This is a genomic window from Mucilaginibacter sp. (assembly GCF_028288205.1).
Lineage (GTDB): Bacteria > Bacteroidota > Bacteroidia > Sphingobacteriales > Sphingobacteriaceae > Mucilaginibacter.
In genome coordinates this window covers 1-57,287 of record NZ_JAQBOD010000011.1, presented here as the reverse complement: position 1 = coordinate 57,287, position 57,287 = coordinate 1, and the positions used below count along the sequence as shown (strand labels likewise).

Here is a 57,287-nt window from a genome sequence, read left to right as displayed (position 1 = left end):
TGGTTGGCTATTTACAGACTAATGACCCCAAAGCGGCGGAACTGGCAAAACAAGCTATCCGCTGTTTTGAGCCCTACGAGGAAGACCCACACAAGTATGCCCGCTCCCAATATAGCCTGGAAAGCTCGTGCCGGCAGGAAGTGATCAATTTATTGGCCGAAATCAGGAAAAAATCGCCCGTTTATGATTCCGATCCTGAAGCGGCCTTAAACACAGAACAGAACGCGCATATCGCCGTCAATGCCGAGGAATACTACAGTAACATGATGAGTTTTAATGACAACACCTGGAACCTGCGCGATACCCATATGATGGAAACCCTGCAGCGTTTGATGCAATTCCATGGCCCGGATGCCAAAGCCATTGTCTGGGAACACAATACCCATATCGGCGATGCGCGCTATACCGACATGCAGCACCACGGCATGTATAATACCGGGCAGCTGGCCCGCGAGCAATTGGGAGAAAAAGATACGGTGCTGGTGGGCTTTGGCTCCTACCTGGGTACAGTGATCGCGGGTAAAGAATGGGGCGCACCCATGGAGGTGATGCCGGTACCCGCTGCAAGGGGAGGCAGCGTGGAGGAGTTAATGCATCGCACGTATGCCGGAAACCGGATGCTGATCTTTGATCGGAAACATCCGCAGAAACGCTGGAATGAAGTGTGGCCCCACCGTGCTGTAGGCGTAGTATATAACCCGCTGCATGAAAAGCACGGCAATTATGTGCCAACAATCCTTGGTTCCAGGTATGATGCCTTTTTGTTTATCGATGAGACTACGGCCCTGCATCCATTGCATATCCAACCCGACGGACACCTGGTTCCGGAAACTTATCCCTTTAATTTTTAAATGTGATCCAGATGGCAGTATATATCCAACCATTTCAGAATATCAGCAAAAGTGACGGCGCGCAGGTACGTAAAAATGCTTCACTTGGTGAAATGTTTAATCAACCGGCTAAAAAAACTACGGCGAATGCCTGCCGGCGTTTCATTAATGAGAACCGAATTCGCGCAATTCCCTGGTGCATCACCGGATCGATAGCATCTCTTTTTAATGCAGATCCGGAGATTGTGCTGAATGGAATCAAAAACAAACGAAAAGTAAAACATCATATCAAAAATGGAAAAAGTTAGAGCAAATATCATCCAACTGCTGCAAAGCGAGCTGGGAGATAAAAACCTGGTGGCGCCATACCGCGACCAGGTGCTGATCAATATCAGCAGGGCAGATTTTGAGACCCGGCTGGGTAATCTGCTGCAACAGGTCTACCGGTTGATCGAGCACCACCACCCCGAAAGACCGGATCATTTAGGGATCGTTATCCGGGACGAGGACGCAAGGCACGAAAATGTCTTTAAAATATGGAAATCTGTTTAAATATCTTTAAATAAACATTGACCTGCAATTGATGCTGAACATCCGTGCGTAAACTGGCCGCGGTGCTCCGTTTTTGGGAACAACGGTCCCCTTATAACAAATACAACCCATAGCCAGATCCGTTATGAGGTCTTTAATTTGTTTTTATTAAAACAATTTGAAAGTTCGTTTGTGGCTTTTTTTAAGATCAGTACTTATGGTACTGATCTTAAAAAATAGCCCCTGAATTGCTACCGTATAAAATCACCAAGTCTTAAACTGTTGTTTTTTGCAATTTTAACTTGGAGTATTTACACAATTGGTTAGGGTCTGCCGGTCACCAGCAGACTCTTTTTATTTGCTGTTAAAACGATCAAAAATGAGGTATAAAGTATCATCAGATACTGATCGGAACGGTCCAAAAAGCAATCCGAAAGTTGATCGGGGACATTAAACCAGCGCGGTTGGAGTAACCGCGCAATAGGAAAGTATACGGAGGAAACCTGATGAAAACATTCACTGAAAGATTGCCTTTAGGCAATCTGGAAATAGGCCTGATCATTACCACGATGGATGAGGAACGCCGCCAATTCAAGGTGGAGCGGATGACCGGTGAAAAGGCCCCGGTGGTATTAACCCGTTCCGGCAAAAAGTCATGGCTGGTCGATAACCCGGGCAAATGGGACATCCCGGAAAGTGCGTTAAAAAAGCTCGGCCGGATGATTGATGTCCGCTTCGAAAAAATAGCCCATATGCAAGTCCTGCTGGTCCTCACCGATTTTTCGGAAACCGCCGCCAACGCGGCCCGCTATGCCGCCGGCCTGACCCACCAGTTACACGTTTCCCGCCTGGTCTTATACCATTCCTATGAATTTAATCCTATTGCGCTGAACGTTACGGGGCTGGCAACAGAAAGCGTAATTGATACTGCCGGGAAAAGCCACGCGGAACTGGAAACCCTTAAGGAACAACTGCAGACCGTGGTCAGTAAGCAAACCCTCATCGAAACTTATGCCGATGAGCTCGCGATTGCCCCGGGGGTTAAAAACATGACAGAGAACGGCGCTGCCGGCCTGGTGGTCGTGGGCATCACCGGGAAAAGTAACCTGAAACAACTGCTCATTGGCAGCCATACGCTTGACCTTGCGAAAACATGCCATGCTCCGCTGCTCATCGTCCCCGGCAACGCCCGGTTTGAAAAAATACGCCGGATCGCTTTTGCCTGCGACCTGAAGCTGTCTCCGGCCGCCATACCGGTAGCGGCCATTAAAACTATTCTGCATGACCTGAACGCGCAGCTGGTTATTTTAAATATTGGGCGTGACCGGCATTATTTTGATCAGGACAAGATCGCCGGGCAATCTGCCCTGAACGACCAATGGAATGGTGAAAAGCCGGAATACCATTACATCACCCACAAGGATGTGGCCGACGGGATTATGCGATTTGCCGACCGGCAGGATATCCAGCTCGTGATTACCATTCCGCAAAAATATGGCTTTTTTGAAAGCCTGTTTCACCGCAGCGTTACAAAGAAATTAGCTTTTCATACGCATATCCCCTTGTTACTTTTGAATGAAGCCCTCTGAAGCAAGGTGGTTAAAAGTTTCAGCAGATGAATTTGATACCGTATTTTTATTTGAACGTTATAAAACCATTTTTAAACCCAATTGTATTTTATGGACAGCTTTGACTCATAAAAAGGAGGTTAATCATGAACCGTTCCGCAAAAACAAACCGTTTCCTTTCCCTATTGTTCATTTTGTTGATCATCATCCTCATGATAGCATTTACCCATCAAACAAAGTTAACCGTAACCAGCGCCAGCTTTACAGCAAATGGTATGATCCCGGTTAAATATTCCTGTGAGGGTGAAGAGATCAGCCCGCCGCTTACCATAACCGCCATTCCGGCCGGTACTAAATCGCTGGCACTTATCCTGCACGATCCGGACGCACCGGTAACAGGTGGTTTTACGCATTGGGTAGTCTGGAATATTGATACCAGTGGAAATATCCCGGAGCATTTTAAAAACGCGGAGCAAGGCCTGAATGGTTCAAAGCAACCAGGGTACAAAAGCATATGCCCTCCCTCCGGCACTCACCATTATCATTTTAAAGTATATGCGCTTGATACCCGCCTGAATATTGGCATTAGTACAGACAAACCAGCTTTGGAAAAAGCGATGAGCGGGCATGTATTGGCAGAGGGCGAACTGATAGGTTTATACGCAAAAACCAAACATTAAAACCATCCTCCTGCCACCTTTTAAGCAAAAAACAGGGTATGACAAGTTAGTTTTTGATCGGGCTGTTGATATATATTTATAAAAGGGGCTTGGGAGAAGCTGCTGCATAAAAACTTGTTTTCCATCATGGTCCCGGCGCTTTGAGTAATTCAGGCGCGTCCGTGTACCGGGTTTCGCCCAAATGCTTTTCGTAGTTCATCTTTGGCTTTTTCCAACACCTTTTTTTGCGATGTGTCCAGGTTCTTGCCCGCCCGGTTAATATAAAACGTCAACATGGACATCGCAGACCGAAACGGTGTGGATTTTTTTCGTTCGCTATTTTCCGCCGAATGTTTTAAAGATACCGCAATTTTTTTAGGGTCGGATAATTCGAAAACATTGTTTTTCAGGTCAAGCGCATTGCTTGTTTCTGTCACTTTTGCTGACCATTTTCGGACAGGAGACCTCTTTCCATTTGCTTTATTTTTTACGGTTGCCATCACATTTTTTGATTAAAGTGGGTTTTCTTTATATGCTTTGTGTGTTGTTATGAGTTCTTTTTTATTGTACAGGTCCGGGGAAAAAATATTTGTCCTGAAACGCTGCCATTATTAGTTAATTGAATAATTCCTGCTCATCGGTATAATAAGTGCTTCGCGACGATAGCTCCTTATGATGGATCGCGGCTCCGGTAGAGGTCTGCTTTTTCCCGTGCTGATGCACTTCCATAAAATCCCGCACTTCGCCACTGATGATGTCGGATTTTATTTTTAGAATTTGCTTCTCAGCATTTATGAGCACTTTTTTTATTGATTTGGCCAGTATTTTGATTTGATCTTTTGGGATTTTATTGGCTGCCGAAAAAGGCGATATCCTGGCGTTCCACAGGATCTCGTCCGCATAGGCGTTACCTATGCCCCGGATGATCTTCTGATCCATTATCACTGTTTTAACAGGCGTTTTTGTTTTGCTGAGTTTGTCTGACAGATAATCAGTGTCCGTATCCAGCGCATCCGGCACAGAACTTGTTTCAGGATCTAAAGTCGGGGTCGCTGCTTTCTGAAAATCTGTAAGCGCCAGCCTGGTTCCATCCTCAAACAGCAGGTTAATAATCTGGTTTTTGGGAGGAGTGTCTGCTTCTTTAAATATGACTAATTGCCCATGCAGCATCAGGTGCAGACCCAGGCTATGGCCACCTTTGAAAATGATATGGAGTTCTTTACCTGCTCTCTTGAATTGCTCCACTTCGAGACAGGACAGTGTTTGTTGTAATTCTTTTTCAGACACGTTCAGTTTTCTGTCAACGATCACCTCTACCTTATCCAACTTTTTTCCATGGAATATGTTGGTGAGGTTATGGCTAAAGGCCTGCAGGTCGGGTAATTCGGGCATAATTTGGAAATTGATTATTCAAAATAAAGAAATATTTCATTGCCAATCGCGTCAACCAACCCTTGTTCTAAACGGTCCATTTTCCAGCCGCTTTTTGCGCAGCGGATTATGCCGAGGTTTTCGTCATTCAGCGTAACATCTACTTAATAGCATACATCATCTGCACAGGTTGCTGAAATCGGTATGCCTTCGCCTTGATAAGCTTTGCCTTCATATTCAAATTCCAGCGGTATCGGTTCTTTTTCTAATTGGGCGATAAAATCTTTTAAAAATTGCACCAAATGCTTTCGTTGGGTGGGTGCTTTGGCACTCCAGGCAGCTTTATCCGCACGTTTATGGGCCAGTTTGAATTTTAAACCGGTCATTTCGGTCGAATAATCGTTCGCGTTCAGTTTTTTAGCGTGCTGATGCGAAATAATATACCATTGATATTCTGTACCAACAGGTACACCCGAGTTTTCGGGCGCATGACCGACACGCCGCTTAGTTACAGCATACGAGATCTCCCAGAGATCGGGCGTGATCTTTGTTTCCTTCCAATCGCCTTCATCATAATGCCAGTGGTGCCCGCGCCCTATCTGCATGCCTGTATATTGCGCTTTGCCGAATTTTTTGTAGCGATTATAACCGGCCGACAGGTCTTTCTTGGCTACTTTATTTTTGGCAGTTATCTTTACGGTTTTTTCCTTTGTCGCTGTTGCCATGAGCAGTTTGTTTTTATATTATAAACCATTTAACCAGTGTTTTGGTTTTATTTTACGCTCTGAAAAATAAATAACATAAACCTTGAATATGATCCAAAAGGAAATTATTAAGTAATAAAATTTTTTTGTCCGCCAGTTGTCCGCCAAAATCCATGGCTGGCAGGCTGGCAGGATAATTAAAAAAAATGTTTTTTCATCGTTGTATGATTAGATCATTAATTTCAGTAAATGGTACCTGAAATGAGTGTCAAATTTTGTGAAAAAAATCTCATCATTAGCACCAAACTTTTTGGCTGTTGCTGTGTAGTTTATTGTAGCGGCCCCGCCGGCTTTTATTTTTCCGATACCCACTAATACTTGTTACAATGGCCCGGCTCCCCGGGCGCCCTGATATAAGAAATGAATTGTTCACCTTTATAAATGACAGGCCATGGAAATCTTCATTGCTAATTTACCCTACCGCATCAAAGCCGCTGAACTCACACGCTGGTTCGCACAATTCGGCCTGGTGCAAGCCACCAAAATTGTTGCCGACCAAAAAGGCCAGAGCAAAGGTTTTGGCTTCCTGGAAATAACCGGTGATGCCGCTGGATACCAAGCTATTAACGCATTAAACGGCATGGAGATAGACGGCCGGGAGATTGTTGTCAAACAGACGGAGCAGCCACATGCCGCGCAGCCAAGCCACAAAAGGCCCAGAAACCACCCGGTATTAGTTGCCTCTTCGCTAAAGGCTAAAATACCATTTTATTAGGCCGGTAGCCATGAAAAGGATCCTCGTGTTGATCGATTTTTCCCAGGCGTCGCATCAGGCAGCGCTTTATGCCGCAGGGCTGACGCACCAACTGGAAGCTGATGAATTAATGCTATATCATTCCTATGAGTTTATGCCGCCGGCAGAAGTACCCCTGCCGGAACTCGCGGACATGGAACGTTTGCGGTTGGAAAGCCTGGCCGGTTTGACCAAACTGAAAAACGAGCTGCGCACATATGTCAGCGAACGGACGCTGATCGGTATCCTGACGGATGGCCGGCCACTCCTGACAGCTGCCACCGCTATTGCGGCAGAACAGCAGACTGGACTGACGGTGATGGGCGTTACCGGCAAAAGCAAGCTGGCACAAGTCCTGATCGGGAGCAATACGCTGCTGATGGCCAGAGAATGGGCCGCCCCTTTGCTGTTTGTACCAAAGGAGGCCGTGTATAAAAAGATCCGCCGGGTGGCCTTTGCCTGCGAACTCGAAAATATTTCCGCTGCTACCCCGGCAGATGTGATCAGGCGCCTTATCCATGCACTGAATGCTCATTTGCTGATCCTTAATGTGGATACAAAAGACCGGGCGCATTTTACGCCGGACACCATAGATGAACAAACCGCATTGCACGAGCTTTGGGACCGGGAAAAGCCGGATTATCATTATCTGATCAATGAAGATATCGCGGAAGGCATCCTGCAATTCACCCGGGAACATGATATACAGCTGATGATCGCTGTACCCCGGCACCATAATTTCTTTGACCGTTTATTTCATGGCAGCCTAACCCAAAAACTGGCCTTTCGTACGCCTGTACCGCTGTTGCTTATCAGGGAAAATCAGCTACCGGATAGTAGCGATTAATAATGTGTTACTTTTGAATGGGTATTCTCCTTTAAAAATAAAAAAGGTATTAACGGCCCATTTACTATCGGATCTAATGGAAGTAATTTGATTAGACTATTTCCAAAATCATATTACAAAAGCGAACATGGCTTTTCATTAGAAATTTATCGCTGCGACTGCAGCGTGGGATTTGATGCTGATGGTAACAAAAAAAATGGAGCAGATTTTTTTACAATCCCAACCTCGCCGATATCTCCAGCATTCTTTCAATAGGTATCACAGCTTTTTTAATAATATCCTGAGGAACGTCTATCTCCGGCATTTCATTTTTAAGGCATAAATAAAGCTTCTCCAGCGTATTCCTTTTCATGTGAGGGCAATCATTACATGCGCAATTATTATTCGGTGGAGCGGGTATAAACACCTTGTCAGGGTTATCCTTTTGCATCTGGTGAATAATACCAGGCTCTGTAGCTACTATAAACTCTTTATCAGGATGATTTGTAGCATATTTTAGTATACCTGTTGTAGATCCGATATAATCTGCCATTTGCAGTATTACATCTTCACATTCAGGATGTGCGAGTAATTTAGCACCTGGATGTCTTTCTTTCAGTTTGGTAATTTTCTCTCTCGAAAAAATTTCATGCACCATACAGGCACCGTTCCAAAGTACTAAATCACGGCCTGTTTTTTTTGCCACATAAGCGCCTAAATTTTTATCAGGGCCAAATATTATCTTCTGATCCTTTGGCAGGCTTTCAACAATTTGTACCGCGTTGCTTGAGGTACAAACTATATCGCTTAAAGCTTTTAACTCTGCGGTACAATTTACATAAGTTATCACCAGGTGATCAGGATATTGCTCCTTAAACTTTTTAAATAAGTGCGGCGGACAGCTATCGGCTAAAGAGCAGCCGGCTTTTATGTCGGGTAGAAGTACCTTTTTTGTTGGCGATAATATTTTTGCTGTTTCGGCCATGAAGTGTACACCGGCAAAAACAATAATATCGGCATCTGTTTTCGCGGCTTGCTGCGACAGGCCCAAACTATCTCCAATATAATCTGCAATATCTTGTATATCAGGTTCCTGATAATAGTGAGCCAGTATAACCGCATTTTTCTCTTTTTTAAGTTTTTCTATTTCATCAAAAAGGTCAAGTGTCGGGTCAATTAATTCCTCGGCATAGCCTTTCAGTTTTATTTCTTCGAAGATATCCATTTCAACAATTCAATTAATAACAATTAGATTTATATATAAAAAGAAACTATTGTTATTGGTGTGTTAGTTATGTTTAAAAGTTTGGTTACGTTTAGGGGTAAAATATTGTTTTTAACTATTTACTAACAGCTTTCTGATATTTGTTACCACTTATTTTATTGATTATTAGTTACGTATCATAATCAAGTTTTATTTTTAAAACTTATTTGTTAATATTTTATTGATAATTATAATGTTAGTTTCATTGCTAAAACGACTCAAAAGTCGCTTAAAAATTGTTACCATTATCAGCAAAAAGTAAGGTTATCCACTATTTAATTACTTGTTAGGTTTTTGCTTACACAAAATTAACATCTTTGAAGCCTATTATTAACATACTTTATAATTTTACACATATAACACATTCTCTATGTCCAGATCTGTGGATTTCCTGGTTGTTGGTTCGGGTATTGCCGGATTGAGTTTTGCTCTAAAAGCTGCTAATCACGGTAAGGTACTGATAGTTACAAAATCAAATGAAGATGAATCTAATACTAAATATGCACAGGGTGGTGTTGCCGTGGTTGTTGATAAAAAGGAAGACTCTTTTGAAAAACATATAAATGATACCTTAATTGCCGGCGACGGACTATGCGATAAAGAAGTTGTTGAAATTGTTGTAAAGGAAGGCCCGGACCGCATTAATGAAATTATTGATTACGGAACCAGTTTTGATAAAACAAATGAAGGCTTTTATGATTTGGCAAAAGAAGGTGGTCACTCCGAATTTAGGGTGCTGCATTATAAAGATATCACCGGTTTTGAAATAGAGCGCTCTTTATTAGAGCAGATACACCAAAACGCTAATATTGAAATACTTACGCATTATTTTGCTGTAGATTTGATAACACAGCACCATTTGGGAAAATTTGTTGATAAATCATCAGATGATATTACCTGTTATGGCATATATGCTTTAAATACAGTTACTAATGAAGTAGAGAAATTCTTATCGAAAGTTACCGTAATGGCATCCGGTGGTGCCGGGCATATTTATTCGGTTACAACAAATCCAACTATTGCTACTGGCGACGGCGTTGCTATGGTTTACCGGGCAAAAGGGAAAGTTAGGAATATGGAATTTATTCAATTCCATCCAACAGCGTTGTATAACCCAGGCGACTATCCATCATTTTTAATATCAGAAGCGGTACGTGGTTTTGGTGGCATATTAAAACGTACTAATGGTGAGGAATTTATGCAGGAGTATGATGAACGGAGGTCTTTAGCTCCGCGTGATATTGTTGCCCGGGCCATTGATGCCGAGATAAAAAAATCAGGCGAGGATTTTGTTTATTTAGATATACGTCATCGCAGTAAAAAGGATATTTTAACACATTTTCCTAATATATATGCTAAATGTTTAGAGATAGGCATTGATATGACCAAGGATATGATACCGGTTTCGCCCGCTTGTCATTATATGTGTGGCGGGGTAATGGTAGATCATTACGGACAGTCGTCCATTATGCGTTTATATGCCTGCGGCGAATGCTCATCTACCGGTTTGCATGGTGCTAACCGGTTAGCTTCCAATTCGTTATTAGAGGCGTTGGTTTTTGCACATCGTATTTATAAAAATGCTATTGATAAATTTGATACGATAACTATTCCCGAAAATATACCTGATTGGGATGAGAAAGGTGTAAAATCGTCAAACGAAGACATCCTGGTAACGCATAATGTGCGCGAAATGCAAAAGCTGATGAATGATTATGTAGGTATTGTTCGTTCTGATTTTAGACTGGAAAGAGCCATGCGCCGTTTAGGTTTATTATACGAAGAAACCGAGGCATTTTATAAACAAACCAAGCTATCCGTAAAGCTTTGCGAGTTACGTAATTTGATACAGGTATCGTTTATTGTTGTAAAATCAGCCATGATGCGTAAAGAGAGCAGGGGGTTACATTATACTACAGATTATCCGGAACACCGGGAAGTCTTGGAGGATACGGTATTTTAGAGCGGAAAACGGGATTCGAACCCGCGGCCTTCAGTTTGGGAAACTGATGCTCTACCAGCTGAGCTATTTCCGCTTAATTTGTATATTCAAATATAGTAATTGAATTATCTGCCAGGTAATCCTCTTATCCAAATTTCACCATTTTTTGGTACTTCCTGCTTATCGCGAAGCGTGATAATATTTATATATTCTGTGCCCGAAAACCCATCTTTATAAATTTTTGCTGAGATAATTTTACCCGGAGATAAATACACCCTATCAGGGTGTGTAACTAAGATGCTGTCTATATATACGGGTATATTTTTGGCTTTTAAGCTATAAACACGGGTAATATCATTAATATTATATAGATCTGTTTTTGCTAATTGAACTTTAGTTTTAGTATAAATAACGATGGCGCCATTTTGGCCGTCAGGGCCATATAAACTTACACTTTCGGGTTTACCATATATGCGGATAGAATCAATATTATTAGGATCTATAGAATTGAATGTTTCTGGAGAGAATAGTTTTACTACAGGTTTATTAGGGGAGTATAGTAGTATAACAGGCGGATACACATATTTAGATGTATCATTATTTAATAACGGTGGAAGCTTTTGACTAAATACATTAAATGCAAGGAAAAGAATATATGAAAAACATAATAACTTTTTCATTTAAGCAGATTTAGTTATACTTACTTATTATATCAAATCTACAAAATAATATGTCAGTTATCCTACCCGTAAAAGATAAACACCCATCATGGGGTAAAGATTGTTTCATCGCCGAAAACGCCACCATAGTTGGTGATGTAATTATGGGCGATAATTGTTCTGTATGGTTTAACGCGGTTATACGTGGTGATGTGCATTATATTAAAATAGGCAATAACACCAATATACAGGACGGGGTGGTTATACACTGCACTTACCTGTACGCGCCAACCAATATAGGTAACAATGTATCTATTGGCCATAACGCGCTGGTACATGGCTGTACGTTAAAAGATCATACACTTGTAGGCATGGGCGCCATTGTAATGGATCACGCGGTGGTAGAAGAGTATGTAATAATAGGGGCAGGGTCCGTTGTGTTAGAAAAGACCATTTGCGAATCTGGCTACCTGTATGCCGGCACACCCGCAAAAAAGATAAAACCGTTAACAGAAGAGCAACGCACTATGTTGGATAAATTGCCTAACAACTATATTATGTACTCCGGCTGGTTTACGGAGAAGTAGGTTCTTTTGGTATAACAAGTGGCTCATCTATTTCCCAGTTTGGCCTGAGCGCAAAAATTTTGTCGTAAACCCATACATTTTCCGGTTGTGTTTTGTTCTTTAAGCTGCCTGGGTCATATTTGCCATTTTTATTATCATCGTATATAACACTTACGGTAAATTTGCCGGTGTAAATGTTTTTATATATTATGTTTGTGTTTTTGGTAACCCGGTCACTCCTTAACACATTTTTTTGCTCATTAAGTAATTCTACTATATATGATCTGCCTGTGTCAGGAACACTAACCTTTAATGTTAAAGTGCTATAGTCTTCCGGATTATCTATCATAAACTTTGCTAACTGTTTTTTACTGATATCACCGTACATGCTGGTAACGGCCCCCTCATTAAATGTTAAGGTGTAAGCTGCTTTTTGCCGCCAACGATATTTTAACATAAGACTTTTTGTCGTGCCTGTATCTTTTGTTAAAGTAAAGTTTACCCTTGTTGAATCTTCCATCAAAGTAACAAGCGATTGATCAAAGCTGGCTATAGGTGTATTAGAATAAATATGCAAATCTGTGCCTGGTTTTAAAACGCTGGCATTTTTACTGAGGCCAAATTTTAATTGAAGGTTTCGGGTATAAGTTTCTTTTTTGGTTTTACGTAAATAGGTAGTGTCAATAGGTTTGTTGTTATCATAAAAAGCTACGCGTACCGAATCGAAATCCATTTTTTTTGAATAGATCAATACTGTATCACGGGTTTTGCTAATGTCAACAATTTTTTGTTCGTCAAGGCCGGGAGGATATAGTATGCGTACTGATGGTTTATCAAGACTTTTATTAAAGACGAAAAGCATTTTTCCATCAATATCAAATTTTTTCTCTGCAAGTCTAAACTTTGGGGGTATTTGTTTAAATAGTTTTAATCGTACACCGGCAGTATCATGCTGCAGATTAATAGTTTTTTTTGAAAATGCGATTAACTCATTGTCGTTATCATATATCTTATTGGGTGCCGTTTCTCTTAACGCGTATATTTTATACAGGCCCTCTTTTAAATTATTAAGCGAAAAGTTGCCGGCACTATCTACACTTGTAAATACACTGGGTTTCTTTTTACCAAATAGTAACGAGTCTTGTTTTAAAGTGAAAAGCATAACGGTTACATTTTCGTTTGGTCCCAGCACTTCTTTCTTTTGGGTAAGCGAATTAATTACTGATCCCGAAATACTCAACGAGTCGATATGGGTGCCGGTTGAAAAAACGTAGGTGAAGTTTTTTAAAATGTTGCCTTCATTAACATCGCGAATAGCAGTTCCAAAATTTATAACATAGGTTGTGTTTTTTAACAGCGTATCTTTAAAAGTAATAACCAGGCTTTTTTGCTTGACCTTAAAATCCGGTAACTTATCAGGTGCCGGCGATATGGTTATTTCCTGAAACTGATTGGTCAGTTTAAAGTATTCGTCAAAATCTAATTGGATCTGTTTAGCCGCAAAATTATGTGTTTGATTTTTTGGGGTAGCCTTTAATAATTTTGGCGGAGTGCGGTCGCGCGGTCCTCCCTGGGGTTTTTGTATCGACGCGCAGCCAAAATACAGGGTAGTGAAGACTAACAGCCATAACTTTTTGTAAAAAAACACTCCTTTTTTATTTAACGTCATTTTTAAGCGAAATAAACGATTTTTATTTTTTTATAAGGATTACCATTAAGATTTAAAAATAATGGCTTATAATTAATATTTTTTAACTAATTGATCTACAATAACTTATATACTATCTCGACATGTGCACCATCAAAACTGATATGTCAGACGGTGAAACCCCCGAAATGCGTGATGCCTGACCCAAAGTACGTGGTTTTATTTTCATTAGTTTTTCGCGCGCTTCTTTTGACAAGGATTGCATTTGCTGATAATTAAAATCCGGGTTAATCTCTTTGTCTTCCATTTTTTTCATGCGGTCAACAATATCCATTTCTTTTTCAAAATAACTCTCATATTTAATTTTTATTTCAGCCTGCTCAATAGTTTCTTTATTATAGGCTGATAAAAATGTTTCTAAAGTTGGATCAACTCTTTTCAGGTCATCAATAGATACCTGCGGACGGCTCAACAAATTAAACAGTTTTGTTGTTTGTGAAACAGCGCTGGTATTTAACTCTTCCAGCAAACCATTAACGCTTGCCTGGTCAATTGATTTTGTTCGGGTATATGCAACAATGTCGTCAGCATTTTTTACTTTTTGTTTTACCTTATCCAAACGCTCATCACTTATTAACCCCAGCTCATGACCGATAGGGCTTAGCCGTATATCAGCATTATCCTGGCGCAACAGTAAACGATGCTCGGCCCGCGAGGTGAACATTCTATAAGGCTCTTCAGTGCCCTTGGTTACCAGGTCATCAATCAACACACCAATGTATGATTCTGATCTTTTCATTATCAGCTCATGTTTATCATTTAATTTTTGATGCGCGTTTATGCCGGCGATAAATCCTTGTGATGCCGCTTCTTCATAACCGGTGGTGCCATTTATTTGCCCGGCAAAATAAAGATTGTTTACCAGTTTGGTTTCTAAGGTAAGACCAAGCTGGGTAGGCGGGAAGTAATCATATTCTATAGCATACCCCGGCCTAAACATTTTTGCAGTCTCAAATCCCGGTATCTGGGTTAATGCTTTGTATTGTACATCTTCAGGAAGGGACGTAGAGAAACCATTTACATATATCTCCACCGTATTCAATCCCTCAGGCTCTACAAATATCTGATGACGTTCGCGCTCAGCAAAACGGTTAATCTTATCTTCTATAGAAGGGCAGTACCTCGGCCCCAAACCCTTAATGCGCCCGGTAAACATAGGCGATTTTTCAAAGCCTTCTTTCAGTGTTTCGTGTACTTTGGTATTGGTATAGGTTATCCAGCAGCACCGCTGTTCTTGTATCTGTTCCACATCGGTGTAAGAGAATCTGCCCCGTTCTTCATCGCCCCATTGCTCTTCCATTAAGGAGTAGTTCAAACTTCTCCCATCAACACGTGGAGGGGTGCCGGTTTTCATTCTGCCCGATTCAAATCCCAATGTCACCAATTGTTCGGTTAAACCGGTTGCTGCCTTCTCTGCCGTACGGCCACCGCCAAATTTCTTTTCGCCAATGTGTATGATGCCATTTAAAAAAGTACCGTTAGTTAGAACCACTGCATCCGCTTCTATCTCTATTCCGAGCGAGGTGCGTACGCCCTTAATGGTATTATTTGTTACCAATAATGAGTTTACGGTATCCTGCCAAAAATCAACATTGACCGTTCTTTCCAGTGCCAGGCGCCATTCTTCCGCAAAGCGCATGCGATCGCTTTGAGCGCGCGGGCTCCACATTGCCGGTCCTTTAGATAAGTTGAGCATCCTAAACTGTATGGATGTTTTATCGGTTATTATACCCGAATAACCACCCATTGCATCAATCTCGCGCACTATTTGCCCTTTGGCAACACCGCCCATAGCCGGGTTACAACTCATCTGCGCAATGGTACCCATGTTCATGGTAACCAATAAAACAGACGAGCCCAAGTTGGCTGCCGCCGCAGCCGCCTCGCATCCGGCATGGCCGGCACCCACTACAATTACATCGTATTTCTTAAACATTTTAACCTCCGTGTTCCACGTGGAACATACTATGTTTTCTTTTTTGCAAATGTTCCACGTGGAACATTTGATTTTATTTATTCATTTTCCGGTGTTCCACGTGGAACATTAAAGAATGATACCAATGCAAACCCCGCCCAAATGCTTTCTAAAATAACAAAAGGATAGAAGCTTATCATATAAGAGGAGAGGCCGCAAAGCGCCGCTCCTATAAAATTCATAAAACAATAAGCCCTGCTTGTTGCCTGTATTTTCTTGTATAAATTTAATAAAAACGCTATTAATAATAGCATTACGCCTAATGATGCAATAATATCCGATGCTTTCATTTGGCTTCTCTTAGTTCAGTTAGCTCAATCCAGCGCATGCTTTTTTCATCAAGTCTGCTATTTAGCGTAGTTATCTTTTCTGCTATCTCAATAATGACATTGTTGTCTGCCGCGCCCGAATTAAGTTTTTCGTTCTGTGTTTTTATCTCCTGTTCAAGAGCTGCTATTTCTTTATCCAGGGTATCCAACTCTTTCTGTTCTTTGAAGCTTAACTTGTTTTTAGTAATAACAGGGGTTGGCTGTGCAACAATACCGGCAGCTTTATCTGCCTTGTTTTGTTGTTTTTCTTCTTCCTGCTCTAATCTATAAGACGAATAATTGCCGTTATATATTTTAACCTTGCCTTTTTCTTCAACAATAAATAGCTGGTCGGTTAGCTTATCTAACAAATACCTGTCGTGCGATACGATCATTAACACACCACCATAGTTAGTTAAAAACTCTTCCAGCACATTTAAAGTATCAATATCTAAATCATTTGTTGGCTCATCCAGTATTAAAAAGTTAGGGTTTTTCATCAGGATGCTCATTAATTGCAGCCTTTTTTTCTCGCCACCACTTAGTTTGGATATAAACCCATATTGTTTGGCCGGAGGGAAAAGGAAGAAGGTAAGCAATGCCGAAGCCGAAATCATCTTTCCGTCGGCCATTGTAATAAACTCTGCAACGTTTTTTACGATATCAATAACGCGCTCATCCTCCTTAAATGTAATACCCGATTGGTGGAAATAACCCAAAACGGTGGTTTCGCCTTTTTGTATAAATCCGCTATCGGGCATTAAGCCGCCGGTTATCATATTCAATAAGGTTGATTTGCCGCTGCCGTTTTTTCCGGCTAAGCCAATGCGGTCGCCCTTTTTAAATACATAATTAAAGTGATCGATATAAGTAACACCATTAAAGGCTTTGCTTATACCATGTATTTCCATGATCTTATTGCCCTGGCGTGCTGTTTTAACACTTAATTCTACATTCAGTTTTGGGCCATTGTTTTGTGTTTTCGATTCCAGGTCATAAAACGCATCTATCCTTGCCTTAGATTTAGTGCCACGGGCCTTGGGTTGACGGCGCATCCATTCTAATTCCTTTCGTAACAAATTAGAGTTTTTCTGAAATGTTGCTTCATCAGATGCTTCGCGCTCGGCCTTGCGCTCCAAATAATAGCCGTAATTACCTACGTAGGGTATTATTTTACCCCGATCAATCTCTAATATCTCATTACAAACATTATCCAGGAAATACCTGTCGTGCGTAACCATTAATATAGTTTTCGAGCCATCTGTAAGCAATTTTTCTAACCACTCTATTGTATCTATATCGAGGTGATTGGTTGGTTCATCTAAAATATACAGATCAGGGTCCTCAATAAGCAGTTTGGCTAATGCCAAACGTTTCTTTTGCCCGCCCGATAAGGTGTTAATACTTTGATTTAAATGATGAATATCCAATCGTCCTAAAATGGTTTTGATCTTATATTCATATTCCCAGGCATCAACCTCGCTTAACTCTTCCATTACCAGATCAAGCGCCTTTGCATTTTCCGGGTCGTTCTCTAATAGCTCTTCATATTTCCGGATTGCTTGTTGTTGCACATTATCTGCATGAAAAATGTAATCGCTTATAGTCACCGCGTCTTTAAAACCGGGATCTTGCTCCAGGTAACCCATGCGCAGGTCCTTGGTTTGCACAACCTTGCCCTCGGTAGGCAAAAACTGGCCGGCCAAAAGCTTTAACAGGGTAGATTTGCCTGCACCATTAATGCCCACCAGTGCAACACGACGCCCCCGATTAATGCCTATAGTAATATTTTTAAAAAGCCAATTATCATGGAACTGATGGCCAAGATTCTCGGCGGATATATATGTACTCACTATTTGTTTTTTATTTAGATAGTTGTTTTATTTTATCAGATGTATAAGTAAATACGCCTGTTTGATTTTTTAATGATTGTTTAAAAATGGTCTTAGCTACACTGTTTGCAGATATAGCCCTATATTTTTTTAGCCGTCCCAATAAAAGCGGACTTGTTATTTTCATAAAAAATATAATGATATCTTCTAAGCGCCTTGCACTTTGCCTGTATCCCATTAACACCGACGGCTGATAAATATGCAAGCTTTTTAAGCCAATTTTATTTATATCTTCCTCTGTTTCACCTTTCATCCTTAAATAAAAGTTTGATGATCCGGCATCTGCACCTATTGATGAAACTAAATGATATTGTTCAATTCCATTTTTTAAGGCTATTTCTGCCAGTTTAACCGGATAGTCATGATCTATTTTTCTATATTCATCTAAATCAGGTGTTTCATTCCTTGTCGAGCCTAAGCAACAAAATATAACGCTACCTGTTATTGATTTGGCATAGCGTTCCAAATGCGCAAATTCAATTATTAATTGGGTAACTTTAATATTATTTGTCCGGGTTTTTTTTCGGGCTATTATTAAAATTTCACCATAGTTGGGTTGAGTTGATAGCATTGCTAACAAATTACTGCCAATTAGTCCGCTTGCACCAACTATAATTGCTTTTTTTGTCATTTAAAGCTATGTTTTTTTGCAAAAATACGCATAATTAATTATTGGAATAAATATTGTATGTTTAAACATATAAATTTGATATTATGAAAAGTATATTTTATCCTGCCAATGAGCGGGGAACAAGCGACCACGGATGGTTAAAGGCTAATTTTTCATTCAGCTTTGGTCCGTATTATAATCCTGAGAAAGTGCATTTTGGTGCATTAAGGGTATTAAATGACGATATTATAGCCGGTGGTACAGGCTTTGGTACACACCCTCATGATAATATGGAAATTATTACTATTCCATTACATGGCGCGCTTGAACATAAAGATAGCATGGGTAATACAGGCGTAATAAATGCCGGCGAAGTGCAGGTAATGTCGGCAGGTACCGGCATTGAACACTCAGAATATAATCATTCTGCTACCGAAGCTGCAAATACTTTGCAGATATGGTTGTTTCCAAAACACAGAAACATTGAGCCAAGGTACGATCAACGAAACTTTACTGATTCTTTTAAGCCCAATGAGTTTACCACCCTGGTAACCGGCGATAAAAACATTGACGCCTTATGGATAAACCAGGACGCCACTTTTTCTATAGGCGAGTTTGAAGCAGGCAAGTCAATAAACTATGATATTAAAACAGCCGGAAATGGCGCATACATGTTTGTTTTAGATGGCGCTATAAAAATAAACGACCAGGTTTTAAACAAAAAGGACGCATTGGGTGTTTATGATACCAGTTCAATTACTATTGATGCCCAGGCAAATACCCGATTACTTATAATTGACGTACCAATGCTATAAACCAGATATACCTGCCGGGTAAGTTTATTGAGCGCTAACAACAGGGCAAAACCTGTTGTATACAATTAATAATACAAACCATGGCAGAAGAGATTATTATACCCGGCTGGAGAAAGTGGCTGGAAGACATTGGTGAGCAGGTGTCATTTTTTACCCGTTTCCTTAAAAATATTTTTGTTGGCGGTTTTGAATGGTCAGAGTTTGTAAGGCAATGTTATGAAATAGGTTACCGGTCGTTTATGCTGGTAGGTATTACTTCCTTTATAATGGGTGTGGTTTTAATAGTACAATTAAGGCCCACCCTTGTAGCGTTTGGCGCGGCAAGCATGCTGCCCAAAACACTTTCCGTATCTTTTGTTCGCGAAATTGGCCCGGTTATCATTGCCATAATATGTGCAGGTAAAATAGCCTCAAGTATTGGTGCCGAATTGGGCAGCATGAAAGTTTCGGAGCAATTGGATGCCATGGATGTATCCGGTGCAAACCCACTGCAGTACCTGGTTGTTACACGCATACTGGCAACAACCATAATGGTACCCATATTATCTGTATTAGGCGATGTAATAGGCCTGTTTGGGGGCTTCCTCGCCTTAAACCTTCGCGATCATATCAGCCTATCGCTATACGCTACCAAAGTAGTAGCCTCACTTGATTATACCGATTTTTTACCTGCTTTTATTAAAACTATATTTTTTGGCATGGCCATTGGCTTTGTGGGTTGCTATAAAGGCTTCCACTCCAGCAAAGGCACAGAGAGTGTAGGATTGGCTGCAAACTCGGCCGTGGTTACCGCATCGCTGTGGATATTTGTTATTGATGCCATTGCCGTACAGATAACCAGTTTGTTATTTTATTAATAATTATGGAAGAAGAAAAAACAATAGCGGAGCCCAAACAAATAAAAGGCAATAACGAGGTAGTTATTGAGATAAAAGACCTTAAAAAAGCATTTGGAAGCAACGAGGTTTTAAAGGATATAAACCTGGAGGTAAAACGTGGTGAGAACGTGGTGATTTTAGGTCGGTCTGGAGTAGGAAAATCAGTTATGATACAATGTATAGTTGGGATGCTTATACCCGATGATGGTACATTAAAGGTATTGGGAGCCGAGGTTGCCGAAATGGATGATGAAGAACTAAAAGAACTGCGGATGAAGATCGGCTTCCTGTTTCAAAGCGGGGCCCTGTATGATTCCATGACGGTTAGAGAAAATCTGGAATTTCCATTAACAAGGGTATTAAAAATAGATGACCAAGCCGAACTTGATAAGCGGGTCGAAGAGGTACTGGATAGTGTGGGCCTGGAAGACGCGATTGATAAGTTGCCGTCTGACCTGTCTGGCGGTATGCGTAAAAGAGCTGGTCTGGCACGCACGCTTATTATAAACCCAGAGATAATGCTTTATGATGAGCCCACTACGGGCCTTGACCCCATCACCTCGCGCGAGATAAGCGAGCTGATATTAAATATGCAAAAGAAATATAAAACAACATCAATTATTATAACGCACGATATGGAATGCGCACGCATTACGGCAGACCGCGTTGTAATTATGGACGATGGGAAATATATAGAAGAAGGCACTTTTGATAGCCTGAAGAAATCAAAAAACAAAATTGTACAGTTATTTTTTAAAGATATATCATGAAAACTACTTCTTCACAGAAATTAAAAATAGGTTTATTTACTTTTATTGGCCTGTTGGTACTAATAGCGGCAGTATTTTTTATAGGTAATCAAAAAAGCCTGTTCAGCGCGACTTTTAAGATAAGCGGCGTGTTTAAAAACGTAAATGGCTTACAGATAGGCAATAACGTACGCTTTGCCGGCATAAATGTTGGGGTGGTTAATGATATTGAAATAATTAACGACACCGCAGTAAGGGTAATACTTAATATTAACGATGATGTAAAAAAATTCATTAAAAAAGACTCGAAAATGAGTATTGGCAGTGATGGTTTAATGGGCGATAAGCTGGTAGTGTTGATGCCGGGCGGTGCAACTTCAACAGCGATGGTAAAAGATGGCGATCAGATAAATTCCATTAACCCGATTGATGTAGACAAGATAATTGCTAAATTAACCAAAATAGAAGATAATGCGGGCTCGCTTATTGACAACATGGCGCAAATAGTAGCTAAAATAAACACGGGCAAGGGTAGCCTGAGCCGATTATTAAATAATGATAAGATGGCGCGCGAAATGGAGAAGACGGTTACGCAGGCAAAAACAACCATGCAAAATGTACATAAAACCAGTGCTACATTAAACGAGGACCTAAAAGCTGCCCAGAGCAACTTCCTGTTAAAAGGATTCTTTAATAAAAAGAAGAAGGCCGCTAAAGCAAAACAAGACTCGATAAAGAAAACTCAGGAAGCAGCACCAAAGCCACAAAAGCAATAAACGTAAAGATAATAAGGGCCTGATATATAAATGGGATTAATTCTTTATGTTTATAGACTGATTAATCAGTTTGTAAATTGGACAAGAAACAGCAAATCCTATCTGCCGCACTGCGTTTATTCGTAGCGAATGGTTTTGACGGAACCCCAACTGCTAAAATAGCAATAGAAGCTGCGGTGGCAAACGGCACTTTGTTTTATCACTATAAAACAAAAGAAGAACTAATAGTTTCCCTTTATAATCAATTAAAAGAAGAGCAGGCTAATTATATATTGCCAATTATAAGCGGCCCGGGCTTTATAACAGACAAATTCAGGAATATTTTTATCCAGTCGGTTCATTGGGCACTTAGTAATCCGGATAAATTTTATTACATCCAGCAATTCAATTTTTCTCCGCATTTAGCACAAGTGCCAAAGGAGGTATTGAAGCAACAGACAATAATTTATGCAGATTTTATTGAAGAAGGCGTAAAGAGAAAATTGCTGAAACAACAAGATCCCGATCTTATCATTGCACTATTTAATGGCCAGGTATATGGTATTTACCACTATCTTACATCCGGTGAATTTACACCTGCTTTGCACGAAAAAACAATTAATGATAGCTATGAAATGGTGTGGGATATGATGAAGTATATGTAATAGCAAATTAACCTTAAAACTTTTAGGCAGTCAGCCTACAACATCCGCCCAAATTATTTGAAAACAAAAACGCCCCGGGATTTCAGGGCGTTTTTTGTTTATTTGTTAAACCTAAAGCTGGCTGGTAATAGCCGGATCTAAAGGAGTAACCTTTGAACGGTAACGGTGTATTAACTTGCCATTTTCATCTATCAAAAATTTCTCGAAGTTCCATTTAACGTCGCCGGTAAAATCAGGGTTTTCCGCGGTTGTTAAATATTGGAACAATGGGTCAATATCTAAGCCTAAAACGCTTACCTTACCACTCATTGGGAAAGTAACCGAAAAATTATCCTTGCAAAATGATTTAATATCCTGATTGGTGCCCGGCTCTTGTCCGCCAAAATTATTAGCCGGGAAACCTACTACCACTACCTTATCTTTGTATAGTTCTGATAGTTTTTGCAGGTCGGCATATTGTTTGGTAAACCCGCATTTTGAAGCTGTGTTAACGATCAATAATTTTTTGCCTTTGTATTTTGACAGGGAGAAGTTTTTACCATCAATGGTCTTCAATTTAAAGTCATACACTGATGATGCACTCGTTACAAATAACAGGGCGAATATTAATGCTAATGTTTTCATTTAGTCTTTATAATTAATTGTGAGATAAATATTTTAAGTAAAATTAAAGATTAAAAAAGCCTTTTCCCAAGATAGTAGTCTTCTTTTTTTGTCATTTTTTTCTTAGCAGCAGGGGTTTTGTCTTTATAGCCCAATAAGTGTAAAACGCCATGTATAATTACACGATGTAATTCATCAGTTCCGGGCACATTAAAGCTGGCAGCGTTTTCGCGGATGCGGGGTATAGAAATAAAAATATCGCCTGTTATCTCATTCTCTTTTACCGAATTATCAAACGTAATAATATCGGTATAGGTATCATGATTCAAGTATTTCTGATTGATCTTCAGCAAATATGCATCCGAGCAAAAGACAAAAGCAAGCCCATGTAAGGTAAAACCTTCGGTAACGATGGTTTGATTTATCCACTGCCGTATTTTGGTTTTGTTTTTTAGCGTGTAGGTTATATCCTCTTCAAAAAACTGTATAGCCGGCATTATAATTTAAATAGCAGTTCAACCTCGTTGCCTTTTGTATTAAACACGCATTGATCTGCCAGGTGCTTAACTATAAACACGCCGCGGCCGGTTAGTTTTTCTAAATTTTCCTCGGCAGTGGGGTCGGCCAGATGAACATAGTCAAACCCTTCGCCTTCATCGGTAATGGTCCAAATAGTACGTTTGGCATCAACCTCAACATTTACAATAACCTTTTTATTGGGGTCTAATTTATTGCCATGTATAATTGCATTAATAACAACTTCATTTAAACAAGTCATCATGTTAGCAAAAATGTCATCACTAATCTGATGTTTATCAGCAATTTCTTCTATCAAATTTTCCAATAGTGTTACACTCTCCCGTGCAGACGGCAGCTGTAAAGTATATAAATCAGTGGTTTGAATAGGCGCTTGCTCCATTATCATTTTGAATTAAGTTGGTCAAAATAAGATTTTATTTTCTGTTTATAATACAAATTTAGCGCCGGGGACACAGTTCTAACCAGTTCAGTCTGCTTTTGTTTTACTTGTTGGTAGTCCTGTAACGCTTTTATGTAGCCCGGTGGCATATCCTTACCCATATGGCTTTCGCGTTGCTTATCCTGCTCCCGTTCCTGTTCTGCCTTTTCGGCTTCTAAAAGTCGGGTCTGTATTTGCTGCTGACGTTTCAACGCATCATCTGTTATTCTCCTGTTTACGAGATCCCTCTCAGTTTGTTCCATTTGCAGCGATATTTTATCCGCATCCTTCACGCCCGAGCCGCCCTCTTTGCTTTGTTCATTATTAATTTGCTGCAATGATTGGCGTATCATTTGCTGCTCACGGGCCATTTTAGCCAGCTGTTCGCTCATCTGCCCCCGCTGGCTTTGTCCCTGTGGCGTATTACCCTGCTGCTGCATTTGGTCGCGCATTTTTTGCATGTTCTGGGTTAGTTTTTCCTGCATTTGCCGTAATTGCGAAACCGACATTTGCTTCGATTTTCCCTTGCCGCTTTTAGCATTCATTTTGGCCTGCAATTGTGCAAGTGCATCGCTTAACATTAATGCCAGGTTATTCATTGATGTCATGGCATACTGCTGGTCGCGGTTGGCCTCGGCGGTGCGCCTGTCTCCCAAATACTCCAGCGATTCATCAATGTGGCTATTAATTGCCGTAATTTCACGGTTAACAGTCGATTGTATTTGCGGTATACGTTTGCTCAACGAAAATAGGCTGTCTTCGGCGGTTTTCAAATTATCCTTTATGTTTTTTTGACTTTGGGCCAAGGTAACATAATTTGGGTCGGCCTGGCTGGTGTTTCGCAATGTTTGCATCACCTTTTCCTGGTCGAATGAGCTGTTTACCAAACTCTTCAATAACTCGCGTAGCTGTTTGGCATCAACTTCGGTTTCTTTTTCATCCTGCTCCTGCTGTTCCTGCTCCATTTTTTGGGCAAGCTGCTGCATTTGTTTGGCCGACTGCTTTTGCGATTGCGAAGCTTTTGATTTATTATTCTTTGATAACTGATCTGAACTTTGGTTCATTTGATCTTCAATATTTTTCTCGTCGGCCTCAGGGTTTTTAAAATCTTGTTTGGCCGCCTGGTCGGTATTTTTATCCAGGTCCTTTAGTGATTTTTCTAAATTTTCAAACTCCTTGTTCAGGTTTTGCTGCTGTTGCTGTAACCGGTCCTTGTCTGATCCGGGCTGCTGGGTTTCGTCACCTAATTTCTGTTGTTTCTCTGCCAGTTGTTTTAACTGGTTAATGTTTTGATTTAGCTTTTGATCAAACTCCAGCTTTTTATATAAGTTAAGCATTCGGTCAAGCTCTTTTTTAAGAGACTTATTATCCATCTGCATTTTTGATAGTTCATTACGTGTGCCGTCCTTTTGATCCTGCTGCAATAGTTGCTGCAGTTTCTGCAATAGTTCTTTTGTTTTAGGATCAAGTACATTATTTAACAGGTCCTCTATTTGTTTTTGTTCTGCTAACAACTCCTTGTTTTGCAATTCGTTTTCGCGGCGGTTATACAGGTTCTTTTTATTCTCGTCCTGTATTTGTTTAACCAGCTCATCTAATTCTTTCCTTTTTTGCAGCAAGTCTTCCACCTGTTTCTTTTCATCGAAAGAAAGATTGTTTTTATTTAATAAAACCTGATCAAGCTTTTTCGAGTCGCGTTCTATCTGGTCTGCCAGTTTAATAGCCGACTGCATTTTTTGCTTAACACCGGTAGTACCCGAGTTTAGTTCATCCCTTAATGCTTGCGCATCGGGCACATTCAGCGTGCGCTCTGGGGTGCGTGCTTTTTTAGGGCCGCTTACCCCATCATTATCGGCCACCTCGAAAAAGTAAGTTACTTGGTCGCCGGGTTTTATACCCAGTTCCTTCAAATTCCAGAAATAAAAGAAATCTGCTAATGTTTGATTCAGATCGGCCTTAACCGATTTAACAATTTCATGTTCATTGCTTTTTCCGCCGGCTGCGCCAACTTTATAATGAAAGGTTAATGAGGTAAAGCCATGATCGTCCTGTATTTTACCATTAAAGTAAAATGCGCGCAAGCTAACTGAATCCGGTTTTTCCTGCACATCAATAGATGGCGGCTCATCAGCAACAATATTAATGCGGTATGAGGCCGAATCGCTTTGCGTAACAACCGCGTTTACCGGACTTAATTTATAGGCCGACGGCTTAATTATCCGTTCGGTATGCTCAAAAAGATCATTGCCAACCGGGGCCAAGGCATGTTTACTGTCATTAATTTCGAACGTTAAACCAGTTGCATTTTGCGTATGGAATTTCCAGGCAACAGTTGTGCCGGCAGGGATGGTCAGATCGCCGGCATTGGGTAGGGTCTCTGTCTTTTTATGCAGGTAAGCCGGATATTGCAGCTCCACATCAAAATGCAATAATGACGGGCGCAGATTAACCTTAATTTCATAAGGGGCAGATACAAAACCATTGCCCACCAAACGGAATGATGTGTTTTGTTGAAGATTGGTAAACAGGTAATGAAACTTGCTTACATTTTCCTTGTCGAGCTTAAAGGTATTATTGGCGGTCTCTACATAAACATCAGCCGGAAGCTGGTTGCCTTGCAGTTTTAGCTCCAATTTCAGGTCCTCGCCTTGTACAGCAGATAGCTTTTGGTTCAATACCACAAACTGAAACGGCGCTACGGGTGCAAAATACTCGTTATGACGGATGATCTTTTTAGTGCTTTCTGTTAAAATTGATGGAGCCGCCAGCCCAATAATAATTATTATTGCTATGGGGGTTAGTATCCATTTAAGGTATTTAGAATTTTCTTTTATGTTGATAGCAGACGGAAAACGTACCGGCTTTAAGTTTTGAATTTTTTGGTCGATGCCGGCTTCTATGAGTTCGCGGTGCAGCGCATCCTGGCCGGCAAGTTTTTTAAGCTGCAGTGTATTCAATAGTTTATCATTAACATCGCTAAAATGTTTGCCTATAATTTTGGCGGCTTCGTCATGCGTTAGGGTTTTGCCTACTTTAAGCCAGGCCAATAATGACGGGATAACCAGCCAGCCCAACAAACCCAGGTTAAGCAGGATAAAGCCATAAAACAAAACACCGCGAAAAAACGAATTAAAATTGCCGAAATACTCGGTCAACGTAATAACTACGTAAGCCGAAAATAGGCCCGCGCCCAAAAATATCAATCCCCTTAACAGGTTGTTTAAATAAAACTTCCTGGTAAAAGTATTGATCTTAGCGATCAGGATATCGTAGTTTTCTGATTGGGTCATAAATTGCCGTCACTAAAATACCGGTATTCAATCTTTAAACTGCAAAAAGGATAATAAATTATGCGTTAAATGTTAAACCGGGAAACTAATATAAGCAAAAATAAGAAGCTGATAAGTAACAAAATAGATGAATTGTTTACATTTATGTTGTAAACCATCCGTATGTCCATTTTTGACCTGTTTTATTAATTTAAATATAATGGCAAAAGAAGATAATGCCGACCTCTTGTTATTTCTGCGCCCGTTCACCCCAGGGATACAGGAGCTAACCCTATGGCTGCGCGATTTTGTGTGGGAGCTTTATCCCGAATGCAACGAACTGATCTATGATAACTATAACGCCCTGGCGTTTGGCTGGTCGCCGTCTCATACATTGGGCGATACCTTTTGCTCTATTGCTGTATTTAATGATAAGTATGTGCACCTTGGGTTTTACTGGGGATCAAAAATTCCCGATCCGGAAAAGATTTTATTAGGTAACGGCAGCCAGTATCGCTATATCATCATCAAAGAAAAAAAGGACCTGCCGCAGGATTACATCAAAAAGCTAATGGCCGATGCTTATGCGTTTTCGGTTGGCAAAGCAAAAGACCTGACAAATGCGCCTAAAGGGACAACCATAACCAAATCTATATCGCCGGTAAAAAAGCGGCCGGGGATGATGCCGCCTAAGAAAAAGAAATAACGCTTAAATTCCTCTCCAAAAAAAAGTGTTTCACATCAGGTGTTTCACCACAAATTTGCAAAAATTGATGAAACAGCATAAAATACTTATTGTAAGTGATTTATACTATTTTACCTAAAGCTTTTGTACTGTTTCAAAGTGTTTCACTCATTTTGTTAAATTAATATAAATCAATAAGTTAACCTAAAAGAGTGTTTCATGTGTTTCATTATTTTGTGAAACACTATATCATCTTTTTTAATATACCAACCGCTACTGCACCGGCAGGATACATTACAAAAACGTTTGGTGCAAAATTACCCTAACATGTCATTTATGCTTGTGAAACACCATACCTTTGTAAGGTAAACTTATTAGTTTGTCTTACTACAATGGATAACAAGAACTTAGAATTTGTTTCGGACCTGCGCACTGTCGTGGGCCGCTTAATTAAAAAACTTCGAAAAGAGTCGACCACCGGGCAGCAGCTTTCACTTACGGAGCGCTCGGTGCTTTTTTTATTATTGCAGCATAAAGAAATGCTACCGAGTGAATTAGCAGCAATGGAAAAGATTACCAATCAATCCATGTCGGGTATATTGGCCCATTTGCTGGAACTGGGCTATATCACGCGTACCACATCGGCTACTGATAAAAGAAAAGTGCTGATCACGTTAACAAAAAAAGGCGAACAAACGCTATTGCAGGTACGCAATGAGCGCGACCAATGGCTTACCAAAGCCATCCAGGCAACCTGTACAGAAGAGGAGCAGGAATTATTAAAAAAAGCCATCGGGCCATTAACAAAATTAGTCGACTTTGAATAATCTGCAAACAGGGTTATCGTTAAAAGCGAGCAAAGAATTAATACATGAACATCAGTACCTTCAAGGCATTTAAGAGCCGCAATTTCAGGTTATACTTTACGGGCCAATCCGTTTCATTAATTGGCACGTGGATGCAAAAAACAGCCGTAAGCTGGGTTATCTACTCGCTTAGCCACTCTACCTTTATGCTGGGATTAACGCTTTTTTGCAGCCAGTTTCCCTCATTTTTATTTTCGCTATTGGGCGGCGTTGTGTCTGATCGCTACAATCGTTACCGCGTTTTGCTGGCTACACAGGTGGCATCTATGATACAGGCTATTTTATTAGCTGTTTTAATATTGCTTAAGCATTATGAGGTTTGGGAGATACTGGCGCTAAGTGTTATGCTGGGCATCATTAACGCGTTTGATGTGCCGGCAAGGCAATCATTGGTATATGAAATGGTTGAAGATAAAAGCGATCTGCCAAATGCATTGGCGCTTAATTCGTCTATGGTAAACCTATCGCGGCTCATTGGTCCGGCCATTGCCGGATTGATATTAGAGGGGCTTGGCGATGGCGCCTGTTTTTTGGGGAACGCCATCAGCTTTATAGCGGTCATCGGTTCGCTGTTAATGATGAGGCTACCTAAACATATTAGTAAGCCACACCCTAAAAACGTATTTGGCGAATTGAAGGACGGCTTCTCCTATATTAAACGGACACCATCCATCGCATTTGTGTTGGTAATGCTTGCCTTAATAAGTTTGATGGTATTACCCTTTAGCACATTGATACCGTATTATGCACGGGATGTTTTTAGAGGCACCGCAACAACCTTTGGTGTTATAGATAGTTTTATTGGCCTGGGCGCATTTTCGGGAGCGATATTCCTGGCCTCGCTAAAGCCGGGAGCTAATTTGAAAAAGATATTATTTATAAATACGCTTGTATTTGGCGCAGGGCTGGTGCTGTTTTCGCATGAGCAAAGTTACCCGCTGGCGCTGCTGTTTGTAACTATCGCGGGGTTTGGCATGATGTCGCAAATTACGGTGAGCAATACACTGATACAAACCACTGTCGACCAGAACATGCGCGGGCGTGTTATCAGTTTTTATGCTATGGCTTTTTTTGGGATGCAACCCCTGGGCGGCTTGCTTGTTGGGTCGATATCAAACTGGATAGGTACAACCGATACGCTGATGGGCGAGGGAATCGCCGCGCTATTAATTGGCTTACTGCACTGGCGCTACCTGCATAGGGAAAAATTAAAAGCATTACGTAAAAAGCAACTGGTTGAGCCGGTGGTGGTGGACGCGTTGTAGCGGCCAATAGTATAGAGAGTGGTATTTTGAATTTGCGCTAAACCAAATTTACCCTAACTTAGGCTGCTATAAACCAATTAACCATATACTATGTTAAAAAGATCGATCCTGCTATTGCTTGCGGTATTTGCCGTAAACGGAGTTTTTGCCCAAACAAAACATAGCCAAACATCAAAACACACCAGTTATAAAGGATTATTAATGGCCGGTTACCAGGGCTGGCATGATACCCCTACCGACGGTGCCAATCGTGGTTGGGGCCATTACCTGCAACGGGGCGTGTTTGGTCCGGGAAATTTAAAAATAGACTTGTGGCCGGAGCTAAACGAATACAAAAAGATGTACCCTACGCCATTTATCCATGCAGACAGCAGCGTGGCCATGTTACCCAGCGACCATGATTATACCACTACCGATGTGCGCTTTAAATGGATGAAACAATATGGCGTTGATGGCGTGTTTATGCAGCGTTTTATTGGCAACACACGGCCGGGTAATACCCGTAATCACTTTAATAAAGTATTGGGCGACGCGCTTAAAGCCGCCCGTAAATATAACCGTGCCATTGCTGTGATGTATGATTTTTCGGGCATGCGCGACACGCTGGATCTTCCGTTGTTTAAAAGTGACTGGAAGAATTTGGTTGATAGTATGAAAATAACCAGCGGAGGCAATAAACAACCTTACCTGTACCATAATGGTAAACCATTGGTAGTGCTGTGGGGCGTAGGCTTTAACGATAGCGGCCGGCATTATACTACCAAAACAATGGCAAAAATTGTCGACTTTTTACAGAACGATCCGGAGTATGGCCATTGCGCGGTAATGCTGGGCGTACCTACTTATTGGCGCGAGTTTGGTAACGATACCGAAAAGAACCCCGAGCTGCATGCTCTGATAAAAAAGGTGGATGTTATACATCCATGGACAGTGGGCAGGTATAAGGACGATGCCGGCTTCCAAAAGTATAATGAAATAGAAAAGGCCGACCTGGCCTGGTGCAAAGCAAACCATATTGATTATGCACCTACATGTTTCCCGGGCTTTAGCTGGCATAATTTAAATTTAAAAGATAAGTTTAACGCTATACCAAGAAATAGGGGTAACTTTTTCTGGAATGAATTATCGGCAGCCATAAAAAACGGTGCCGAAATGATATACGTAGCCATGTTTGACGAAGTGGACGAAGGCACCGCCATTATGAAGGTATCGCAAAACCCACCGATAGGCCCAAGCCCGTTTGTAACTTTTGAGGAAGGCATACCATCAGATTATTATTTGTACCTGGCCGGTTATGCCGGTAAGGTGCTTAAAAAAGAATTGCCGTTGCCAGAGTCTATTCCGCTGCCAAAATCGGCTAAGTCGGCTATCAAATAAAAAAAGGCTGTATCAAAAGTCATTAATAGTAAACAGCAGCAAAATAATAATTTGCCTTTGTGACTTCTTTGCGGTCTCTGCGGTAAAATTTTTACCGCAAGATCAAGCGACACAGAGTTATATCCGAAAAATATAAGTCTGTGTCGATTTTTGTAATATCAATTGCGTTTAGTTATTTAAGCTATTTCGGTTGTTGTTAGCTTACAACAATTTGGTTTGATTTAGCCCCGGCGTTACCGCTTCGTACGGATATTTGCCTTTGATATGCCGGTTAAACCAGATGCCTTTCGCTATTGTGGCGCGCATTTCTTTAAAAACTTTTTCCGGCACGTTTAGGTAGTTGTATATTTTACCAGAATGGTAACGCACGGTCAGCGTTTCCGTTGAAGCATCATAATTATAACCGGCGATGACAGCTGATGGCATGGCTTACTTATTTTCCGTTTTCTTTTTGTCAGCAAAGTATTGCCGGGCTCGTTTTAATCCGGTAGCAATGGCTATGCCTTCATCTGCACCATCCGTTAAGACCTGATTCGCGATCTCGACCGCCTTTTCCCGCAGCTTCTTAGGCTGGTTCTTGTAAGATGGCGGGTAATCTCCATTATACCAAGGCATCATTCCTCCTTTTGAGAAGAAACAGCCAGTCTGTATAAATGTTTCTTTTAGCTAAAAATCAAACCATTCCTGGCTATTGCAGGTTATAGTAACATGGCAGAAAGCAAGATCAGTATTTGCAGTAAATTAATGGCAGATCAAGGCCTGACCATCGCTTTCGCGGAAAGCGCCACGGCCGGCTGGCTTTGTTCGGAATTCGCATTGACCGAAGAATCAGGGAAAATATTAAAAGGAGGTATTGCCTGCTACGATGCCGGTTTGAAAGTGAAGCTGCTTAAAGTGCCGCAGGAACTTATCGATCAATATACACCCGAGTCTTTGGAGGTCACCCGTGAAATGGCCTACCGCCTGCGGGAACTCATCGAATCTGATATCCAGGTGACTGTTACCGGGCTCACCACTCCCGGAGGCAGCGAAACGCCGGAGAAACCGGTAGGCACCATGTTCGTTTTTGCGCTGATTAAAGGCCGGGAAGCCAGCTTCCGGAGAGTGTTCGCAGGTTCTTGCGAAGAAGTGATCCACCAAACCATTGAAGCTACCGCCGAACTGCTGACAGGGGAATTAAGCCCATCATAGTTTTTGGATGAAATAAAAACTGACATACCCGCCATCAGCAAGAATTTTCATGGTGGATTTTCAACAGGCTAACTGAAGTATGGCCAAATAAATAATACAGCCTTGGTTTGACAATTTTAAAAAATTACAAACCAGCGTCATTGCCCATTGTTGTAAAAGTAGCCGGAATGTTCCGGCGTAATAAATGTTAAGGAGGAATATCATGGCTTTAGTAAAATTTAATGAAGGAAAAAACAGGGGTAGCTTGATGCGTCCAGGATTTGACGATATTTTTGAATCTGTTCTGAATGACACCTTTTTATCTGACCGGATGGTATCGCGGGTACCGGCAGTGAACATTTCGGAAACGAACGAACACTATCATATCGAACTGGCCGCACCGGGGCTGAAAAAGGAAGATTTTAAAATAACCCTCGACCGGGATGTGCTGATGATTTCGGCAGAACATCAATCAGAACAGACCGGTAACGATAAAAAATATAACAAGTGTGAATACAATTACACTTCGTTCGTGCGCTCATTCACCCTGCCCGATTCGGCAGATGATGAGGGTATCGAAGCCGAATACACCGATGGGGTGCTCAAAATCAATGTAGCCAAAAGAGAAGAAGCCAGAATGGCCAGCCGCCAGATCGAGATCAAATAAGGGGGGGCTACCGGCAATTGTTTAACCAGGCGCTAACAGCGCCTTTGTTTTTTTCAGGCCATGTTAGTTTCAAATAGATGAAAAAGAATCTGGCCGACAGCCGCCAATGCTGGTTCCTAAAAGATACTTAGCTGAAAGGATCAGCAACCGGTAATTAAGCTAATATCTGCTGCTGCATAAGCGGCCTTAGTACCTTGTTCAAAATCTTCGGTTATTGCATAGGGTGTAGCGCCTGTTGGTACAGTATTATCAATCGGGGCGACGTTTTTCTTGCAATCAGCAATGATAACGACCAACGCGAAGCCTGCGTAAATGAGTAATTTTCTAAATTTCGTAGATATATATTTTTGTGTGTAGTATAGGCATCGTATGTTAATTACCGTTAATGGTTTGTTTTAATACTATTACCCGATTTGAATTAAGCTTTCGTATTTTTGCAATTCGGAAAAAAACCGGATGCGTATGGCAATGTTTGATAATAAAGAGAAAACCAATATAGAAGCTTTAGGCGAATTCGGCCTGATAAATCACCTGACAAAAAATATTGAATTGGTGCAAAAAAGCACCATTAAAGGCGTTGGCGACGATGCCGCTGTGCTTGATTTTGGCGGGAAAAGAATGTTGGTATCTACAGATATGTTGCTGGAGGGGATTCATTTCGATTTAGCTTATACCCCGTTAAAACACTTGGGCTACAAAGCGGTGCAAGTAAACCTGAGCGATATTTATGCTATGAATGGTATTGCTACGCAGGTAACGGTATCTATTGGCATGTCGAGCAAGTTCCCTATTGAGGCGGTTGAAGAATTGTATGAAGGTATTTACATAGCCTGCGAAAAATATGGTGTTGATTTGGTTGGGGGCGACACATCATCATCAAAACAAGGATTGGTATTAAGTGTAACCGCTATTGGTTATGCTAACGCGGAGGATGTGGTATACCGCAACGGCGCACAGGAAGGCGATCTGATATGTGTATCCGGCGATCTGGGCGGAGCTTACGTTGGTCTGCAATTATTAGAGCGCGAAAAACTGATCTATTTAGAGAACCCCAATATTCAACCGGATCTGGAAGGGAAAGACTATATAGTAGAGCGCCAGTTAAAGCCGGAGGCCCGCCGGGATATTATCGACCTGTTAAAAGAAATTGAGGTTAAGCCTACATCAATGATCGATGTATCAGACGGATTAGCATCAGAGATCATGCACATTTGCAAGCAAAGCGAAAAAGGCTGCAGTATATACGAAGAAAAAATACCGCTCGACCCTATGACCTTTGAAACCGCCCGCGAATTTAACCTCGACCCAACCGTTTGCGCCCTAAGCGGCGGCGAAGATTACGAACTGCTTTTCACCGTTAAACAAGCCGACTATGAAAAAATAAAATTTAAAATGGATATTACCATCATAGGTCATATTACTGAGCCGGCATCGGGGTGTAATTTGATAACTAAGAGCGGTAATGTGCATCCATTGAAGGCGCAGGGGTGGAATGCGTTTGGTACGCACCTCCCTAAAGGGGGAGTTGAATAGCGCTACGCATTAATCATGTACTTCAAGAACTCCCCCTTTAGGGAGGTGGAATATATTTTGAAAGAGACAATAATATTTAACCCGTAGGGTTAACCTCTTTGTAGAAAATAAATAGAAAAGTCTTTGCCCCATACGGGGCTACCCATAATCACAAAGTAATGCCAAACACATACACGCAATTATATATCCATTTTGTATTTGCTGTAAAATACAGGCAAGCAACAATAAAAGAGGAGTGGGAAGATCGCCTTCAAAAATATATAACTGGTATAGTACAAAACAATGGGCATAAATTATTGGCCATCAATACAATGCCAGATCATTTACACCTATTTGTCGGACTAAACCCTAAACAAGCGATTTCGGACCTGATGAGATTGGTAAAAGGGGACAGTTCAGAATTTGTGAATAAGGAAGGATTTACAATAAGGAAATTTTATTGGCAAGAGGGATATGGTGCGTTTAGTAATAGTCGATCGCAGATTGATGGTGTAGTTAAATATGTTTTGAATCAAAAAGAACATCATTCCAAAAAGACATTCAGGGAAGAATATTTGGAAATATTAAAAGATTATGCGGTTGAATATGAAGAAAAATATATTTTTCACAACCTGTTAGATGGTTAAAGGGTAGCCCCTATGGGGCAAAAAGAATGATGTGGGGTTTTTCTACAAAGAGGTTGACCCGAATGGGTCATTAGGTGATTAGTTAAAGGGCGGTAATAGAATTCACTATTCTACCGGCTCATCATCTCCAACCTCAATATATTTCTGATCCAATTGCTTATTGGCTTTAGCGCCTAAACTCTTAATTTTCTCGGCAGTTTTGGTTAAATTACCATTGCCTTCCGTTAGTTTGCTAATTGCATTATCATAAGCGTTTTGGCTCAGCTTAATATTTTTGCCGATGCCTTCCATATCGTTTACAAAACCAACGAACTTATCATACATGGCGCCGCTTAAACGGGCAATTTCAAGCACGTTGCGGTTTTGACGCTCCTGTTTCCAAATACTGGCGATAGTGCGCAGGGTAGCCAGCAAGGTTGACGGGCTCACAATAACCACCCGCTTATCCCAGGCATCACTAAACAGTTCAGAATCTATCTGTACAGCGAAACTGAAAGAAGATTCAATAGGTATAAACAGCAACACAAAATCGGGTGAGTTGATCTGGTACAGATCATGATAGTTTTTAGATGACAGGCCATGCACATGGCTTCTTATTGATTCTACATGTGCTTTAGAGAATAGCTTGCGGTCATCTTCTGTTTCGCAATTAACCAGGCGCTCATAGGCTATCAGAGAAACTTTCGAGTCAATGATCAGGTGCTTTTCATCCGGTAGGTCAATCACCACATCGGGTTGCAGGCGGGTGCCATCTATACCGATTAAACTGGCTTGCAGTCGATACTCCTGGTCCTTAACTAAGCCAGAACGCTCTAAAACACGCTCCAATATAACCTCGCCCCAGTTTCCTTGCTTTTTATTATCGCCTTTCAGGGCTTTGGTTAGGTTTTGCGCCTCGTCGCTAATTTGCTTGTTCAGCTCCATTAACTGAGTTATTACCCCTTTCATGGTATTGCGCTCGGCAGCTTCCATGTTATACACCTTGTCTACCTTATCCTCAAATGCTTTCAGATTTTCTTTAAGCGGATTAAGGATAATATCCAAATTGGTACGGTTAACATCAATAAATTCTTTCGATTTCTCTTTAAGCAATTTCTCGGCAACGTTCTCAAATTCCTTTTGAAACTTTTGCTGGATATCCTGTATGCTTTTTTCCTGTTCGCCTAAACGTTCGCGCTGTGCTTTAAATGATTCTTCGGCTTTAGCCATTCGGTTCTTTTCGGCCAGCAATTCCTGGTTTAATGCGGTTATGGCGGCATCGTATCGTTCGCGTTCATCCTGTAATTGTTTATCGGCTTTATCGCGCTCCAAACCCAGGCCCAGCGCACGTTCTTCGGCTTTGGCTAAAGATATACTAAGAGTTGTATTTTCAGTTTTTAAACGCGCAAACTCATCTGCCGAAATACCATCAGCAGTTGTTGGCCGCTTTAAAAAAAGCAAAACAGAAATTATAAGAATTACAAGGGAGGCAACTAAAGCAGCAACAATCATTTTGATAAAAATATTAGCAAAACGAAAGTAAAGAAAAATGAGTTATGGTAATAAATTAATGATGTTTTTTAGGTCTTGCCCGTAGCGTATCGGCCGTAGGGTCGTCCGTTACTTGCCCGGTAGTACTGGTATCTGTTCCGCTGGTTGATTCTGCCTCCGGTACCCCGGCACCGAATGCTGTATCCAGGCCGGAATTATCATGACTGGCGCTCGAATCACGAGTGGTGCCACCGGTTTTATTTGGGGTACCGTTGCAGGCAAATAAAGTAGCTGCAGCGGCTAAAACTAAAATAAAAGATAATTTTTTCATAACTATGATGGCTTTCGATATAATAACGACAAGCCCGCGAAATTAGCGCGAAATTAGTTTGTAAAATTATTGTGCTTTTTCTACACGCAGGCCAATATCACTTATCTCATGCAGGGGGTTATCGCGCATGTTTTGTTCTATTTGAATGGTATAAACACCTTTGGCCGGAAATTTATAGTTTAAACGAAATGGTATCTGGTAGCTATATAAATTACCCGACCCCTGTCCCAGCCACTCCCCATCAGGATTTGCCAGCTTAAACTCATACCGGGTACCGGTTGCTTTTTTATCCGGATTAGTTTGATAGATCAGCACAAACAGGTTAGAATACTTATAATCGCCGGTTACCCGCAAGTTTAGGTAAAGATTATAAGGAGTTTGCTCATTATCAACCTTAACGGCATACTTTATTTTATTAGAGTAGGCCCAATTATTATTAACGATCTCTATATTTTGATCGACAACTGCATTAGGGTCTGTACAACCCGTCCATGACAACAGTATAAAAGCCATCATGGCAGGGAATATATATGTTAAAGCATTTTTCATTGCTTACTCTTTTGGCGATTCGTTTCCACCAGTGTTTCCATTGGGGCGATTAGGGTTATTCCTGTTTTTATTTGGCCGTTTTCTGTTCCTGTTCGGATTATTGTTGCCGCCTTCCGGTTTTGGCCTCTGCGGGTTTACCTGCCCGCCCGGGTTGGGCTGTTCAGCAATGTTAGTAGGGCGCGGTTGTCCGTTGGGGGTTGGCTGTCCGGCAGCATTAGCCGGGCGCGGTTGTCCGTTGGGGTTTGGTTTGTTTTTATTGCGGTTCTTATTTTTCTTTTTGTTTCGGTTGCGCTCATCCAAGCGGGTAAGGCTATCCTGGCCAACAACATTTTCGTAGTCCAGGGCTTTTACAGGTTCGGTTTCCATCTCAACAAATACCAGCAGATCATCAGGCAATACGCCATCCTTGTTCATTTGCTGAATTTCTTTAACGCGGTGAATAGGTACCGCTATCCATGATTCTTCGCGGGGATAACTGAACCACATCTGTTTTTTAAAGATATCGGTTTTTTGCAGGCGGGCATCTCCCTTAAGCGTTTTTAAATAATTTACGTTATCGGGGATGTGCTTTAGTGCATCCATGTACGTATCCAGCTCATAATTTAAGCAGCACTTTAACTTACCGCATTGCCCTGCCAGCTTTAACGTATTTAAAGAAAGATTTTGATAACGTGCCGCCGAGGTAGAAACTGTTTTAAAATCAGTTAACCAGGTAGAGCAGCATAACTCGCGGCCACACGAGCCAATACCACCTAAGCGGCTTGCTTCCTGGCGCATGCCTATCTGGCGCATTTCTATACGAATACGGAAAGTCTCGGCCATTTTCTTGATCAGCTCGCGAAAATCAACCCTGCCCTCTGCAGTATAATAAAAAGTAGCCTTTGTTTTATCGGCCTGGTAATCTACATCGCTTAACTTCATAGACAGGTTAAGGCTAAGTGCCAGCTTGCGCGCGCTATGCATGGTTTCCCATTCCATATCTTTGGCGGCTTTCCACTTGTCCACATCAGCAGGTGTAGCGCGGCGATATATCTTCTTTAAAACATCCTCTTCTTTAACTCTGCGCTTTACCATTTGCATCCTAACCAGTTCGCCGGTTATAGATACATGGCCAATATCATACCCACCGGTGGCCGCTTCAACCACCACCAGATCGCCATTCTCCAAATAAATATTATCGTTATTTAAATAGAACTCTTTACGTGAGCCTTTAAATTTTATCTCTACAATTTGAAATGGCTTATAATTAACCGGCATATCCATATGCGACAGCCAGTCATAAACATCTAATTTACTGCATCCGCCAGTGAGGCATGAGCCATTACTTTTGCAGCCTGCCGGCGAGCATCCGCCCCCGGTTGAGCAACTTCCACATCCCATATTAATTCGCTATATATTGATTCCCTTGCGGGCTTGATTTAAGTTTTAAAAAACTGATTAGCTGTAAAGATACATCTAAAAATAAAATTTTAGGGTTTGCATTTCTTTCAACGTGATAATGTGCCTTTTCCAGCTCGGCAATAATGGCCTGGTTCATGGAAATGTTCATGATGGTTGCCATCTTTTGCGCGGTCTCCAGTTCGGCCGAAGGTAAGTGTACCAATTCGCCGGCACCGGCTATCAGCAAACAGCATTCCCTTATAAAGCTGATGCCATAACGTAAAAAATTCTTTTGGTTTTCGCGGCCCATTTTGGATAGCTGCTCTACAAAACCAACTATCTCTATACCCTTATTGGCAAAACAAAAGCGCAGCCACTGTACAAACAGCGTATGGTAACTTTTATTTTCCTGTTGCAGCATAATAAGCGCGTCGGTTAAATTGCCATTACTTAAATAGGCAATTTCGGCTGCGGCATGTTCTGTTTGGTGATGATGGGCTATTAATTCTTCCTTAATATCATTATAATTCAACGCCGGTATTTTTATCAGCTGCGTACGAGACAGGATGGTATTTAATATCTGGTCCTGGTTTTGGGCTACTAATAAAAATAAAGTATTTGGCTGGGGCTCTTCAATAATTTTAAGCAGGGCATTGCCTTGCTTATCTAAAAACTCAGGCAGCCATAGTATTAAAACTTTATAATCAGACTCAAAAGGTTTAAAGCTTAACTTCTTAATTATCTGGTGGCAATCTGCAATATTAATATTGGCCTGTTTGTTACCGGCGTCCAGATAGCTGCGCCATATATCAAGGTTTAAATAGTTATTCTCTAAAAAAGCCAACCGCCAGCTATCAATAAAATCTATTGATGTTTCTTTGGGCAGGCCAAACGTAGGATAGGTAAAATGCAGATCAGGGTGCATTAGTTTTTGATACTTGCGGCAGGACGAACATTCGCCGCAGGAATCATCGGCCTGTTTATCCAAACAGGATAAGTATTGGGCGTAAGCAACTGCCAGGGCCAAACTTCCCGATCCCTCGGGCCCCAAAAACAATTGCGCATGACTAACCCGGTTTTCTTTTACCGAATTGATTAACCGCTGCTTGATTACCGCCTGTCCTACTATTTGTTTAAACTGCATTTGGTGCAAAATAATAATTAGAATTGAAATGTGGGATATGTTTTTAGAGATAGTGATGGGAGGGTAGAGATTGGGCGGGTTGGATTTTCATTAAAAAACACCACCGATAAACTATATTTGCTACATGACAGGCCCAATCTCTAATCTCCAACCCCTAATCTCTGCGAAGCCATGAGGATAATGGCCTTCGACTATGGTACCAAGCGCATAGGCATTGCGGTTACAGACCCATTGCAGATCATCGCTACCGGCTTAGACACCATCCATCCCAATAAAATAATAGATTTTTTAAAAACATACCTGCAGACCGAACAGGTGGAGCGTTTTATTGTTGGCGAACCCAAGCAAATGGATAATACGCCATCACAATCGGCCCCACATGTTAAGGGGTTTGTTAACCTGCTTAAAAAAACTTTTCCTGAAATACCTGTTGAAATGCTCGACGAGCGCTTTACCTCAAAAATGGCGTCGGCGGTTATCGCGCAAAGCGGAATGGGTAAAAAAGCAAGGCAAAATAAGGAGCTGGTTGATAATATTTCGGCGGTGATTTTGTTGCAGGGTTGGATGGAGAAAACGCGTTAATTTTCTGAACCATGATTTATAGGATTTTTTGATTTCCTTGATTAATTAATATATGAAACACAAGGAACTTACTGAAAAAATAATTGGGTATGCTATGAAGGTTCATGGTATTTTGGGCAACGGATTTCAAGAAGTAATCTATCAGCGGTGTTTGGCAATTGAAATGCAAAAACAAGGGTTGGGGTTTGCAAGAGAATTAGAAATGCCAATATATTACGACGGAATAGATGTGGGAACAAGGCGGGTTGATTTCTTTGTAGAAGATGTGATAATGGTAGAATTAAAAGCAATAATAAATTTAGAAGATGTTCACCTGGCACAAGCAATGAAGTATGTTGAAGCCTATAAAATGGAAATAGGATTATTAATAAATTTTGGAGCAAAAAGTTTACAATTCAAACGCGTCCACAATAATAAAATCCTTTAACGTCATACAATCAAGGCAATCCGCCCATCCTATAAATCATGGTTCAAAACCCATTAATTTCAAATTCCCTACATTTGTGCCATGGAAATCCTTGACGGCGACCTACAAACCTACTTAGATAACCATTGCGAACCCGAACCGGAGGCTTTGCAAACCATCAATAGGGAAACGTATTTAAAGGTGTTAAAACCCAATATGCTATCTGGCCATTACCAGGGCCGCGTGCTAAGTATGCTTAGCAAAATGATGCAGCCCAAACGCATCCTGGAGATTGGGACGTTTACCGGCTATGCAACAATTTGCCTGGCCGAGGGCCTTACCGAAGATGGCTTGATCCACACCATTGAGGTTAACCGCGAATTGGAAGAAATGCTTAAAACACACTTTTCACTAACAAATGTGGAAAAAAAGATCAGGCTTCATTTTGGCGCTGCAGAGCAGGTAATAGCCAGCTTGGACGAAAAAAGCTTCGATATAGTGTTCATAGATGCTGATAAAAAAAATAATTTACTTTACTTTGAGTTAATACTTAACAAAGTCAGATCCGGAGGATTAATAATAATTGATAATGTTTTGTGGAAAGGGAAAGTATACGGCAACGAAAATGACGCCGATACCGTAAACATCCGCAAGCTAAATGACCAGATCGCTGCCGACACAAGGGTTGAAAAACTGATACTACCTGTGCGGGACGGCCTTTTGCTCATTCAAAAAAAATAATTATGAAGAAAACCTTACTGATTATCACACTACTGATATCATCTTTCGGCGCGTTCGCTCAAAAGAACACTTCACTATCTTATATAGAACAGTTTAAAGACAATGCCATAGCCATTATGCATGAAACAGGCATACCCGCCAGCATCATATTAGGGATAGCCATGCATGAATCGGGCTGCGGCAACAGCGCCATCGCTCAAAATCTGAACAATCAATTTGGAGTAAAAGGCGGCGGCGGTGCTGTATTTTATAAACATAAAAAGAAGGTACACTCTGCCTATAAAAAATACGATTCAATATTAGACTCTTTTGATGATTTTGCCCGAATTATTACTCAGCGCCAGCAATTGGGCCGCCTTGCTTCTGATCTTACGCTGTGCGATTATGAAAAATGGGTTAAAAGTATTCAGCGCAGTGGCTATGCCAGCAGCAAAAAATGGGGATCGCAGGTATTAGCCATCATCCGTAAATATCAGCTAAATGAGCTGGACCAAACCCCGGATGATAAACCTCAAATGGCACAAAACAATTCAACCAATCCATAATTACAGTAATAAAACTTATTTTGGCACAATGAACCATGCCAAACTCACCGCCTTAACTTTAAGGCAAAACACTTGTTTATTTATTGTAGTAGTTTTTTTTAGCTCATGCTCCGTGCATAAAAAAGGCATTACCCACAGTCCGGCTCCAATTATTTCTAAGAGTGAGGCTCACAAAAACAATGCTATTATTCAAAAAGCACGCAGCGAAGCTATTGCCAATTATGTGCCTTTTACCGTAGCTTCTTATATTGATCGCTTTAAAACCATTGCCATACAGGAAATGAATTTATATGGCATTCCGGCAAGTATTACCCTGGCGCAGGGGCTATTCGAATCGGGCTACGGCAATGGCGACCTGGCAAAGATTGCCAATAATCACTTTGGTATTAAATGCACCAGCGACTGGAAAGGCAAAAGCTACTACAAGGATGATGACCAGGAGAACGATTGTTTCCGGGTATACGATAAGGCCGAAGATTCTTATCGCGACCATTCAGAATTTTTAAAAAGAAAGCGCTACGCAGCGTTGTTCGAGCTTGATAAGAACGATTACCAGGGCTGGGCCAATGGTTTAAAACAGGCGGGGTATGCAACCAATCCTAAATATCCGCAGTTATTAATTGGTGTTATAGAAAAATACCATTTGGATCAGTATGATCGCCCCGAAGGTGAAATTCAGAAAATTAAGCGGGAAGACCGGGTGCTGGCCCAGATCAATCAGAATATAGGGAAATCAATAAAAGACTCGCTCGTACAAAACACACCAACCAATAAATTATACACCATAAAAACCGGCGACACACTATACAACATTTCTAAACGTTTTGGCTTAACTGTTGATGAACTTAAAGCATTAAATAACATGGCAGACAATGGCATCAAGATTGGCCAGGCGCTGATTATAGCCAAATAACCCCTGTTAATTATTGTTAAAATGTATGCTGCAGCATTATAAACGTTTAGTTTTGACCCATTAATGAAACCGGCACTACTTCTGTTTTTTTTTATTATATCGGTGCATGCCCTTGCCCAGGAAACCTCTGTTGCGGGTATTGTGTTTGATACCGAAAGCAAGGATAGGCTATCAAGGGTTAATATACTAAACCTGAATACCCATGTATCTGTTTATGATAATTTAAACGGGGTATTTACTATAGAGGCCAAACCCGGCGACCAATTGGTTTTTAGCCAAAAAGAACATTTTGCCGATACCATAAAAGTACAAAGCTATATACCCCTGGCTATTTATTTAAAGCGGATGGCTATACAGCTTAAAGAAGTTACCATATTTGATACCTTAATGGACCCCCAAAAAAGATTGCTGGCAAAGAAAAGCGATTTTAGCAAGGCATACGGGCCATTAGCAAACCGAGACCTTTTAAATTTTGGTCCCAGCGGAGTTGGTTTGGGGATAGATGCTTTATACAATATATTCAGCCGAAGCGGCCGCAACGCGGCACATTTACGCGAAACCATAGATGAGGACTACAAGCAGGATGTTATAGATTATCGTTTTAATAAAACACTGGTAGGTAGGGTAACCGGTTTAAAAGACAAACGGCTGGCCGATTTTATGTTAAAGTACCGGCCCGGATATTACCTGGTTACCAATTCCAGCGAATATGATTTTATATTGTCCATAAGAACCAATTACAGAAGATATTTGCGCAATCCCGGTGCGCATGCGTTGGCGCCATTATATCCACCCAAAGTTAACGCTGCATCGCCGGCAAAAAAGGAATAAATCTGCATAAAAACAGAATTTTGCTTTTCTTTGTAGCCTGTATGTATAAAACAAGATCCGCAGTAGTCTTCTTTATGTTTTTTTTAGCCGCAATAACCTCGTCGGCTCAAAAAACGGATACATCAAAAAAAGACAGTGTTAAAATTGACACCGCCTTACTTAACAAATACAGGATAGACCCGCCTAAAAATGCCTTGCCTGTTCGTGTAAGATCTCTGCAGATAGAGCCCGAACTGATACCTTTATCTATGCTTGACTATAAAGTTAACTACTGGCATAAATGGATAACATTTGGGTTAAACTTTAGCCAGTCGGCATTTAGTAATAATTATAGCGCCGGTGGGGTTAACGCCATAGCGCTTGGAACAAACTTTGATTTTAAAACCGAATATAACAAATCGCCATTTGATTATACTGCCGAGCTAAATCTTATTTACGGCATCTCAAAAAACAAGGGCCAGGGCTCGCGCAAAACAAACGACCGAATATTTTTTGATAATAAAATAGCTACACAATTATCCAAACACTGGTTCTTTTTCGGCTCGTTAAGTTTTGAATCACAGTTTGATAAAGGATTTCAATACACTAATGCAAGCGGGGCCGTACTTGCTAACCCGCTGCTGCTTTCTAATTTTATGGCACCCGGCTACCTTACCGAATCGCTGGGGTTTGAATATAAACCGGTAAAATACTTCGACTTGCGTATAGGTACCGGTACCGCCCGCCAAACCTTTGTAAAAGACACCACCATTTACCATAACCAGCCTGCTAATTATGGCGTGCTGCCGGGGCATACTTTTAAAAACGACCTGGCTTTCCAGATAGTAGCTATATTAGATAAGGACTTTATGAAAAACATGCATATCAATGCCCGGTACGCGTTGTTTATCCCCTATGAGCGTGCCCTTGCCTATACCAGTCACCGCATTGATGCCATTCTGACCGCAAAAGTAAACCGCCTGATAAACGTTACAGTAAACGGCACCTTCCTGTATGATAAGAGTACCTCGCGCGATCCGCAGGGCACAGAAGGAATGGCTTTGGGGATAGCTTACAGGTTTCCATAACCGGTCTTGATCACGGCTTATTCTTGCTTTTCTTTTTTAAATTCTGATAATCGATATAATACAATATTTTAAACGAAAAATTATTGTTTTTAGGTTGATTGAGGGTGTTGTCAAAATTATTGAAATAACCATACCGGGCCAGGGTAGTATTGGTTAATGACGAGCTTTTCCAGGCTACGCTTATCTCGCTGCCCGGCGAAAATACCCACTGGTATATCATGTCGATATTCCAGACATTATAGTTCTGGTCATTATCCTGGTTAAAATGCGATGAAGTTAAATTTGTTAGTTCGCCATTTGGTGCCAGATCAAAATATTGCTGATTGTTAAGTTTAGACCAATAATGCCTAAGCCTGAAAGACAAACCCATTACATTGTTAAAAGTATATTTTATATTAAATATGTTTTCGAGTGTTTGAATGTTGCGCCTGGCAAAAACAGGGTTTTTGCTTAAGGTATCAAGGGTTGAAAACCCGGTACTATTATACCGCGGCGAATAGATAACATCCTGCCCAAATGAAAATTGATTGTTAACGCGGTAAGTATAGTACACTTCTGCATCAGAACCATGTCCGCCAAAGCGGTTATATATGCGTTGCATATAATAAATACCGCCATATAACCGGGTAGAACGGCTCGTATTTAAATTCATGCTGATATTATTCTCCTCTGCCGTGCGGAAATACCGCCCGGCGACACGTGGCTCATAAAAATCATTTCCCTCTAAATTATGGTTAATGTTGATATTGCTTTGCCAGTTGTTTTTATATCTTAAATAGGCACCCGCATTAATGTTTAAATTTTGGTATGCCGACTCTTTATACCTGCGCGAGTAAAGCGTAGATGAAAATATTCCCCATTGATTAAAAAGCTTGCCTGGTTTATAATCATAGTAATTGAGGTTAAGTGTATGGTTAAAATAATTATTGAATGAAAGGATACCCAAATCGTTAGGATTATAATTATTGTCAACAAAATCCTGGTAAAAGCTCCAGGTAAAATTGCCCTGTGTTTTCCCTCCGCCAATTTCATAGTTAAAACCGGTGGATGTTGGTTTGTTGGTATAAAACAGATTGCTCATCATGCCATAACCGGTAAGATTATAAGAGTTAGGCTTATTGTTCAGGTTAAAAACAATGCCGCCTACATCGGCACTATAATCTTTACCAAACCGGCTAACGTTGGTGTTAATTAAAGCGATATCAGAGTTGTTCTTCAGGTTTTGATCCAGCACCAGAATATTATAATTGGTTACCGGCGATGTTTGTACCAGGCGATGATTGCCTGCCGCGTCTTCAATAACCGCGTTGGCCGCATTGGTTACCGCGTTAAAAACACCAATACCTAAACCATTTGATAAACGTCCGGATAACTTGGTCGCATTTAACAACCGCGTCTCTACAGGATTGCTGATAACAGATTCGCCGGATTTGAGGTTGCTGTAAGCCGCGCTATAATTAATAGGCTGGCCGCCAACGCGCCTGCTATAAAATAAGTTACCCTTGTTAAACAGCTCGGTGCCTTCGGTAAAAAATGGCCGGTTCTCTGTGTACTTTACCTCAAAAGGTGTCAGGTTAAGTATTTTATTGTCTGATTGTACCTGCCCAAAATCGGGTACCAGGGTTACATCAAGCGTAAAGCTTTGGTTAATGCCATATTTTACATCCATGCCCCCATTTACAGAGTTGGTAGTATTTTTTATACCCGGTGTATTGTAAGGGTAATGATTTACATAGGTAGAAAAATAAGGATAAAAAGCCAGGCGTAATGGCGGGGTTATATTTTTAAGTCCGGTTAGTTGGCCCTCTTGGTTCATTAATCCGTTCTTTTTAGGGTCAATCTCGTTCCAAAAAAGCTGCGCCTGGGTAGATTGGCGTCTGCGTATCATATTAAGACCCCAGGTTTGTATGTCTTTTTTGCCAAAACGCAGGGCAGAATATGGAATTTTAAATTCGGCCGTCCAGCCGTCGTCGTTTATTTTTACTTTACTTACCCAAACACCGTTCCAGGTGGCATCCTCATTATTGCCGCCACCGCTGGTTGGAACATACTTGGCATCAAACTGTACCCCGGCAGCGGTTACATAAAAACCGGTACCATTTAAGCCATCAAGATAAGTGTCAAGTATAACGCCAAAAAAATCATCATGTGCTATCTGGTCGCGTGCGGTTAGCTCATCAGCTACCTTTTTAGCCGATGTTTCATACATCCGCGCGGCAACATAAATTGCCGTGTTATCATATATAATTTTTACTTCGGTGCGCTCTTCGGGTTTTTCGTGCCGGCCGGCTACCGGGTTGTTCTCAATAAAACCGGTAGCTATGGGTATATTTTTCCAAACTTCATCGTCCAGCACACCATCAACTTTAGGCGGGGTGGCTACTTTAACCGCATCCAGTTTTTTAACGGGAGCCTGCGAATACGCACAAAGGGTTATACAGGAAAGAAAAAGACCAGGTAAAAATTTCATCATAAATGTGCTGATGGCTTAGGTATAAGACGACAAGGTAGAAAAAACGTTACAATGTTTTTGTTAATGAATAGTTAAAGAGCGTTAAATATGTGCAACCGTTTGTTAAATCATTAAGGCATAATTGCAACAAAATCATACCTTTGTAACCTCAAAATACTGGGAATTTAAAGTAAATAATACGCATGTTTGAAAATCTTTCAGATAAGCTCGACAGGGCATTTAAGGTCCTGAAGGGACAAGGAACTATTACAGAAATAAACGTGGCCGAGACCATGAAGGAAATACGCAAAGCCCTTCTGGATGCCGACGTTAACTATAAAACAGCCAAAGCTTTTACAGATGATGTAAGGCAAAAAGCCATAGGTGCAAATGTGCTAACCGCCGTGTCGCCGGGCCAGTTGTTAACCAAGCTCATGAATGATGAGCTGGCCGCGTTAATGGGCGGTACCGCTGCCGAGCTTAATCTTAGCACATCGCCAACCATAATATTAATTGCCGGTTTGAACGGCGCGGGTAAAACAACGTTTACCGGAAAGCTGGCCAATTACTTAAAAACACAAAAAAATAAAAAGCCGCTATTGGTTGCCGACGATATTTATCGCCCGGCAGCTATGGACCAGCTAATGGTTTTAGGCGAGCAGATAGGTGTGCCGGTTTATGTTAACCGCGAATCGAAGGACCCTATCGCGATAGCAAAAGAAGGTATTGCCTTTGCCAAACAAAACGGGCACAACGTTATTATTATAGATACCGCCGGCCGTTTAGCTATTGACGAGGCTATGATGGTGGAGATAGAGCAGGTAAAATCCGCTGTAAATCCGCAGGAGATATTATTTGTGGTTGATGCCATGACCGGCCAGGATGCCGTGAATACAGCCAAAGTGTTTAATGACCGCCTTGACTTTACCGGCGTTGTATTAACCAAGCTGGATGGTGATACCCGCGGTGGTGCGGCATTGTCTATAAAATCTGTTGTAAACAAGCCTATTAAATTTATTGGTACCGGCGAGAAGATGGAAGCGCTGGATGTTTTCCACCCCGATCGTATGGCATCCCGTATTTTGGGTATGGGTGATGTGATATCATTGGTTGAGCGCGCCCAGCAGCAATTTGATGAGAAGGAAGCTGCCGAACTGCAAAAGAAGATCCGCAAGAACAAATTCGACTTTAACGATTTTTTCAGCCAGATACAGCAGATCAAGAAAATGGGTAACATGAAAGACCTGATGGGCATGATACCGGGTGTTGGCAAAATGATGAAGGACGTAGATATAAAGGATGATGCCTTTAAAAACATAGAGGCCATTATTCAGTCCATGACCCCGCACGAAAAAGAAAACCCGGATACCATAAACCAAAGCCGCCGTACACGTATAGCCAAAGGCTCGGGCACCGACCTGGCAGAAGTAAACCGCCTGATAAAACAATTTGAAGATATGCGCAAGGTAATGAAGCAGATGAGTAACCCGGCAGCTATGGCGAGTATGATGAAGAGAATGCCTCGGTAGCAAAAATTATTACAAACAGTAACTAATATTTGGACTATAAGTTATATTTAGGGCATGAAAACCCGGATATTACTTATAGTCTTTTTATTTTCTGTAAAAGCTTTCGCTCAAACCATAAGGGTTACCGACCGAAACCAGGAAACAGGAATAAAAGAACAGTATTATGTTTTAAAGGCTGATAAAAAAATACGAGAAGGAAAGTACGAATCGTATATAATGTTTACAGATAAACTGATATGCGAGGGAAACTACAAAAACAACCTGAAAGATGGTTTATGGACCTATTCCGACTGGAAAGGCGGCGTATTAGACAGCGGACGCTATCAGCAAGGAAAAAAAGTGGGCATATGGAGCGGCTACAATTATAAGTATGAACTGGTAATACAATACGATTATACTAACAATAAAATAGTGCTTTATGTGCCAAGCGCGACAGCTGCGGCAGCAATCTATGGGGTAATCAACGGCGCAGATACTATTAAAACACACCTGGAACCCCCCCCCTATATATTTAGAGGGCAATGGCCGGTTTACGAATATGTTAGTACATAGTCTGCGCTATCCCACGACTGCCCGCCTAAGGGGTGTACAAGGCAAAGTTGTTGTGGCAATTACCATTAATAAAGATGGGGTGGTGTCAAACTATCGCGTAAAAAACGCTGTTGGCTATGGCTGCGACGAGGAAGCGCTGAGAGTTGTTAAAAACATTGGCGGCGATTGGCTGCCGGGTATATTAGACGGCAAACCTGTAACCGCAGAGTATTTAGTACCGGTTAGTTTTAGACTTAATTAATGAAAAAAATCCTATTTGTATTTTTAGCCGGATGGTTGATGATTGCTCGAGGCTTTGCCCAGCTTCCCGACGCAATAATAGATGTACAGCACTACAACTTTGCCATACAGTTAAACGATGCCAATAACGTTATAAAGGGCCGGGCAGATATCGCGGTTAAGTTTTTAAAAAGTGCGGAATCGTTTAATATTAACCTGGTTAAAAAAAATGCCGAAGGCAAGGGCATGTTGGTAAGTACAGTACTGCAAAATGGCAAAGCCATTGAATTTAAGCAGGACAGCGATGCGGTGAAGATATATACCATAGCTACACAAAATCAACAGAAAACCTATACTATTGTTTATGAAGGCATACCGGCCGATGGCTTGATCATATCTACCAATAAATTTGGGCATCGCACCTTTTTTGGGGATAACTGGCCCAACCGTGCGCATAACTGGCTGCCCTGCGTTGATGAGCCTGCAGATAAGGCCCCGGTTGATTTTTTAGTTACCGCGCCCAGCCATTACCAGGTTATAGCAAACGGATTAAAGCAAAGCGAAACAACGCTGCCAAATAAACTTAAACTAACCCATTGGGCAGAAACCGCGCAGTTGCCCACAAAAGTTATGGTTATTGGCGTAGCCGAATTCGCTATAGATCATCCCGCAGATGTTAACGGTATACCGGTTTATACTTATGTGTTCCCCGAGAACCAGGCAGTTGGCTTTAAAAGCTACGCGGTTGCCGCGCAGATATTGCCATTTTATATCGATAAAATTGGTCCGTATGCTTATAAAAAGCTGGCTAATGTGCAATCAAAAACCATATTTGGCGGTATGGAAAATGCCAGCGCTATTTTCTATTTCGAAGAATCGGTAAACAGTAAGGGTATTGAAGAACTAATGGCGCACGAGATTGCCCACCAATGGTTTGGCGATGCGGTAAGCGAAACAGACTTTCATCATCTATGGCTAAGCGAAGGCTTTGCTACTTACCTAACCAATTATTATCTCGAGAGCAAATATGGCATAGACACCATAAAAAAGCGTTTAACGGCCGACCGCACAAAAGTATTAAAGTTTGAAAAGGTCCGTTTCACTCCGGTTGTTGATACCGCTGTAAAAACCAACTATATGCCGCTGCTTAATGCCAACAGCTATGAAAAAGGTAACTGGACATTGCATATGTTACGCAGGCAATTGGGTGATGATGTTTTTTGGAGGGGTATAAGCACCTACTTCACCAAATATAAAGGTGGCAACGCCAACACTACCGATTTTCGTACGGTGATGGAACAAGTAAGCGGCAAAAATCTGGAAGTGTTTTTTAAACAATGGCTAAACACAGCAGGGCATCCGGACCTTGCCATAAACTGGAAATATGATGCAGCCAGTCATACCGTTAACATACAAGTTAACCAAACCCAAAAGGTATTATACAGCTTTCCGTTAGAGATAGCCGTTGATGGGCAACTACATACCATAAATATGACCGACCGGTCTGCGGCCATTAATATCCCCGCAGGGCAAAACCCATCGGTTATAAAAGTTGATCCTGATGTGAATTTATTGGCGAGCTTTACGGGGACGGAAGTGAAATAAACTTTATTGTTAGTCCGGATTTTAAATTATTTAAATTAGAGGTGTTCGAAACACTCCCGCTTGTCATTTCGACCGTAGGGAGAAATCTTATACACCCTGCCAAGCAACCATGCTTGGCGTTTAAGATTTCTCCTCGCTCCTCGTCGAAATGATATGGTTTTTATTTTGTGGCTTATCGGGAGGCCGGAACGAATGGTGAAATGGGTGTTTCACGTGATTCATATCTTGTTTCATCACTCCTAAATCAGGCAATTTGCAGCTATCTGATTATCAACATATAAATATAAAATCATACTTAAAAGTACTGACGAATAAGTTGTTACATTTTGTTTCACCACTTTTTGGTAATTAGCTTATAAACAATACTTTAACTCAAAATCTTGTTTCGCTTGTTACATTTTGTTTCACTCTCGCGTGAAACAAAATCTAACACCAAAGGAGACAACACCAATAAGCGAATCTCGGGCTTTAGCATCATCAGATTTGCAATCCGATATAAAAACGTCCAAATAAAATATATATCTTACGCTTAATTAAAATCTATCACATTGTTAGTTAAAACCTTTGGCAGCGCCGTTTATGGCATAGAAGCCATCACTATTACGGTCGAGGTAAATATAAGCGGGGGCAACATCTATTACGCGATAGTTGGCCTGCCAGATAATGCAGTGCGCGAGTCGCTGCAGCGAATAGAATCAGCATTATCTACAAACAGCTTTCGTATGCCCCGTCAGCGGATCATAGTTAATATGGCCCCTGCCGATATTAAAAAAGAAGGCTCATCATATGACCTGACCATTGCCACAGCCATTCTTGCTGCCTCTAATCAAATAAATGCAGAAGAACTGGATAAGTATTTAATTATGGGCGAGCTGTCGCTCGACGGCAGCTTACAGCCAATAAAAGGCGCTTTATCTATTTCCATACAGGCACGTAAAGACGGCTTTAAAGGCTTTATTCTGCCCAAACAAAATGCCCGCGAGGCAGCCATTGTTAACGACCTGGAAGTTTATGGCGTGGAAAGCATCACCGAGGTTGCCGGATTTTTTAACGGCGATGTACAGTTAACCCGCGAGGTGGTAAACACCCGCGAAGAATTTTACAACAGCCTCTGCAATTATGATAGCGACTTTAGCGAAGTAAAGGGGCAGGAAAATATTAAACGAGCATTAGAGATAGCCGCGGCAGGCGGGCATAATGCCATATTGATTGGTCCGCCGGGGGCTGGTAAAACTATGCTGGCGCGCAGGCTGCCATCTATATTACCGCCGTTGAGTTTATATGAATCTTTAGAAACAACCAAGATACATTCGGTAGCCGGCAAGCTTTCTGCAGCCGACGCGTTGGTTACTATCCGGCCATTCCGGTCGCCGCACCATACTATAAGTGATGTGGCGCTTGTTGGCGGCGGCGGCAATCCACAGCCCGGCGAAATATCGCTGGCACATAACGGTGTTTTGTTTTTGGATGAGTTGCCCGAGTTTAAACGCAGTGCATTAGAGGTTATGCGACAGCCGCTGGAAGAGCGAAAAGTAACCATATCGCGCGCCAAATTCTCAGTTGATTATCCCAGCAGCTTTATGTTGGTGGCCAGCATGAACCCCTGCCCCTGTGGCTATTATAACCACCCCGAGAAGGAATGTATTTGCCCGCCGGGTATGGTGCAAAAATACCTGAGTAAAATATCTGGTCCGCTGCTTGACCGTATCGATTTGCATGTGGAAGTAACACCGGTTAACTTTAATGAGTTGGCATCCGACAGGCTGGCCGAAAAAAGCGAACATATCCGCGAACGCGTAATAAAAGCGAGGGAGATACAAATAGCCCGCTTTGGCGACAGACCAGATCTGCACGCGAACGCCCAGATGAGCCCGCAAATGGTGCGCGACTTATGCAAAATTACCGCGGCAGGGCAAACTTTGCTTAAAAAAGCAATGGAGAAATTAGGCCTATCCGCACGGGCCTATGACCGTATCCTGAAAGTATCACGTACCATTGCCGATTTGGCCGGAAGCGAAGATATCCAAATAGAACACCTGGCCGAGGCTATACAATTTAGGAGTTTGGATAGAGAGGGCTGGGCGGGGTAGCAATACTACCCTTTCTCAGTCAGCAGATCATTTGTCAGTTTTTCAAATTCTGCTATAAAATCTGTGTAGTATTTGCCGGTACCCGGGCCGCTAAACCCGGTATGTATTTTACGCACATCGCCTTTTTTATCAATTATAATAGTTGTAGGAAACCCTAATACTTTAGCCATCATAGGCAGGCTTTTAGCCGGATCGCCATTGGTTGGTGTATATCCGGTTATCAGCAATGGATAAGGGATGTTGAAACGGTTCTTTAACTGCTGCACCGTTCTTTGCGATTTGGCAAAGTCGGTAGTGCGCTCATAAGCCAACCCAACTACTTCCACACCTTTTGAATGATATTTTTTATCGTAATTAATTAAGTAAGCCGTCTCATCCATACAGTTAGGGCACCATGAACCTAATATCTGAACAATAACCACTTTGTTTTTAAAGCGGCTATCGGTAAGCGAAACCTTGTCGCCTTTTACATCTTTAAATGTAAAAGCCAATTTTTTATAGCCCGGCTTTAGTGCAGTAAGCGAATAAGCATCGGGTAATTTGGCATTTGCATCTTTAATGCCTGTCCAATGGTCTATACTGGTAAGGCCCGCATACAACTTGCCATTGGTTATTTTATTTCTGTTGATGGTTGCAGTAAACAAATAATCATGCCCGCCATCAAAGCAGGATAAAAACAATTCATTGCCACTAACTACACCTTCTAAGTATCTATAATCACCGGTGGTTGATAGAAATGTACCGGTTAGTTTTGAGCCTATCTGCTTAAACTCGCCAACGGTCAGGTCTTTTTTATCGCCTTCGCCAAATGGAACCGCCCATCTGCCTGTAATATTAAACTCAGGTTTTTGCGGAGCCTTAAAGCGCCATGGTGTGTTTGGCGTAGCCATAAAGTCCATCGACACATACTTATCGCCTAAATTTTTTATCCATTTGCCAGCCAGATTACCGGCTGCCAGCTTTAATCTAAATTCAGAATCAAATAGTGGCATACGTATAAAAACAGAATCGCCTTTATACTTTATATCAGTTACTTTAATGCGCTCGGTACCATTAATCACAGCCAGCTGGCTATGGCCCTCAACATTACTTACTTCAAAATTAAATGGGATTTCAACACCAATAGCGGTTTTGGTTACGCCACGCCATATACCGGGTTTAAGAGTAGACTGCGCAATAACAGGAAGCGACAGGACAAGTAAGAATATAGCTAATAACGATCTGACTTTCATTTTGACAAATATTGATGTTCACCAAAACTAAATAAAATCAATCGGTTATTTCAATACCTCGCGCGATATGACAATTCGTTGAATTTCAGAAGTCCCCTCGTATATCTGGGTAATTTTGGCATCACGCATTAAGCGTTCTACATGGTATTCTTTTACAAAGCCATATCCGCCATGTATCTGTACCGCTTCAACCGTGGTTTTCATTGCCGTTTGCGACGCGTATAATTTAGCCATAGAACTTGCCTGCGCGTAGGGTTTGTCGTTATCTTTTAGCCAGGCGGCCTTTAAACATAATAAGCGTGAGGCCTCAATTTCTGTAGCCATATCTGCCAGTTTAAATTGCGTGGCCTGTAAGTCGGCCAGGGTTTTGCCAAACGCCTTACGTTCTTTGGCATAATTCAGCGCCAGTTCATAAGCGCCAGAGGCTATACCCAACGCCTGCGCGGCTATACCTATGCGCCCCCCTTCTAACGTATTCATAGCAAACGTAAACCCGAAGCCATCCTCGCCAATCCGGTTTTCTTTAGGAACCTTAACATCACTAAAATGCAGTGAATGGGTATCAGAGCCGCGTATGCCCATTTTATTTTCTTTGGCCCCAACAGTAAAGCCTTCCATACCTTTTTCTACTATCAGTGTATTTATACCGTGATGGCGCTTGCTGGGATTGGTTTGTGCCATTACCAGGTAAGTTGATGCCGTGCCACCGTTGGTGATCCAGTTTTTAACGCCGTTTAGCAAATAGTAATCGCCCATATCAATAGCGGTGGTGGTAAGCGCCGTAGCGTCTGATCCTGCTTCCGGCTCTGATAAGCAGAAAGCGCCTATTTTTTCGCCCCTGGCCAATGGTACCAGGTATTTTTGCTTTTGCGCTTCATTGGCATATTTCTCTAATCCATAACATATCAATGAATTATTTACAGAGACAATTACCGATGCAGAAGCATCAATTTTTGAAAGCTCCTCCATGACTAATACGTAAGAGATCGAATCCATGCCGCTACCACCATATTCGGGTGATACCATCATGCCTAAAAAGCCCAATTCTCCCATCTTCTTCACCTGCTCGGTCGGGAATTTTTGATGCTCATCGCGTTCTATTACGCCGGGCTTTAATTCTGTTTGTGCAAAATCGCGCGCCGCCTGACGTATCATTAAATGTTCTTCGGATAACTCAAAATACATATATGAACCTTAAACAGTAAATATATAAACTATTATGCACGCATAGTAAAAAATTTTGGCAAAAAAAAGAGAGCTTCAAAAAAAGCTCTCTTTCCCCTAATTAATTTAAACTATTGATTAAACCCAAAACAAAGAACAAAAAACCCCAGCCTGGGTGTCTGAGAATTTAAAACAAAACGAATTTCATAGGTAGATGTCCGTATATGTTTTCATAGATTACATGCAAGGCCGATAATCATAGAACAAATGTATTGCCATAACGCGGTACAAACAATGACTTATACGTCAGAATTTTAAAATAAAATATCGCCAATTATATACTATATTAGCCGTAATAACAGTTAAATTTTATTTTTAGCTATTGATTAATAAAATGTAATATTATGCTATTAACCGATTTTGAATATCTTAATACATCTGACAACGCCTTCAAAAAGAAGGTCTCGTTACAAATTAAAAGATTAAGAAGACAAAACCGGGTTACGCAAGAGAAGTTTTACTCTGATACGAACATAAATATAGCCCGGCTTGAATCAGGTAAAATTGATATCCGCATAGAGACTTTGCGAAAGGTTTGTTATTACTTTGATGTTTCATTATCCGGATTTTTCAGGGGAATATATTAAAACTGTATATAAAAATCACACAGCAATCTGCTATTGTATACAGTGGTTGTATTTAATACTATACAAACAAACACTACAATTTAACTACATTATTAATACCCGTTGCATAGTTAAATCACTGATAATTTGCCATTTAGTAGTTTTTTAAAAAAATAGCTTGTGTAATGAAAAATGTAAGGTATATTTGCCATCCCAAACGGAGTGGTAGTTCAGCTGGTTAGAATACATGCCTGTCACGCATGGGGTCGCGGGTTCGAGTCCCGTCCATTCCGCTTTTTCAATATCAAAAACAGTAAAAACCCCTCAGATGACATCATCTGAGGGGTTTTTCATTTTCAGGGCATACCAAATTATTCATCTTTTCGCATAGAAAATGCGAGTAATTCGGGAGTCATTTCAAGTCTGCTTACGAACTCCCGAATTAGCGCATAATAAATTGATATACAGCTTGTTCAATCATTGAACATCTTGATTCCAGGTGATTAATTAATCAAATTTGTTTCACTTTTAATTAATCAAAAGTCATGAGAACGACACTCTCGATGCTTTTTTCCCTGAGAAAGCCTAAAAATTATCAATCAGGTGAGATGCCAATCTATTTACGCATTACCGTAGACGGCCAACGGACTGAACTCGCTGTCAGTCGAAAATGTGATCCTGAAAGATGGGATGCAGTGAGCGGCCGGGCTACCGGATCAAAAGCGGATTCCAGAACACTAAACGCTTATCTTGATGATATTCAATTTAAAAT

Annotated in this window: 59 protein-coding genes and 2 tRNA genes (1 of these 61 running past the window's edge); 36 read left to right on the top strand and 25 right to left on the bottom strand. The window is 41.3% G+C overall.

What is annotated here, in order from left to right; genetic code table 11:
* The 5 genes from JWR23_RS02430 to JWR23_RS02410 form a co-directional block, all read left to right on the top strand.
* Positions 1-851, top strand: the 3' portion of a protein-coding gene (locus JWR23_RS02430) for an erythromycin esterase family protein (protein ID WP_299512499.1). 466 nt of this gene lie to the left of the window's left edge; only the last 851 of its 1,317 coding nucleotides appear in the window; its start codon lies off the left edge, out of view; the stop codon is at positions 849-851.
* An 11-nt stretch (positions 852-862) separates the two neighbouring features.
* Entirely contained in the window at positions 863-1,138 is a 276-nt protein-coding gene (locus JWR23_RS02425; protein ID WP_299512498.1) for a hypothetical protein, read from the top strand.
* The gene (locus JWR23_RS02420; RefSeq protein ID WP_299512496.1) at positions 1,125-1,382 is read left to right on the top strand and encodes a hypothetical protein; all 258 of its coding nucleotides are present in this window, start codon (positions 1,125-1,127) and stop codon (positions 1,380-1,382) included. Before JWR23_RS02425 ends, JWR23_RS02420 begins: the two co-directional genes overlap by 14 nt.
* 485 nt (positions 1,383-1,867) lie before the next feature.
* The gene (locus tag JWR23_RS02415; protein ID WP_299512494.1) at positions 1,868-2,950 is read left to right on the top strand and encodes a universal stress protein; all 1,083 of its coding nucleotides are present in this window, start codon (positions 1,868-1,870) and stop codon (positions 2,948-2,950) included.
* 125 nt (positions 2,951-3,075) lie between these two features.
* Positions 3,076-3,609 carry a YbhB/YbcL family Raf kinase inhibitor-like protein gene (locus tag JWR23_RS02410; RefSeq protein WP_299512491.1) on the top strand — a complete coding sequence of 178 codons (534 nt, stop codon included), beginning with the start codon at positions 3,076-3,078 and terminating at the stop codon, positions 3,607-3,609.
* A 149-nt stretch (positions 3,610-3,758) separates the two neighbouring features.
* Here JWR23_RS02410 and JWR23_RS02405 read toward each other — a convergent pair whose 3' ends face one another.
* The 3 genes from JWR23_RS02405 to JWR23_RS02395 form a co-directional block, all read right to left on the bottom strand.
* The gene (locus JWR23_RS02405) at positions 3,759-4,088 is read right to left on the bottom strand and encodes a DUF3175 domain-containing protein (protein ID WP_299512488.1); all 330 of its coding nucleotides are present in this window, start codon (positions 4,086-4,088) and stop codon (positions 3,759-3,761) included.
* A gap of 115 nt (positions 4,089-4,203) precedes the next feature.
* Positions 4,204-4,980, bottom strand: a complete 777-nt coding sequence (locus JWR23_RS02400; protein ID WP_299512487.1) for a DNA-formamidopyrimidine glycosylase family protein — start codon at positions 4,978-4,980, stop codon at positions 4,204-4,206.
* A gap of 143 nt (positions 4,981-5,123) precedes the next feature.
* A complete protein-coding gene (locus JWR23_RS02395) occupies positions 5,124-5,684 on the bottom strand; it encodes a hypothetical protein (RefSeq protein WP_299512484.1) in 561 nt (186 codons plus the stop codon).
* 430 nt (positions 5,685-6,114) lie between these two features.
* Here JWR23_RS02395 and JWR23_RS02390 point away from each other — a divergent pair, with 430 nt between their 5' ends.
* Together JWR23_RS02390 and JWR23_RS02385 are read left to right on the top strand one after the other, a co-directional pair.
* Complete coding sequence (locus tag JWR23_RS02390) at positions 6,115-6,438, top strand: RNA-binding protein (protein WP_299512481.1); 324 nt, start codon at positions 6,115-6,117, stop codon at positions 6,436-6,438.
* Positions 6,439-6,448: 10 nt separating this feature from the next.
* On the top strand, positions 6,449-7,303 hold the full coding sequence (locus tag JWR23_RS02385; protein ID WP_299512479.1) for a universal stress protein: 855 nt from the start codon (positions 6,449-6,451) through the stop codon (positions 7,301-7,303).
* Positions 7,304-7,514: 211 nt separating this feature from the next.
* Here the strand turns inward: JWR23_RS02385 and nadA are convergent, their stop codons facing one another.
* The gene (nadA, locus tag JWR23_RS02380) at positions 7,515-8,507 is read right to left on the bottom strand and encodes a quinolinate synthase NadA (protein WP_299512477.1); all 993 of its coding nucleotides are present in this window, start codon (positions 8,505-8,507) and stop codon (positions 7,515-7,517) included.
* A 409-nt stretch (positions 8,508-8,916) separates the two neighbouring features.
* Here nadA and nadB point away from each other — a divergent pair, with 409 nt between their 5' ends.
* Positions 8,917-10,509 carry an L-aspartate oxidase gene (gene nadB / locus JWR23_RS02375; protein WP_299512474.1) on the top strand — a complete coding sequence of 531 codons (1,593 nt, stop codon included), beginning with the start codon at positions 8,917-8,919 and terminating at the stop codon, positions 10,507-10,509.
* Here nadB and JWR23_RS02370 read toward each other — a convergent pair.
* Positions 10,510-10,582, bottom strand: a tRNA-Gly gene (locus JWR23_RS02370).
* A 31-nt stretch (positions 10,583-10,613) separates the two neighbouring features.
* The gene (locus JWR23_RS02365; protein ID WP_299512472.1) at positions 10,614-11,168 is read right to left on the bottom strand and encodes a hypothetical protein; all 555 of its coding nucleotides are present in this window, start codon (positions 11,166-11,168) and stop codon (positions 10,614-10,616) included.
* Between the two features lie 50 nt (positions 11,169-11,218).
* On the opposite strand from JWR23_RS02365, the gene JWR23_RS02360 reads away from it, so the two are divergent.
* Positions 11,219-11,734 carry a gamma carbonic anhydrase family protein gene (locus tag JWR23_RS02360; protein ID WP_299512470.1) on the top strand — a complete coding sequence of 172 codons (516 nt, stop codon included), beginning with the start codon at positions 11,219-11,221 and terminating at the stop codon, positions 11,732-11,734.
* On the opposite strand, the gene JWR23_RS02355 is transcribed toward JWR23_RS02360, so the two are convergent.
* The 5 genes from JWR23_RS02355 to JWR23_RS02335 form a co-directional block, all read right to left on the bottom strand.
* Positions 11,721-13,382, bottom strand: coding sequence for an Ig-like domain-containing protein (locus JWR23_RS02355; RefSeq protein ID WP_299512468.1), 1,662 nt, complete (start codon positions 13,380-13,382; stop codon positions 11,721-11,723). The genes JWR23_RS02360 and JWR23_RS02355 overlap by 14 nt on opposite strands.
* Before the next feature lie 112 nt (positions 13,383-13,494).
* Complete coding sequence (gene mnmG / locus JWR23_RS02350) at positions 13,495-15,357, bottom strand: tRNA uridine-5-carboxymethylaminomethyl(34) synthesis enzyme MnmG (RefSeq protein ID WP_299512464.1); 1,863 nt, start codon at positions 15,355-15,357, stop codon at positions 13,495-13,497.
* 77 nt (positions 15,358-15,434) lie between these two features.
* Positions 15,435-15,686, bottom strand: coding sequence for a hypothetical protein (locus tag JWR23_RS02345; RefSeq protein ID WP_299512462.1), 252 nt, complete (start codon positions 15,684-15,686; stop codon positions 15,435-15,437).
* Positions 15,683-17,557 carry an ABC-F family ATP-binding cassette domain-containing protein gene (locus tag JWR23_RS02340; protein ID WP_299512460.1) on the bottom strand — a complete coding sequence of 625 codons (1,875 nt, stop codon included), beginning with the start codon at positions 17,555-17,557 and terminating at the stop codon, positions 15,683-15,685. Before JWR23_RS02340 ends, JWR23_RS02345 begins: the two co-directional genes overlap by 4 nt.
* Before the next feature lie 10 nt (positions 17,558-17,567).
* Entirely contained in the window at positions 17,568-18,227 is a 660-nt protein-coding gene (locus JWR23_RS02335; protein WP_299512458.1) for an NAD-dependent epimerase/dehydratase family protein, read from the bottom strand.
* Between the two features lie 83 nt (positions 18,228-18,310).
* Here JWR23_RS02335 and JWR23_RS02330 point away from each other — a divergent pair, with 83 nt between their 5' ends.
* The 5 genes from JWR23_RS02330 to JWR23_RS02310 all read left to right on the top strand — a co-directional run bounded on the left by JWR23_RS02330 (position 18,311) and on the right by JWR23_RS02310 (position 22,068).
* Positions 18,311-19,021, top strand: a complete 711-nt coding sequence (locus JWR23_RS02330) for a pirin family protein (protein ID WP_299512455.1) — start codon at positions 18,311-18,313, stop codon at positions 19,019-19,021.
* Positions 19,022-19,101: 80 nt separating this feature from the next.
* Positions 19,102-19,878: an ABC transporter permease gene (locus JWR23_RS02325; RefSeq protein WP_299512452.1), complete on the top strand. Its 777-nt coding sequence runs from the start codon at positions 19,102-19,104 to the stop codon at positions 19,876-19,878.
* Positions 19,879-19,883: 5 nt separating this feature from the next.
* The gene (locus tag JWR23_RS02320) at positions 19,884-20,669 is read left to right on the top strand and encodes an ABC transporter ATP-binding protein (RefSeq protein ID WP_299512449.1); all 786 of its coding nucleotides are present in this window, start codon (positions 19,884-19,886) and stop codon (positions 20,667-20,669) included.
* Positions 20,666-21,424: an MlaD family protein gene (locus tag JWR23_RS02315; protein ID WP_299512446.1), complete on the top strand. Its 759-nt coding sequence runs from the start codon at positions 20,666-20,668 to the stop codon at positions 21,422-21,424. The genes JWR23_RS02320 and JWR23_RS02315 overlap by 4 nt, the downstream gene beginning before the upstream one ends.
* Positions 21,425-21,501: 77 nt before the next feature.
* On the top strand, positions 21,502-22,068 hold the full coding sequence (locus tag JWR23_RS02310) for a TetR/AcrR family transcriptional regulator (RefSeq protein WP_299512442.1): 567 nt from the start codon (positions 21,502-21,504) through the stop codon (positions 22,066-22,068).
* A gap of 111 nt (positions 22,069-22,179) precedes the next feature.
* Here the strand turns inward: JWR23_RS02310 and JWR23_RS02305 are convergent, their stop codons facing one another.
* The 4 genes from JWR23_RS02305 to JWR23_RS02290 are packed head-to-tail and all read right to left on the bottom strand — an operon-like array spanning position 22,180 to position 26,919.
* Positions 22,180-22,692 (bottom strand): glutathione peroxidase, encoded by a 513-nt coding sequence (locus JWR23_RS02305; RefSeq protein ID WP_299512440.1) that lies wholly within the window; start codon positions 22,690-22,692, stop codon positions 22,180-22,182.
* Between the two features lie 50 nt (positions 22,693-22,742).
* Positions 22,743-23,168 (bottom strand): rRNA maturation RNase YbeY, encoded by a 426-nt coding sequence (gene ybeY / locus JWR23_RS02300; RefSeq protein WP_299512436.1) that lies wholly within the window; start codon positions 23,166-23,168, stop codon positions 22,743-22,745.
* Complete coding sequence (locus JWR23_RS02295; protein WP_299512433.1) at positions 23,168-23,596, bottom strand: ATP-binding protein; 429 nt, start codon at positions 23,594-23,596, stop codon at positions 23,168-23,170. Before JWR23_RS02295 ends, ybeY begins: the two co-directional genes overlap by 1 nt.
* Complete coding sequence (locus JWR23_RS02290; protein ID WP_299512428.1) at positions 23,593-26,919, bottom strand: DUF4175 family protein; 3,327 nt, start codon at positions 26,917-26,919, stop codon at positions 23,593-23,595. Before JWR23_RS02290 ends, JWR23_RS02295 begins: the two co-directional genes overlap by 4 nt.
* A gap of 199 nt (positions 26,920-27,118) precedes the next feature.
* On the opposite strand from JWR23_RS02290, the gene JWR23_RS02285 reads away from it, so the two are divergent.
* From JWR23_RS02285 to JWR23_RS02270, 4 genes are all read left to right on the top strand, one after another.
* On the top strand, positions 27,119-27,604 hold the full coding sequence (locus tag JWR23_RS02285) for a DUF1801 domain-containing protein (RefSeq protein WP_299512423.1): 486 nt from the start codon (positions 27,119-27,121) through the stop codon (positions 27,602-27,604).
* A gap of 371 nt (positions 27,605-27,975) precedes the next feature.
* The gene (locus tag JWR23_RS02280) at positions 27,976-28,410 is read left to right on the top strand and encodes a MarR family transcriptional regulator (protein WP_299512420.1); all 435 of its coding nucleotides are present in this window, start codon (positions 27,976-27,978) and stop codon (positions 28,408-28,410) included.
* 44 nt (positions 28,411-28,454) lie between these two features.
* Positions 28,455-29,714 carry an MFS transporter gene (locus JWR23_RS02275; RefSeq protein ID WP_299512417.1) on the top strand — a complete coding sequence of 420 codons (1,260 nt, stop codon included), beginning with the start codon at positions 28,455-28,457 and terminating at the stop codon, positions 29,712-29,714.
* A gap of 90 nt (positions 29,715-29,804) precedes the next feature.
* Positions 29,805-31,091, top strand: a complete 1,287-nt coding sequence (locus tag JWR23_RS02270) for a glycoside hydrolase family 71/99-like protein (protein ID WP_299512415.1) — start codon at positions 29,805-29,807, stop codon at positions 31,089-31,091.
* Between the two features lie 201 nt (positions 31,092-31,292).
* Here JWR23_RS02270 and JWR23_RS02265 read toward each other — a convergent pair whose 3' ends face one another.
* Together JWR23_RS02265 and JWR23_RS02260 are read right to left on the bottom strand one after the other, a co-directional pair.
* Entirely contained in the window at positions 31,293-31,517 is a 225-nt protein-coding gene (locus JWR23_RS02265) for a KTSC domain-containing protein (protein ID WP_299512412.1), read from the bottom strand.
* Positions 31,518-31,520: 3 nt separating this feature from the next.
* Positions 31,521-31,709 (bottom strand): hypothetical protein, encoded by a 189-nt coding sequence (locus JWR23_RS02260; protein ID WP_299512409.1) that lies wholly within the window; start codon positions 31,707-31,709, stop codon positions 31,521-31,523.
* A gap of 90 nt (positions 31,710-31,799) precedes the next feature.
* Between JWR23_RS02260 and JWR23_RS02255 the strand changes: the two genes are divergently transcribed.
* The 4 genes from JWR23_RS02255 to tnpA all read left to right on the top strand — a co-directional run bounded on the left by JWR23_RS02255 (position 31,800) and on the right by tnpA (position 35,087).
* On the top strand, positions 31,800-32,282 hold the full coding sequence (locus JWR23_RS02255) for a CinA family protein (RefSeq protein WP_299512406.1): 483 nt from the start codon (positions 31,800-31,802) through the stop codon (positions 32,280-32,282).
* A 184-nt stretch (positions 32,283-32,466) separates the two neighbouring features.
* On the top strand, positions 32,467-32,928 hold the full coding sequence (locus JWR23_RS02250) for an Hsp20/alpha crystallin family protein (protein WP_367277507.1): 462 nt from the start codon (positions 32,467-32,469) through the stop codon (positions 32,926-32,928).
* 468 nt (positions 32,929-33,396) lie between these two features.
* Positions 33,397-34,461: a thiamine-phosphate kinase gene (gene thiL, locus JWR23_RS02245; RefSeq protein WP_299512734.1), complete on the top strand. Its 1,065-nt coding sequence runs from the start codon at positions 33,397-33,399 to the stop codon at positions 34,459-34,461.
* A gap of 158 nt (positions 34,462-34,619) precedes the next feature.
* Complete coding sequence (gene tnpA / locus JWR23_RS02240) at positions 34,620-35,087, top strand: IS200/IS605 family transposase (protein ID WP_299512400.1); 468 nt, start codon at positions 34,620-34,622, stop codon at positions 35,085-35,087.
* 105 nt (positions 35,088-35,192) lie between these two features.
* On the opposite strand, the gene rmuC is transcribed toward tnpA, so the two are convergent.
* The 5 genes from rmuC to JWR23_RS02215 form a co-directional block, all read right to left on the bottom strand.
* A complete protein-coding gene (gene rmuC, locus JWR23_RS02235; protein WP_299512399.1) occupies positions 35,193-36,578 on the bottom strand; it encodes a DNA recombination protein RmuC in 1,386 nt (461 codons plus the stop codon).
* 55 nt (positions 36,579-36,633) lie between these two features.
* Entirely contained in the window at positions 36,634-36,888 is a 255-nt protein-coding gene (locus JWR23_RS02230) for a hypothetical protein (RefSeq protein ID WP_299512396.1), read from the bottom strand.
* A 66-nt stretch (positions 36,889-36,954) separates the two neighbouring features.
* Positions 36,955-37,437 (bottom strand): gliding motility lipoprotein GldH, encoded by a 483-nt coding sequence (locus tag JWR23_RS02225; RefSeq protein WP_299512394.1) that lies wholly within the window; start codon positions 37,435-37,437, stop codon positions 36,955-36,957.
* Between the two features lie 3 nt (positions 37,438-37,440).
* Entirely contained in the window at positions 37,441-38,817 is a 1,377-nt protein-coding gene (locus JWR23_RS02220) for a regulatory iron-sulfur-containing complex subunit RicT (RefSeq protein ID WP_299512392.1), read from the bottom strand.
* A gap of 1 nt (position 38,818) precedes the next feature.
* Positions 38,819-39,961: a hypothetical protein gene (locus tag JWR23_RS02215; RefSeq protein WP_299512390.1), complete on the bottom strand. Its 1,143-nt coding sequence runs from the start codon at positions 39,959-39,961 to the stop codon at positions 38,819-38,821.
* Between the two features lie 171 nt (positions 39,962-40,132).
* On the opposite strand from JWR23_RS02215, the gene ruvX reads away from it, so the two are divergent.
* The 7 genes from ruvX (at position 40,133) to JWR23_RS02180 (ending at position 45,046) form a co-directional block, all read left to right on the top strand.
* Entirely contained in the window at positions 40,133-40,543 is a 411-nt protein-coding gene (ruvX, locus tag JWR23_RS02210) for a Holliday junction resolvase RuvX (RefSeq protein WP_299512387.1), read from the top strand.
* A 52-nt stretch (positions 40,544-40,595) separates the two neighbouring features.
* Positions 40,596-40,970: a GxxExxY protein gene (locus tag JWR23_RS02205; RefSeq protein ID WP_299512385.1), complete on the top strand. Its 375-nt coding sequence runs from the start codon at positions 40,596-40,598 to the stop codon at positions 40,968-40,970.
* A gap of 81 nt (positions 40,971-41,051) precedes the next feature.
* A complete protein-coding gene (locus tag JWR23_RS02200; RefSeq protein WP_299512382.1) occupies positions 41,052-41,690 on the top strand; it encodes an O-methyltransferase in 639 nt (212 codons plus the stop codon).
* Between the two features lie 2 nt (positions 41,691-41,692).
* Positions 41,693-42,235, top strand: coding sequence for a glucosaminidase domain-containing protein (locus tag JWR23_RS02195; RefSeq protein WP_299512380.1), 543 nt, complete (start codon positions 41,693-41,695; stop codon positions 42,233-42,235).
* A gap of 28 nt (positions 42,236-42,263) precedes the next feature.
* On the top strand, positions 42,264-43,148 hold the full coding sequence (locus tag JWR23_RS02190; protein ID WP_299512378.1) for a glucosaminidase domain-containing protein: 885 nt from the start codon (positions 42,264-42,266) through the stop codon (positions 43,146-43,148).
* Positions 43,149-43,211: 63 nt separating this feature from the next.
* Positions 43,212-43,979 (top strand): hypothetical protein, encoded by a 768-nt coding sequence (locus JWR23_RS02185; RefSeq protein ID WP_299512375.1) that lies wholly within the window; start codon positions 43,212-43,214, stop codon positions 43,977-43,979.
* 41 nt (positions 43,980-44,020) lie between these two features.
* Positions 44,021-45,046 carry a DUF3078 domain-containing protein gene (locus JWR23_RS02180; protein ID WP_299512371.1) on the top strand — a complete coding sequence of 342 codons (1,026 nt, stop codon included), beginning with the start codon at positions 44,021-44,023 and terminating at the stop codon, positions 45,044-45,046.
* Between the two features lie 10 nt (positions 45,047-45,056).
* Here JWR23_RS02180 and JWR23_RS02175 read toward each other — a convergent pair whose 3' ends face one another.
* Positions 45,057-47,519 carry a DUF5916 domain-containing protein gene (locus tag JWR23_RS02175; RefSeq protein ID WP_299512369.1) on the bottom strand — a complete coding sequence of 821 codons (2,463 nt, stop codon included), beginning with the start codon at positions 47,517-47,519 and terminating at the stop codon, positions 45,057-45,059.
* Between the two features lie 182 nt (positions 47,520-47,701).
* On the opposite strand from JWR23_RS02175, the gene ffh reads away from it, so the two are divergent.
* The 5 genes from ffh to JWR23_RS02150 all read left to right on the top strand — a co-directional run bounded on the left by ffh (position 47,702) and on the right by JWR23_RS02150 (position 53,493).
* Positions 47,702-49,027 carry a signal recognition particle protein gene (gene ffh / locus JWR23_RS02170; RefSeq protein ID WP_299512366.1) on the top strand — a complete coding sequence of 442 codons (1,326 nt, stop codon included), beginning with the start codon at positions 47,702-47,704 and terminating at the stop codon, positions 49,025-49,027.
* A 54-nt stretch (positions 49,028-49,081) separates the two neighbouring features.
* Positions 49,082-49,579, top strand: coding sequence for a hypothetical protein (locus JWR23_RS02165; protein WP_299512364.1), 498 nt, complete (start codon positions 49,082-49,084; stop codon positions 49,577-49,579).
* On the top strand, positions 49,566-49,820 hold the full coding sequence (locus tag JWR23_RS02160; protein WP_299512362.1) for an energy transducer TonB: 255 nt from the start codon (positions 49,566-49,568) through the stop codon (positions 49,818-49,820). Before JWR23_RS02165 ends, JWR23_RS02160 begins: the two co-directional genes overlap by 14 nt.
* Positions 49,820-51,403 carry a M1 family metallopeptidase gene (locus tag JWR23_RS02155; RefSeq protein ID WP_299512360.1) on the top strand — a complete coding sequence of 528 codons (1,584 nt, stop codon included), beginning with the start codon at positions 49,820-49,822 and terminating at the stop codon, positions 51,401-51,403. Before JWR23_RS02160 ends, JWR23_RS02155 begins: the two co-directional genes overlap by 1 nt.
* Before the next feature lie 548 nt (positions 51,404-51,951).
* A complete protein-coding gene (locus JWR23_RS02150) occupies positions 51,952-53,493 on the top strand; it encodes a YifB family Mg chelatase-like AAA ATPase (RefSeq protein WP_299512359.1) in 1,542 nt (513 codons plus the stop codon).
* 5 nt (positions 53,494-53,498) lie between these two features.
* Here the strand turns inward: JWR23_RS02150 and JWR23_RS02145 are convergent, their stop codons facing one another.
* Positions 53,499-54,725 carry a peroxiredoxin gene (locus JWR23_RS02145; protein WP_299512356.1) on the bottom strand — a complete coding sequence of 409 codons (1,227 nt, stop codon included), beginning with the start codon at positions 54,723-54,725 and terminating at the stop codon, positions 53,499-53,501.
* A gap of 45 nt (positions 54,726-54,770) precedes the next feature.
* Complete coding sequence (locus JWR23_RS02140; protein WP_299512354.1) at positions 54,771-55,910, bottom strand: acyl-CoA dehydrogenase; 1,140 nt, start codon at positions 55,908-55,910, stop codon at positions 54,771-54,773.
* Between the two features lie 824 nt (positions 55,911-56,734).
* Between JWR23_RS02140 and JWR23_RS02135 the strand changes: the two genes are divergently transcribed.
* Positions 56,735-56,808, top strand: a tRNA-Asp gene (locus tag JWR23_RS02135).
* A gap of 252 nt (positions 56,809-57,060) precedes the next feature.
* A partial coding sequence (locus tag JWR23_RS02130; protein WP_299512352.1) for an Arm DNA-binding domain-containing protein occupies positions 57,061-57,287 on the top strand: 227 nt, incomplete at its 3' end.

What these genes read in the sequence shown, in the direction of transcription:
- JWR23_RS02425 (WP_299512498.1), top strand. Translation starts at nt 863, where the DNA reads ATGGCAGTATATATCCAACCATTTCAGAATATCAGCAAAAGTGACGGC.
- JWR23_RS02420 (WP_299512496.1), top strand. Translation starts at nt 1,125, where the DNA reads ATGGAAAAAGTTAGAGCAAATATCATCCAACTGCTGCAAAGCGAGCTG.
- JWR23_RS02415 (WP_299512494.1), top strand. Translation starts at nt 1,868, where the DNA reads ATGAAAACATTCACTGAAAGATTGCCTTTAGGCAATCTGGAAATAGGC.
- JWR23_RS02410 (WP_299512491.1), top strand. Translation starts at nt 3,076, where the DNA reads ATGAACCGTTCCGCAAAAACAAACCGTTTCCTTTCCCTATTGTTCATT.
- JWR23_RS02405 (WP_299512488.1), bottom strand. Translation starts at nt 4,088, where the DNA reads ATGGCAACCGTAAAAAATAAAGCAAATGGAAAGAGGTCTCCTGTCCGA.
- JWR23_RS02400 (WP_299512487.1), bottom strand. Translation starts at nt 4,980, where the DNA reads ATGCCCGAATTACCCGACCTGCAGGCCTTTAGCCATAACCTCACCAAC.
- JWR23_RS02395 (WP_299512484.1), bottom strand. Translation starts at nt 5,684, where the DNA reads ATGGCAACAGCGACAAAGGAAAAAACCGTAAAGATAACTGCCAAAAAT.
- JWR23_RS02390 (WP_299512481.1), top strand. Translation starts at nt 6,115, where the DNA reads ATGGAAATCTTCATTGCTAATTTACCCTACCGCATCAAAGCCGCTGAA.
- JWR23_RS02385 (WP_299512479.1), top strand. Translation starts at nt 6,449, where the DNA reads ATGAAAAGGATCCTCGTGTTGATCGATTTTTCCCAGGCGTCGCATCAG.
- nadA (WP_299512477.1), bottom strand. Translation starts at nt 8,507, where the DNA reads ATGGATATCTTCGAAGAAATAAAACTGAAAGGCTATGCCGAGGAATTA.
- nadB (WP_299512474.1), top strand. Translation starts at nt 8,917, where the DNA reads ATGTCCAGATCTGTGGATTTCCTGGTTGTTGGTTCGGGTATTGCCGGA.
- JWR23_RS02365 (WP_299512472.1), bottom strand. Translation starts at nt 11,168, where the DNA reads ATGAAAAAGTTATTATGTTTTTCATATATTCTTTTCCTTGCATTTAAT.
- JWR23_RS02360 (WP_299512470.1), top strand. Translation starts at nt 11,219, where the DNA reads ATGTCAGTTATCCTACCCGTAAAAGATAAACACCCATCATGGGGTAAA.
- JWR23_RS02355 (WP_299512468.1), bottom strand. Translation starts at nt 13,382, where the DNA reads ATGACGTTAAATAAAAAAGGAGTGTTTTTTTACAAAAAGTTATGGCTG.
- mnmG (WP_299512464.1), bottom strand. Translation starts at nt 15,357, where the DNA reads ATGTTTAAGAAATACGATGTAATTGTAGTGGGTGCCGGCCATGCCGGA.
- JWR23_RS02345 (WP_299512462.1), bottom strand. Translation starts at nt 15,686, where the DNA reads ATGAAAGCATCGGATATTATTGCATCATTAGGCGTAATGCTATTATTA.
- JWR23_RS02335 (WP_299512458.1), bottom strand. Translation starts at nt 18,227, where the DNA reads ATGACAAAAAAAGCAATTATAGTTGGTGCAAGCGGACTAATTGGCAGT.
- JWR23_RS02330 (WP_299512455.1), top strand. Translation starts at nt 18,311, where the DNA reads ATGAAAAGTATATTTTATCCTGCCAATGAGCGGGGAACAAGCGACCAC.
- JWR23_RS02325 (WP_299512452.1), top strand. Translation starts at nt 19,102, where the DNA reads ATGGCAGAAGAGATTATTATACCCGGCTGGAGAAAGTGGCTGGAAGAC.
- JWR23_RS02320 (WP_299512449.1), top strand. Translation starts at nt 19,884, where the DNA reads ATGGAAGAAGAAAAAACAATAGCGGAGCCCAAACAAATAAAAGGCAAT.
- JWR23_RS02315 (WP_299512446.1), top strand. Translation starts at nt 20,666, where the DNA reads ATGAAAACTACTTCTTCACAGAAATTAAAAATAGGTTTATTTACTTTT.
- JWR23_RS02305 (WP_299512440.1), bottom strand. Translation starts at nt 22,692, where the DNA reads ATGAAAACATTAGCATTAATATTCGCCCTGTTATTTGTAACGAGTGCA.
- ybeY (WP_299512436.1), bottom strand. Translation starts at nt 23,168, where the DNA reads ATGCCGGCTATACAGTTTTTTGAAGAGGATATAACCTACACGCTAAAA.
- JWR23_RS02295 (WP_299512433.1), bottom strand. Translation starts at nt 23,596, where the DNA reads ATGATAATGGAGCAAGCGCCTATTCAAACCACTGATTTATATACTTTA.
- JWR23_RS02290 (WP_299512428.1), bottom strand. Translation starts at nt 26,919, where the DNA reads ATGACCCAATCAGAAAACTACGATATCCTGATCGCTAAGATCAATACT.
- JWR23_RS02285 (WP_299512423.1), top strand. Translation starts at nt 27,119, where the DNA reads ATGGCAAAAGAAGATAATGCCGACCTCTTGTTATTTCTGCGCCCGTTC.
- JWR23_RS02280 (WP_299512420.1), top strand. Translation starts at nt 27,976, where the DNA reads ATGGATAACAAGAACTTAGAATTTGTTTCGGACCTGCGCACTGTCGTG.
- JWR23_RS02275 (WP_299512417.1), top strand. Translation starts at nt 28,455, where the DNA reads ATGAACATCAGTACCTTCAAGGCATTTAAGAGCCGCAATTTCAGGTTA.
- JWR23_RS02270 (WP_299512415.1), top strand. Translation starts at nt 29,805, where the DNA reads ATGTTAAAAAGATCGATCCTGCTATTGCTTGCGGTATTTGCCGTAAAC.
- JWR23_RS02265 (WP_299512412.1), bottom strand. Translation starts at nt 31,517, where the DNA reads ATGCCATCAGCTGTCATCGCCGGTTATAATTATGATGCTTCAACGGAA.
- JWR23_RS02260 (WP_299512409.1), bottom strand. Translation starts at nt 31,709, where the DNA reads ATGATGCCTTGGTATAATGGAGATTACCCGCCATCTTACAAGAACCAG.
- JWR23_RS02255 (WP_299512406.1), top strand. Translation starts at nt 31,800, where the DNA reads ATGGCAGAAAGCAAGATCAGTATTTGCAGTAAATTAATGGCAGATCAA.
- JWR23_RS02250 (WP_367277507.1), top strand. Translation starts at nt 32,467, where the DNA reads ATGTTAAGGAGGAATATCATGGCTTTAGTAAAATTTAATGAAGGAAAA.
- thiL (WP_299512734.1), top strand. Translation starts at nt 33,397, where the DNA reads ATGTTTGATAATAAAGAGAAAACCAATATAGAAGCTTTAGGCGAATTC.
- tnpA (WP_299512400.1), top strand. Translation starts at nt 34,620, where the DNA reads ATGCCAAACACATACACGCAATTATATATCCATTTTGTATTTGCTGTA.
- rmuC (WP_299512399.1), bottom strand. Translation starts at nt 36,578, where the DNA reads ATGATTGTTGCTGCTTTAGTTGCCTCCCTTGTAATTCTTATAATTTCT.
- JWR23_RS02230 (WP_299512396.1), bottom strand. Translation starts at nt 36,888, where the DNA reads ATGAAAAAATTATCTTTTATTTTAGTTTTAGCCGCTGCAGCTACTTTA.
- JWR23_RS02225 (WP_299512394.1), bottom strand. Translation starts at nt 37,437, where the DNA reads ATGAAAAATGCTTTAACATATATATTCCCTGCCATGATGGCTTTTATA.
- JWR23_RS02220 (WP_299512392.1), bottom strand. Translation starts at nt 38,817, where the DNA reads ATGGGATGTGGAAGTTGCTCAACCGGGGGCGGATGCTCGCCGGCAGGC.
- JWR23_RS02215 (WP_299512390.1), bottom strand. Translation starts at nt 39,961, where the DNA reads ATGCAGTTTAAACAAATAGTAGGACAGGCGGTAATCAAGCAGCGGTTA.
- ruvX (WP_299512387.1), top strand. Translation starts at nt 40,133, where the DNA reads ATGAGGATAATGGCCTTCGACTATGGTACCAAGCGCATAGGCATTGCG.
- JWR23_RS02205 (WP_299512385.1), top strand. Translation starts at nt 40,596, where the DNA reads ATGAAACACAAGGAACTTACTGAAAAAATAATTGGGTATGCTATGAAG.
- JWR23_RS02200 (WP_299512382.1), top strand. Translation starts at nt 41,052, where the DNA reads ATGGAAATCCTTGACGGCGACCTACAAACCTACTTAGATAACCATTGC.
- JWR23_RS02195 (WP_299512380.1), top strand. Translation starts at nt 41,693, where the DNA reads ATGAAGAAAACCTTACTGATTATCACACTACTGATATCATCTTTCGGC.
- JWR23_RS02190 (WP_299512378.1), top strand. Translation starts at nt 42,264, where the DNA reads ATGAACCATGCCAAACTCACCGCCTTAACTTTAAGGCAAAACACTTGT.
- JWR23_RS02185 (WP_299512375.1), top strand. Translation starts at nt 43,212, where the DNA reads ATGAAACCGGCACTACTTCTGTTTTTTTTTATTATATCGGTGCATGCC.
- JWR23_RS02180 (WP_299512371.1), top strand. Translation starts at nt 44,021, where the DNA reads ATGTATAAAACAAGATCCGCAGTAGTCTTCTTTATGTTTTTTTTAGCC.
- JWR23_RS02175 (WP_299512369.1), bottom strand. Translation starts at nt 47,519, where the DNA reads ATGATGAAATTTTTACCTGGTCTTTTTCTTTCCTGTATAACCCTTTGT.
- ffh (WP_299512366.1), top strand. Translation starts at nt 47,702, where the DNA reads ATGTTTGAAAATCTTTCAGATAAGCTCGACAGGGCATTTAAGGTCCTG.
- JWR23_RS02165 (WP_299512364.1), top strand. Translation starts at nt 49,082, where the DNA reads ATGAAAACCCGGATATTACTTATAGTCTTTTTATTTTCTGTAAAAGCT.
- JWR23_RS02160 (WP_299512362.1), top strand. Translation starts at nt 49,566, where the DNA reads ATGTTAGTACATAGTCTGCGCTATCCCACGACTGCCCGCCTAAGGGGT.
- JWR23_RS02155 (WP_299512360.1), top strand. Translation starts at nt 49,820, where the DNA reads ATGAAAAAAATCCTATTTGTATTTTTAGCCGGATGGTTGATGATTGCT.
- JWR23_RS02145 (WP_299512356.1), bottom strand. Translation starts at nt 54,725, where the DNA reads ATGAAAGTCAGATCGTTATTAGCTATATTCTTACTTGTCCTGTCGCTT.
- JWR23_RS02140 (WP_299512354.1), bottom strand. Translation starts at nt 55,910, where the DNA reads ATGTATTTTGAGTTATCCGAAGAACATTTAATGATACGTCAGGCGGCG.